General features: G+C 41.2%; 54 protein-coding genes (2 of these 54 running past the window's edge). 30 read left to right on the plus strand and 24 right to left on the minus strand.

Features of this window, described 5'->3' with window-relative positions; genetic code table 11:
* The 6 genes from MSC25_RS14540 to MSC25_RS14565 form a co-directional block, all read right to left on the minus strand.
* Nucleotides 1-646, minus strand: partial view of a M1 family metallopeptidase gene (locus MSC25_RS14540; RefSeq protein ID WP_248443820.1) — the start only. It extends 1,928 nt beyond the left edge of the window; only the first 646 of its 2,574 coding nucleotides appear in the window; its start codon is at nucleotides 644-646; its stop codon lies beyond the left edge, outside the window.
* Nucleotides 647-794: 148 nt separating this feature from the next.
* Nucleotides 795-1,475, minus strand: a complete 681-nt coding sequence (locus tag MSC25_RS14545) for a hypothetical protein (protein WP_004589429.1) — start codon at nucleotides 1,473-1,475, stop codon at nucleotides 795-797.
* A gap of 153 nt (nucleotides 1,476-1,628) precedes the next feature.
* On the minus strand, nucleotides 1,629-1,979 hold the full coding sequence (locus MSC25_RS14550) for a DUF2750 domain-containing protein (RefSeq protein ID WP_004589430.1): 351 nt from the start codon (nucleotides 1,977-1,979) through the stop codon (nucleotides 1,629-1,631).
* 17 nt (nucleotides 1,980-1,996) lie between these two features.
* Nucleotides 1,997-2,575 carry a glutathione S-transferase family protein gene (locus MSC25_RS14555; RefSeq protein WP_064384752.1) on the minus strand — a complete coding sequence of 193 codons (579 nt, stop codon included), beginning with the start codon at nucleotides 2,573-2,575 and terminating at the stop codon, nucleotides 1,997-1,999.
* Between the two features lie 55 nt (nucleotides 2,576-2,630).
* Complete coding sequence (locus MSC25_RS14560; RefSeq protein WP_004589432.1) at nucleotides 2,631-2,912, minus strand: peptidylprolyl isomerase; 282 nt, start codon at nucleotides 2,910-2,912, stop codon at nucleotides 2,631-2,633.
* 79 nt (nucleotides 2,913-2,991) lie between these two features.
* Nucleotides 2,992-3,564, minus strand: coding sequence for a glutathione peroxidase (locus MSC25_RS14565; protein WP_004589433.1), 573 nt, complete (start codon nucleotides 3,562-3,564; stop codon nucleotides 2,992-2,994).
* Between the two features lie 82 nt (nucleotides 3,565-3,646).
* Between MSC25_RS14565 and MSC25_RS14570 the strand changes: the two genes are divergently transcribed.
* From MSC25_RS14570 to MSC25_RS14580, 3 genes are all read left to right on the plus strand, one after another.
* Nucleotides 3,647-4,138, plus strand: coding sequence for a GNAT family N-acetyltransferase (locus tag MSC25_RS14570; RefSeq protein WP_248443821.1), 492 nt, complete (start codon nucleotides 3,647-3,649; stop codon nucleotides 4,136-4,138).
* Between the two features lie 110 nt (nucleotides 4,139-4,248).
* Nucleotides 4,249-6,240, plus strand: a complete 1,992-nt coding sequence (locus MSC25_RS14575; RefSeq protein ID WP_248443822.1) for an ATP-binding protein — start codon at nucleotides 4,249-4,251, stop codon at nucleotides 6,238-6,240.
* 49 nt (nucleotides 6,241-6,289) lie between these two features.
* Complete coding sequence (locus tag MSC25_RS14580) at nucleotides 6,290-7,399, plus strand: response regulator (protein WP_248443823.1); 1,110 nt, start codon at nucleotides 6,290-6,292, stop codon at nucleotides 7,397-7,399.
* 37 nt (nucleotides 7,400-7,436) lie between these two features.
* Here the strand turns inward: MSC25_RS14580 and queG are convergent, their stop codons facing one another.
* The 4 genes from queG to MSC25_RS14600 form a co-directional block, all read right to left on the minus strand.
* Complete coding sequence (gene queG / locus MSC25_RS14585; RefSeq protein WP_248443824.1) at nucleotides 7,437-8,570, minus strand: tRNA epoxyqueuosine(34) reductase QueG; 1,134 nt, start codon at nucleotides 8,568-8,570, stop codon at nucleotides 7,437-7,439.
* A 117-nt stretch (nucleotides 8,571-8,687) separates the two neighbouring features.
* Complete coding sequence (locus tag MSC25_RS14590) at nucleotides 8,688-9,905, minus strand: methyl-accepting chemotaxis protein (RefSeq protein ID WP_096042291.1); 1,218 nt, start codon at nucleotides 9,903-9,905, stop codon at nucleotides 8,688-8,690.
* 360 nt (nucleotides 9,906-10,265) lie between these two features.
* A complete protein-coding gene (locus MSC25_RS14595) occupies nucleotides 10,266-10,967 on the minus strand; it encodes a glycerophosphodiester phosphodiesterase family protein (RefSeq protein ID WP_248443825.1) in 702 nt (233 codons plus the stop codon).
* Nucleotides 10,964-11,830, minus strand: a complete 867-nt coding sequence (locus MSC25_RS14600) for a DMT family transporter (protein ID WP_054982831.1) — start codon at nucleotides 11,828-11,830, stop codon at nucleotides 10,964-10,966. The genes MSC25_RS14595 and MSC25_RS14600 overlap by 4 nt, the downstream gene beginning before the upstream one ends.
* 158 nt (nucleotides 11,831-11,988) lie before the next feature.
* Between MSC25_RS14600 and MSC25_RS14605 the strand changes: the two genes are divergently transcribed.
* From MSC25_RS14605 to rlmB, 5 genes are all read left to right on the plus strand, one after another.
* A complete protein-coding gene (locus MSC25_RS14605) occupies nucleotides 11,989-12,159 on the plus strand; it encodes a hypothetical protein (RefSeq protein WP_024033282.1) in 171 nt (56 codons plus the stop codon).
* Nucleotides 12,156-13,253: a histidine kinase gene (locus MSC25_RS14610; RefSeq protein WP_096740156.1), complete on the plus strand. Its 1,098-nt coding sequence runs from the start codon at nucleotides 12,156-12,158 to the stop codon at nucleotides 13,251-13,253. Before MSC25_RS14605 ends, MSC25_RS14610 begins: the two co-directional genes overlap by 4 nt.
* Nucleotides 13,254-13,255: 2 nt before the next feature.
* Complete coding sequence (locus MSC25_RS14615; protein ID WP_029772010.1) at nucleotides 13,256-13,870, plus strand: response regulator transcription factor; 615 nt, start codon at nucleotides 13,256-13,258, stop codon at nucleotides 13,868-13,870.
* 146 nt (nucleotides 13,871-14,016) lie between these two features.
* On the plus strand, nucleotides 14,017-16,518 hold the full coding sequence (gene rnr / locus MSC25_RS14620; RefSeq protein WP_096740155.1) for a ribonuclease R: 2,502 nt from the start codon (nucleotides 14,017-14,019) through the stop codon (nucleotides 16,516-16,518).
* A complete protein-coding gene (gene rlmB / locus MSC25_RS14625; protein WP_024033280.1) occupies nucleotides 16,515-17,258 on the plus strand; it encodes a 23S rRNA (guanosine(2251)-2'-O)-methyltransferase RlmB in 744 nt (247 codons plus the stop codon). Before rnr ends, rlmB begins: the two co-directional genes overlap by 4 nt.
* A gap of 198 nt (nucleotides 17,259-17,456) precedes the next feature.
* Here rlmB and MSC25_RS14630 read toward each other — a convergent pair whose 3' ends face one another.
* Complete coding sequence (locus MSC25_RS14630; protein ID WP_029772013.1) at nucleotides 17,457-18,305, minus strand: LysR family transcriptional regulator; 849 nt, start codon at nucleotides 18,303-18,305, stop codon at nucleotides 17,457-17,459.
* Nucleotides 18,306-18,431: 126 nt separating this feature from the next.
* On the opposite strand from MSC25_RS14630, the gene MSC25_RS14635 reads away from it, so the two are divergent.
* From MSC25_RS14635 to MSC25_RS14660, 6 genes are all read left to right on the plus strand, one after another.
* Nucleotides 18,432-19,031: a hypothetical protein gene (locus tag MSC25_RS14635; protein WP_096740154.1), complete on the plus strand. Its 600-nt coding sequence runs from the start codon at nucleotides 18,432-18,434 to the stop codon at nucleotides 19,029-19,031.
* 98 nt (nucleotides 19,032-19,129) lie between these two features.
* Nucleotides 19,130-20,212: a glycine cleavage system aminomethyltransferase GcvT gene (gene gcvT, locus MSC25_RS14640; RefSeq protein ID WP_004587593.1), complete on the plus strand. Its 1,083-nt coding sequence runs from the start codon at nucleotides 19,130-19,132 to the stop codon at nucleotides 20,210-20,212.
* A 72-nt stretch (nucleotides 20,213-20,284) separates the two neighbouring features.
* Nucleotides 20,285-20,674: a glycine cleavage system protein GcvH gene (gene gcvH / locus MSC25_RS14645; RefSeq protein WP_004587592.1), complete on the plus strand. Its 390-nt coding sequence runs from the start codon at nucleotides 20,285-20,287 to the stop codon at nucleotides 20,672-20,674.
* A 154-nt stretch (nucleotides 20,675-20,828) separates the two neighbouring features.
* Nucleotides 20,829-23,720, plus strand: a complete 2,892-nt coding sequence (gcvP, locus tag MSC25_RS14650) for an aminomethyl-transferring glycine dehydrogenase (protein WP_096042288.1) — start codon at nucleotides 20,829-20,831, stop codon at nucleotides 23,718-23,720.
* A 469-nt stretch (nucleotides 23,721-24,189) separates the two neighbouring features.
* Complete coding sequence (locus MSC25_RS14655; protein ID WP_131679649.1) at nucleotides 24,190-24,732, plus strand: DUF6795 domain-containing protein; 543 nt, start codon at nucleotides 24,190-24,192, stop codon at nucleotides 24,730-24,732.
* Between the two features lie 18 nt (nucleotides 24,733-24,750).
* Nucleotides 24,751-25,911, plus strand: a complete 1,161-nt coding sequence (locus tag MSC25_RS14660; protein WP_024033271.1) for a lipase family protein — start codon at nucleotides 24,751-24,753, stop codon at nucleotides 25,909-25,911.
* An 87-nt stretch (nucleotides 25,912-25,998) separates the two neighbouring features.
* Here the strand turns inward: MSC25_RS14660 and MSC25_RS14665 are convergent, their stop codons facing one another.
* Nucleotides 25,999-26,307, minus strand: coding sequence for a hypothetical protein (locus tag MSC25_RS14665; RefSeq protein ID WP_096740153.1), 309 nt, complete (start codon nucleotides 26,305-26,307; stop codon nucleotides 25,999-26,001).
* 321 nt (nucleotides 26,308-26,628) lie between these two features.
* On the opposite strand from MSC25_RS14665, the gene MSC25_RS14670 reads away from it, so the two are divergent.
* The gene (locus MSC25_RS14670) at nucleotides 26,629-27,861 is read left to right on the plus strand and encodes a cytochrome C (RefSeq protein ID WP_096740152.1); all 1,233 of its coding nucleotides are present in this window, start codon (nucleotides 26,629-26,631) and stop codon (nucleotides 27,859-27,861) included.
* A 212-nt stretch (nucleotides 27,862-28,073) separates the two neighbouring features.
* Nucleotides 28,074-28,568 (plus strand): hypothetical protein, encoded by a 495-nt coding sequence (locus MSC25_RS14675; RefSeq protein ID WP_054982822.1) that lies wholly within the window; start codon nucleotides 28,074-28,076, stop codon nucleotides 28,566-28,568.
* Nucleotides 28,569-28,657: 89 nt separating this feature from the next.
* Here MSC25_RS14675 and MSC25_RS14680 read toward each other — a convergent pair whose 3' ends face one another.
* Nucleotides 28,658-28,903 (minus strand): DUF4235 domain-containing protein, encoded by a 246-nt coding sequence (locus MSC25_RS14680; RefSeq protein ID WP_004587585.1) that lies wholly within the window; start codon nucleotides 28,901-28,903, stop codon nucleotides 28,658-28,660.
* Between the two features lie 507 nt (nucleotides 28,904-29,410).
* Here MSC25_RS14680 and sodC point away from each other — a divergent pair.
* Complete coding sequence (sodC, locus tag MSC25_RS14685; RefSeq protein WP_096740151.1) at nucleotides 29,411-29,980, plus strand: superoxide dismutase family protein; 570 nt, start codon at nucleotides 29,411-29,413, stop codon at nucleotides 29,978-29,980.
* Between the two features lie 14 nt (nucleotides 29,981-29,994).
* Nucleotides 29,995-30,228 carry a ChaB family protein gene (locus MSC25_RS14690; protein ID WP_096740150.1) on the plus strand — a complete coding sequence of 78 codons (234 nt, stop codon included), beginning with the start codon at nucleotides 29,995-29,997 and terminating at the stop codon, nucleotides 30,226-30,228.
* A 78-nt stretch (nucleotides 30,229-30,306) separates the two neighbouring features.
* Here the strand turns inward: MSC25_RS14690 and MSC25_RS14695 are convergent, their stop codons facing one another.
* Nucleotides 30,307-31,635, minus strand: coding sequence for a sodium:glutamate symporter (locus MSC25_RS14695; protein ID WP_248443826.1), 1,329 nt, complete (start codon nucleotides 31,633-31,635; stop codon nucleotides 30,307-30,309).
* A 311-nt stretch (nucleotides 31,636-31,946) separates the two neighbouring features.
* Here MSC25_RS14695 and MSC25_RS14700 point away from each other — a divergent pair, with 311 nt between their 5' ends.
* The 4 genes from MSC25_RS14700 to MSC25_RS14715 all read left to right on the plus strand — a co-directional run bounded on the left by MSC25_RS14700 (nucleotide 31,947) and on the right by MSC25_RS14715 (nucleotide 34,870).
* On the plus strand, nucleotides 31,947-32,537 hold the full coding sequence (locus MSC25_RS14700; RefSeq protein WP_248443827.1) for an ACP phosphodiesterase: 591 nt from the start codon (nucleotides 31,947-31,949) through the stop codon (nucleotides 32,535-32,537).
* Between the two features lie 118 nt (nucleotides 32,538-32,655).
* On the plus strand, nucleotides 32,656-33,465 hold the full coding sequence (locus MSC25_RS14705) for an NERD domain-containing protein (protein WP_096740147.1): 810 nt from the start codon (nucleotides 32,656-32,658) through the stop codon (nucleotides 33,463-33,465).
* A 15-nt stretch (nucleotides 33,466-33,480) separates the two neighbouring features.
* A complete protein-coding gene (locus MSC25_RS14710; protein WP_232510940.1) occupies nucleotides 33,481-34,122 on the plus strand; it encodes a hypothetical protein in 642 nt (213 codons plus the stop codon).
* Nucleotides 34,123-34,192: 70 nt separating this feature from the next.
* Nucleotides 34,193-34,870 (plus strand): glutathione S-transferase family protein, encoded by a 678-nt coding sequence (locus MSC25_RS14715; protein WP_248443828.1) that lies wholly within the window; start codon nucleotides 34,193-34,195, stop codon nucleotides 34,868-34,870.
* Between the two features lie 67 nt (nucleotides 34,871-34,937).
* Here MSC25_RS14715 and MSC25_RS14720 read toward each other — a convergent pair whose 3' ends face one another.
* Nucleotides 34,938-36,086: a hypothetical protein gene (locus tag MSC25_RS14720; protein WP_096740145.1), complete on the minus strand. Its 1,149-nt coding sequence runs from the start codon at nucleotides 36,084-36,086 to the stop codon at nucleotides 34,938-34,940.
* A gap of 207 nt (nucleotides 36,087-36,293) precedes the next feature.
* Here MSC25_RS14720 and MSC25_RS14725 point away from each other — a divergent pair, with 207 nt between their 5' ends.
* Nucleotides 36,294-37,661, plus strand: a complete 1,368-nt coding sequence (locus tag MSC25_RS14725; protein ID WP_096740144.1) for an alkaline phosphatase PhoX — start codon at nucleotides 36,294-36,296, stop codon at nucleotides 37,659-37,661.
* Between the two features lie 249 nt (nucleotides 37,662-37,910).
* Here the strand turns inward: MSC25_RS14725 and dps are convergent, their stop codons facing one another.
* The gene (gene dps / locus MSC25_RS14730) at nucleotides 37,911-38,426 is read right to left on the minus strand and encodes a DNA starvation/stationary phase protection protein Dps (RefSeq protein WP_004587573.1); all 516 of its coding nucleotides are present in this window, start codon (nucleotides 38,424-38,426) and stop codon (nucleotides 37,911-37,913) included.
* Nucleotides 38,427-39,037: 611 nt separating this feature from the next.
* Between dps and MSC25_RS14735 the strand changes: the two genes are divergently transcribed.
* Nucleotides 39,038-39,817, plus strand: a complete 780-nt coding sequence (locus tag MSC25_RS14735; RefSeq protein WP_055252763.1) for a nucleoside-binding protein — start codon at nucleotides 39,038-39,040, stop codon at nucleotides 39,815-39,817.
* Nucleotides 39,818-39,906: 89 nt separating this feature from the next.
* Here the strand turns inward: MSC25_RS14735 and MSC25_RS14740 are convergent, their stop codons facing one another.
* Nucleotides 39,907-40,686 (minus strand): DUF2189 domain-containing protein, encoded by a 780-nt coding sequence (locus MSC25_RS14740; RefSeq protein ID WP_064386430.1) that lies wholly within the window; start codon nucleotides 40,684-40,686, stop codon nucleotides 39,907-39,909.
* 256 nt (nucleotides 40,687-40,942) lie between these two features.
* Between MSC25_RS14740 and MSC25_RS14745 the strand changes: the two genes are divergently transcribed.
* The 3 genes from MSC25_RS14745 (at nucleotide 40,943) to MSC25_RS14755 (ending at nucleotide 44,657) form a co-directional block, all read left to right on the plus strand.
* Nucleotides 40,943-41,776: a mechanosensitive ion channel domain-containing protein gene (locus tag MSC25_RS14745; protein WP_024033254.1), complete on the plus strand. Its 834-nt coding sequence runs from the start codon at nucleotides 40,943-40,945 to the stop codon at nucleotides 41,774-41,776.
* Between the two features lie 231 nt (nucleotides 41,777-42,007).
* Entirely contained in the window at nucleotides 42,008-44,080 is a 2,073-nt protein-coding gene (locus MSC25_RS14750) for a catalase (RefSeq protein ID WP_248443829.1), read from the plus strand.
* Between the two features lie 106 nt (nucleotides 44,081-44,186).
* Complete coding sequence (locus MSC25_RS14755) at nucleotides 44,187-44,657, plus strand: GFA family protein (protein WP_248443830.1); 471 nt, start codon at nucleotides 44,187-44,189, stop codon at nucleotides 44,655-44,657.
* A 66-nt stretch (nucleotides 44,658-44,723) separates the two neighbouring features.
* Here MSC25_RS14755 and MSC25_RS14760 read toward each other — a convergent pair whose 3' ends face one another.
* Nucleotides 44,724-45,740, minus strand: a complete 1,017-nt coding sequence (locus MSC25_RS14760) for a substrate-binding domain-containing protein (RefSeq protein ID WP_248443831.1) — start codon at nucleotides 45,738-45,740, stop codon at nucleotides 44,724-44,726.
* A 170-nt stretch (nucleotides 45,741-45,910) separates the two neighbouring features.
* Between MSC25_RS14760 and MSC25_RS14765 the strand changes: the two genes are divergently transcribed.
* Entirely contained in the window at nucleotides 45,911-46,384 is a 474-nt protein-coding gene (locus MSC25_RS14765) for a VOC family protein (protein WP_004588872.1), read from the plus strand.
* Nucleotides 46,385-46,415: 31 nt separating this feature from the next.
* On the opposite strand, the gene MSC25_RS14770 is transcribed toward MSC25_RS14765, so the two are convergent.
* From MSC25_RS14770 to MSC25_RS14780, 3 genes are all read right to left on the minus strand, one after another.
* Complete coding sequence (locus MSC25_RS14770; protein ID WP_004588873.1) at nucleotides 46,416-47,183, minus strand: DUF6515 family protein; 768 nt, start codon at nucleotides 47,181-47,183, stop codon at nucleotides 46,416-46,418.
* Nucleotides 47,184-47,617: 434 nt separating this feature from the next.
* A complete protein-coding gene (locus MSC25_RS14775) occupies nucleotides 47,618-48,913 on the minus strand; it encodes a YHYH protein (protein ID WP_248443832.1) in 1,296 nt (431 codons plus the stop codon).
* Nucleotides 48,914-49,212: 299 nt separating this feature from the next.
* On the minus strand, nucleotides 49,213-50,109 hold the full coding sequence (locus MSC25_RS14780) for a LysR family transcriptional regulator (RefSeq protein ID WP_024033248.1): 897 nt from the start codon (nucleotides 50,107-50,109) through the stop codon (nucleotides 49,213-49,215).
* A 172-nt stretch (nucleotides 50,110-50,281) separates the two neighbouring features.
* Here MSC25_RS14780 and MSC25_RS14785 point away from each other — a divergent pair, with 172 nt between their 5' ends.
* Both MSC25_RS14785 and MSC25_RS14790 read left to right on the plus strand, forming a co-directional pair.
* Complete coding sequence (locus tag MSC25_RS14785; RefSeq protein WP_248443833.1) at nucleotides 50,282-51,619, plus strand: MATE family efflux transporter; 1,338 nt, start codon at nucleotides 50,282-50,284, stop codon at nucleotides 51,617-51,619.
* 167 nt (nucleotides 51,620-51,786) lie between these two features.
* Entirely contained in the window at nucleotides 51,787-52,314 is a 528-nt protein-coding gene (locus MSC25_RS14790) for an acyloxyacyl hydrolase (RefSeq protein WP_024033246.1), read from the plus strand.
* Between the two features lie 16 nt (nucleotides 52,315-52,330).
* On the opposite strand, the gene MSC25_RS14795 is transcribed toward MSC25_RS14790, so the two are convergent.
* The 3 genes in view from MSC25_RS14795 to MSC25_RS14805 are tightly spaced (at most 16 nt apart) and all read right to left on the minus strand, a layout consistent with a single transcriptional unit that may run on beyond the window.
* Nucleotides 52,331-53,398, minus strand: coding sequence for a cytochrome c peroxidase (locus tag MSC25_RS14795; protein ID WP_248443834.1), 1,068 nt, complete (start codon nucleotides 53,396-53,398; stop codon nucleotides 52,331-52,333).
* Complete coding sequence (locus MSC25_RS14800; protein ID WP_248443835.1) at nucleotides 53,391-56,069, minus strand: porin; 2,679 nt, start codon at nucleotides 56,067-56,069, stop codon at nucleotides 53,391-53,393. The genes MSC25_RS14795 and MSC25_RS14800 overlap by 8 nt, the downstream gene beginning before the upstream one ends.
* A gap of 16 nt (nucleotides 56,070-56,085) precedes the next feature.
* On the minus strand, nucleotides 56,086-57,671 hold the 3' portion of the coding sequence (locus tag MSC25_RS14805) for an Ig-like domain-containing protein (RefSeq protein ID WP_248443836.1). It continues 1,159 nt past the right edge of the window; 1,586 of the gene's 2,745 nt are visible here — the last part of the coding sequence; its start codon lies off the right edge, out of view — the gene reads right to left on this strand; it ends in the stop codon at nucleotides 56,086-56,088.

The raw sequence follows: 57,671 nt of genomic DNA on the forward strand, positions 1-57,671 counted from the left end.
CAAGCTCTTCAAAAGGGCCCACGGCCATAGCCACTAAATAAGAAGGAATAGGTGGCGTTTTATCAAAGTAATGCGTTGTCATCTCGCCGTTAACTGTGGTTTTAAGCTCTGGCGTATTGGCATAAACCTTTTGAGACGTTGGCGCTGTAATTGTTAACTGAAACGGTATTTTATAACTTGGCTCATCAAATACTGGAAATGCACGGCGTGCATCATTCATTTCAAACTGAGTAAATAAATAAGGTGTGCCCTGATCAATTGTTTTGTATAAGCCCACACTTTGGCGATTATACGGCGCAGAAAAATCTATTTTTAGGGTGTACTTACCCGGCTGAATTTGCTCATCACAGCTAAATTTTACTTTTTCTGTTTTTAGCATTTCGTTATTTAAGTCGCAGTTTTCATCGCCTAGTAACTGCGCCATTTTAACAGCGTAAGCCACGCCGTTAAGTTCAATGTAATGAGTGGGTTTTAACACTTCTAGGGCTATTTCTGTCATCCCTGTAAAGGTGTCTTGGCTTGGGTCGAGTGTTAACGACACCTTTTGTGAACTTGGTTTAGCAAGCTTTTCGATAACGAACTCGTTAGCGTTGGCAGTAGTCATTGCTAAAGCAACACTTACTGTTAATAGGCTTTTTAAAAACATAGTGATCCCTAGATTGTTGTTGTTAGAAATTGACTCAAACAGGCATTTCTATGCCCTTAAAAATTGAGATTTAGATATCCTAGCAGTTTTTTTTATGAGAGTAATTTAATAAAGTGGCTGCTTGGATTTAAAATAGTAACAAATAGTGTCAGTGGCTCTGGCGCTGCTTAAAGCGCTGCCAATGCAGCTGTGGGTTAATGGTGCGAATTTGCTGTATTACGTTGTTTAGTAAGGCGGTATCGTCAAATTTATCATTGGGGTATTCGTTAAACCCCATTAAATAATTAAAGGCGTCTTTTGAATTAGCCTGTAATGCGTAAATACGTACTTGTTGCTCAAAATTAAGCCGTAGGCTGCTTATGGCGGTTTTCATACCGAGTTGATCAACAGTGGGAATGGCACATTTTTGCAAATAACCCGCACGTTCACCTTCACCAGTAAACCAAATGCGTACTTTTTCGCTGTAACGGCCAGACTTAGCCGGTAAATCAAACAACAAACGTGTGTGATTATGTGCTTTAACAAAGGCAATAAAGTCGTTAAGCCCTGCATCAACTAAGGCTTGATGCACCGGAACCAAGCGCGCTTTTATTTTTCCATTAGTATGAAAATTAAAACATAAAATGCCATTTTTAAGCTCAAGATCGTCAAGCGTTAAGCAGCCAATTTCATCGCTATATGCGCCACTGTAATAGGCAATTAAAGGCAACCAAAAATGCCAATGCTTTGCTTGCTCTCTTGCTACTTTAAAATCGCCATAAATATAGCCGTTATAAAGCGTATGCAGTTCCATTGCTGAAAAAGGGCGGCGGCCAAGATGGGTTTTCAACGTAATCCCTTGAAATTAATGACATGTTATATTTTATACTTAAAACAGATAAACATGCGAGTATCGATTTTAGTATTTATGTTTTTAGCTACAAAACAAAAACACCCACTTAAAAAGCAGGTGTTGTATTCACTATTTAATTTATAGTGGCAGTTATTCGCTAAGTGCGCGTGCTAAGCCAACAGGCTCTATTTCTACACACACTTGGTCGTCATTCCAATTTAAACCAACTAATGCGCTGTCTTCGTTTAAATCTTCTACCCACTCATCTAAAAATTCATCTAAATTAATTTCTACAGGCGTAAATTCTTGCCACTCTTCTTTACACTGGGCTTTTGCTGCGTCTTCGCTCTCCCATAAAAGCAGTACATCCGTTTCGGCAAACTGGTTAGATTCGCACACTACAAAGCCGCCGTCGTCGCCACCTAACGCCCACACTTGCTCGCTTAAACGTACTTTTTCTACAAAGCTAACTAGTTGTGATTCAATTTCAATATCGCTCATGTGTTTACCTTATTTGTTTAGAGTCTGGGATCGGTGCTTACTGCAGCTTGACGCGTGCCATAGTCGTTATAAAAACTGACTAAAGCAGCGTGTTGGCTAAAGTCTGTTAATTCACGAAAGCAAATCCAATCAAGTAGGCAGTATAAACTGATGTTAAGGCATTCACAGCCTTTAAATTCATCATCGTTTAAATGACTATTTAAATAGCTTAATGTTTGTGCAATTCGTTCGTTTTGCAGATTAAAAAATAATTTATCGTCGTTAGTATCAAACCCTGAGCGTCTGCTAAGTGCTAATTCTACTAACGAGTCGTTACAGGCGTTGATAATATTAAGTAGGTGCTCTTGCGACCAGCTTAGTGGTGTTTTACCAGCCTTGGCGATAAGGTAACGTAAAATAATGGTTGAATCGCTTAGCGTTAAATCACCATCAATTAAAACCGGTATTTTTCTTCCTGGGTTATTACTGGCTAAGGTAGGGCGGTCTTGCTCAGAAAAAATATCTAGGTTTACTAGCGCTAAGTCAACATTGTTTTGTGCTGCCCACATTCTTACTCTGCGCGCAAATGGAGAAGGGTTAGATCCTATAAGTTTCATAATTGCTCCTAAAAAAAGCCGCATAAGCGGCTTTTTGTGTTGCGATAAGTCAACGTTATTCTGAGCGGCTTGTCACTTCTAGTAAGTGATAGCCAAACTGTGTTTGTACAGGGCCTTGTACTTGATTAATTGGCGCTGAAAATACAACTTTATCAAACTCAGGTACCATCATACCTGGGCCAAACTCGCCAAGTGCTCCGCCGTCTTGACCAGAAGGACAGTTTGAATATGTTTTTGCAAGCTCTGCAAAGTCTTCGCCTTGTTCAATCTTAGCTTTTAAATCTAAGCACTCTGCTTCGCTGTCTACTAAAATGTGCCTTGCACTTGCCACTGCCATAAAATCTCCTGTTTAAAGTTGGTGTATTTAACCATTAAAGCCAGTCTAGTTAGTTTTAACTCGCAGTACCAGTATAAACTTAATTGATGAGTAGCGTATTTTCAATTGCATCAATTAATTCTTTTGAATTAGGAGCTACTTTACTGTTAAAGCGTTTAATTGTTTTACGATCAGCTGAAACTAAATATTTATAAAAGTTCCAGTTAGGTGAGCTGGTTTGTGCGTTTAAGTGTTTAAATATTGGATTTGCATCACTGCCGCGAACTTCGCTGGTAGTAAACATAGTAAACGTAACGCCGTAATTAATAAAACACACTTTTGCTATGTCTTTTTCATCGTTTTCTTCTTGAAAAAAATCATCAGATGGAAAACCTAATACCACTAAACCTTTATCTTTGTATTGTTGGTGTACTTTTTCAAGGCCCTCAAATTGAGATGTAAAACCACAATTGCTAGCCGTATTTACAATGAGCAAAGGGCGGTTTTTAAATTGGCATAAGTTTAAGGATTCTTTTGAGCGCAGCTTACGTATCTCTACATTTGTAAAGTCTTCACATTGTTGCTGCTGTTGTTTGCTGGGTAACGTGTCATTTGCTTGGGCAGCTAAGCTCGTAATAAAAATACTGAGCCCTAGTATCGTTTTTTTTAACATACTCAACGCCTAAATTTATAATTGTTTGACTAGTCTATCTTACGCTAATATGCACAAAAGTGATCAACAATATTAAGCTGTTATGACTACACGTTTAGCCACTATAGAAGATTTACCTGCCATTGTCGCAATATACAACGAAACGATCGCCTCGCGTATGGTGACCGCCGATACCGAAGAAGTATCGGTACAGAGCAAACGTGAGTGGTTTAATAGCCACACCGATAAACGGCCTATTTATGTTTATTGCGAAAATGACCAAGTACTTGCTTGGCTAAGTTATAAATCGTTTTATGGGCGCCCCGCATACGATGGCACCGTCGAAATGAGCATTTATATTACCAAAGCGGCGCAAGGTAAAGGACTTGGCAAAAAGCTGATGGGGTTTGCCCAAATAGAGGCTAAACAGCTAGGAATTGATGTATTGCTTGGTTTTATATTTAGCCACAACTTACCAAGTATTAAGTTATTCAAGCACTTTGGTTTTAGCGTATGGGGTGAGTTGCCTCATATCGCGGTAATGGATAACACACGCTACAGTTTAACAATATTCGGTAAGCATCTACCAAAATAGTTGTGGAGCTTATCGGTAAAAAAATCAAAATTAAGTCTAACAACCTATACCAACTAAGAAATTATAGGCTACGCTATTAACATATAAAGTGTTTACGATAGTGTGGCTTAATGAGTCGAAAAATTTTAATTGTAGATAGCAGCAGTGTTATCGCAATGAGAGTGAAAGTTTTACTAGAATTGATAGGTTGTGAGGCTGAGCTCGTTCATTACTCTATGATTGATTTATACTCTAACACCAGCCAGTATGACTTGGTAATTGGTGCTTACGGAGTGCCGTGTGAAGTAATAAAGTCGTTAGCTCAAAAAATCTCACAAGACCGCTGTGTATTACTTGCCCCTAAAGCCGAAAGCGGTGAGCAACTTAGCGCATTTAGCGAGCTTAATAAGCTAGTCCCAGATGCAACGGTTATTTATCCGTTTTTTTCAAATAAAGAAATTACCTCATTACTCGAAAACCTCTTAGAGCTTGGCTCTAGCCACGTTTTAAAACTCCCCACTATTTTACTTGTTGATCATATGCCTGAGCGCCTTGAAAAAATGAAAAGTAATTTAGTCGGGGCGCATATCAAAACGCTAACCGCAACCAGCGCAACCGAAGCGGTGGCAGTGGCTAATGAAAACAGTATAGATATTTTAATTAGCGATTTTAGCTTTGAAGATGGCACCGGTTTAAATATTTTTTCTGCTATTAAAATGTCTCAGCCAGATTGCCGATGCTTATTGTTTACCGCACGCCCTGAGCAAGTTTCAATGATTGAGGCAATTCGTAAAGGGGTCGAAGATGTTTTAATAAAGCCTCTAACCGATAGCGTACTGCTGCAATCGGTACATAAATTGTGGCAAACAGAGCTTTTAAAACGCCGTAACGCTGAGCTAGTTGAGCGTTTACAAGATACCGTTGATGCATTAATCGAAAAAGACAGCCTACTACAAGTTATTTATAAAAATACCCCTGACGCCATTATGCTATTTGAGCGCAGCGGCAAAGTAATAGAAGCAAACGATGCCTGCTTAAGGCTGTTTAAGCTGCCCTTTGACAAACTCGCGGGTTTTTCGGTATTTGAATTTTTAGATGAGGAATCAAGTGCTGAAATAAAAAATAAAATCAGCACACTCAATCGTAACCGCCAATTTAGTAGCGACCTACGTTTGCAAAAAACAGACGGCGGGTATATTCCGCTAGTTGGTTCGTTTAACGAAATAGACCACCATGGCGAAATTGCGTTAGCGGTTATATTTAAAAATGTAACTCACTTAAAACAAAAAGAAGAATTACTCCTTGAAGCCAAAGACCTACTTGAGGAGCAAGTGCGAGCTCGTACTTCGCAGCTAGAGCATGCTAAAAATGTGGCCGAAGCTGCCAATTTAAGCAAATCGGAATTTTTGGCTAACATGTCGCACGAGTTACGCACCCCTATGCACTCTATATTAAGCTTTTCTCGATTTGGTTTGAGTAAGTTAGAAGCGGGCGATTTTGCTAAAGATAAACTCTTAAAATATTTATCTCGTATTGAAAGCAGCGGCGAGCGTTTACTGTCGTTATTAAACAACTTACTTGATTTATCTAAATTGGATGTAGGGAAATTTCCATTTAACCCACGTCCATACAATATAGAAAGCATTATAAAAACCAGTATCGATGATGTCTCTGGTACGGCTATGGAAAAAGAAATTGAAATTGTTTTTTCAAAACCCGGGCCAGTGGTTGTGCAGTGTGATGAAGAGCAAATTAATCAGCTATTGCGCAATGTGTTAGGTAACGCACTTAAATTTAGCGAACCTAAAAGTCGTATTAAAGTGAACTTAATGGCTGATCAAGATAGCGCCATTATTGATGTAATAGACAATGGAATAGGTATACCTGAGGATGAATTAGAGCACGTGTTTACTAAATTTGTACAAAGCAGCAAAACGAACAGTGGCGCTGGTGGTACTGGCTTAGGGCTTGCGCTTTGTAGAGAGTTTGTAGCACTTCATCAAGGCGAAATTACGGCAAGTAATAATAGCGATGGTGGTGCAACAATTAGGATTCAGGTACCCCTAGAAATAGATTTAGATGAGCATTTAGCCGATGATAAGCTAGCAGTGCAAGATAGCTAATTATATGTGTAAGTAATGTTTAAATGATATTTAATTGGATGATGAAAATATGGCCTTAACTAAAATTCTTGCTGTAGATGATGAACCTTTCAACCTTGAAATTATTGAAGAAATTTTAGAAGATCTTGATTTCGAATTACAAGTTGCCACAAGCGGCCCTGAGTGTTTAGCCATGGTTGAAGGCTACATGCCCCAAGTTATTTTACTTGATGTAAGTATGCCGCAAATGAATGGCTACGAAGTGTGTAAAGCATTAAAGGCGAATCCGAATACCGCGCATATAATTGTTATGTTTGTTTCCGCTAGAGGAACGGTTGAAGAGCGTATGGAAGGTTACTCAGTCGCTGCTGAGGATTACATTGTAAAACCGTTTGGGCATGATGAGCTTAAATCAAAACTTAAAAACTTAAACCAAGTATTAATAGAAAAACAAAGCCTTGAAAAACAAGTAGAAGATGCAACATCTACGGCATTTAACGCTATGGCAAACAGTAGCGAAATGGGGCAAATAGTTAATTACATTGAAAACATTGGTTTTATTAATAATCCGCAAGATTTAGGTAAAGCCTTAATAGACTGCTTACAAACGTTTGACCTACAAAGTAATGTTGAATTTAGACATGGCGATACAATAGAGCACTTTGCCCTTAGCGGAGTGTGTTCGCCTATTGTAATTGAGCTGTTTGATATGCTTAAAAACAAAGGTCGCTTACATGAGTTTTCTCACCGAATATTAGTTAACTACGAGATGATAAGCTTATTAATTCTGAATATGCTAGATCACGACCCAGATAAACACGGGCGTATTCGTGACCACGTTTGCTTTATTGTCAGTGTGACTGAGCAGCAGTTACGTGCAATTATGACCAAGCAAATGCTTGAGTCGCAGCAGCAAAAGCTAAATGATGTAGCCAGCACAGTGCATAGTAAGTTTCATGGCTTAATTGGGTTACTAAACGAAAACCGCGAAAGTAACGAAAAAGTATTCAAGCAATTACAAGAAGACTTAGAAGTGCGCATACCCACAATGGGGTTAGATGAAGACCAAGAGGTGTTTATTTATAAAAAAGTGGACGAAACTATTCAAAATTCAATTGCCAGAGAAGAGTCGGTTAAACAAGTTAAAGCCGCCTTTACTGAAATTGAACAAGATTTATAAAAAATAAACCTTTCACAATAAGGCTCACCTGAGTGATTTACGCATCACGAGGTAAGCCTTTTTCGACAATTCTAATTAGGCGCTGTGTTTTACGGAGTTGCTCTTGTTGTTTATTATTTTGTTGCTCAAGCGCCCACTCTATATGCTCTTTTACTAGCTGCGAGCTAGACTCATGTTTGCTTTCTAAAGCGTTAATAATGCTAGGGCTAAAATCGGCATTGCCTAAACCCACCGCTAAATTACGCAACCAACGTTCGTGACCAATACGGCGAATAGGGCTGCCTTCGGTATTTTTTAAAAAAGTAGGTTCGTCCCAGTCAAATAGCTCAAGTAAATCTTTGTTTTTTAGTTGTGTACGGGGATGAAAGTCTTGCTCATCGGTAATTTGACCATAACGGTTCCATGGGCAAACCAATTGGCAATCGTCGCAGCCATAAACTCGGTTCCCCAATAATGCACGGTATTGCTCAGGTATAGGGCCTTGGTGCTCAATGGTTAAGTACGAAATACATTTACGTGCATCTACCACATACGGCTCTACAATTGCGCCTGTTGGGCAAAGCGTAATGCAAGCTACACATTTTCCGCAGCCTTCAAACGTGTTTTCATTATCTATTGGCAGCGGTAAATCAACAAAAAGCTCACCTAAAAAAAACCACGACCCAGCTTCTTGGTTTATTAATAAAGAGTGTTTACCTCGCCAGCCCAATCCCGCTTTTTCAGCAAGCTGGCGCTCAAGCACAGGCGCAGAGTCTACAAATGGCCTAAAACCGTAATCGCCAATTTCTTGCTCTATTTTTTGGCCCAGCTTTTTTAGTCGGTTGCGCATTAATTTGTGATAGTCACGCCCTAATGCGTAGCGGCTAATGTAGGCTTTTTCGGTGTTTTTTAGTGTTTTGGCAAAACTAGCATCAGGGGGCAGGTAGTTCATTTTTACCGAAATAACCCGCTGGGTGCCAGGGACTAGTTCAGCAGGGCGAGCGCGTTTCATGCCATGGGCTGCCATATAATCCATAGAGCCATGGTAGCCCGCATCTAACCAGCGCTGTAATTGTGCTTCGTGTTTAGATAGGTCAATATCGGTAATACCCACCTCACTAAAGCCGAGTTCTTGGCCCCAGGCTTTAATATTTTTGGCTAGCTGTTGGTAGTTGGGGGTTGAGTTACTCACACACATTACACACTTAAATAATTAGCTGCGTAATTTACCATATTTATAAAGCGCTGTTGAATGTTGCCAGTTAAAATATTAAGGCAATACAGCTCTCGGCTTTTGTTTTGCAATTGCTTATTGCACAAAGCGCTTTAATTGCTGTTGTGTTTGCTGGCTAAGTGCATGTGATTGCTGGCTATTACTTAGCGCATGATCAATAGCGCTTTTAGCTTGCTCGCCTAAGGTAACAATTTGCTCTACCGATTGGTGAGTGTGCTGCTGCGCTTGCTCTAGCGTATGCACCGCATCCGCTATTTGCTGTAGCTGCTGTTGGTTTTGTTCAAACTCGCTTAGCATTGTTTTAAACCCTTCAGAGGTATTACTAATGGCGCTTTGTGCGGTACCTGAGTGGCTAATTAACTGCTCACTTTCTTGGTTGGTTTCGTTAACCAGTTCATTCATTTGGTTAATAAAGTCGCTTATTTGTCGGGTTGCACCACTTACTTTTACCGATAATGTACGTACTTCATCAGCAACAACAGCAAATCCTCTGCCAGCTTCGCCAGCGCGTGCCGCTTCAATGGCAGCGTTTAGTGCCAGTAAATTAGTTTGATCCGAAAACTCCTCAACCATTTTTAAAATGCTGCGAATGTTTTCGCTGTTTTCTTTAAGGCCAGACACCGTTTTAGAAAATCTTTGCAGCAAGGTACCAATAAGCGACACTTTATCGACTAAGCTTGCAAGCTCTTGCGACGAAAGCTTAACAAAGTCTAAGTGCTCGCTGTTTACGCTATGCACGCTGTCGGTATTGCTCACTATGCCCTCTAAGCTTTGCACTATTTGGTTACTCGCATTAATAATATTGTGGCTTAGCTGAGTTTGCTGCTCACTTAACTGCTGCGTATTTTGCATAGCGGTATTTACATCAACATTACTTTGCTCGCTGGCTTTAGCGCTGGCGTGAGTTGTACTTAGTAAATCACTTAAGTGATTAGTAAATAAGTTATATTGCGTACTTAGTTCTTTAAATTCGTCAAAAGAAAATTGCGGTAAGTTGGCGGCTAAATTAGCCTCTTGCTGGTTTATGTTTACTAAAGTGTCGCACATAGCTTTTACAGGGCGCACTATTAAATAGCGCATATAAAAAATAGTAAAGGCAAAGCCCGCTACAATAACCAAGGTTAACAACCAAAATGCGCTAGTACTGTGCTGCTCGCTTAAGCTTTGATATAACCAAAATAAGGTAATGGCCTGAAACAAAAAAACAAAGCTTAAATTACCCACTATTTTACGCGTAAGCGTATAAAAAAATGTTCGCTCAATATAATTATAAAATTGCATTACACCACTCATTTATTGCTTACCCATCTAGGGCGTGTTGACCTTTGATGGTTGAATTTGCAGCAGTATGTTTGGCTTTTAGGCAAGGCAGAGCCTATGAAGTGTGGTTATTCCCCATAAATAGGCGATAACGCTACATAAATGCCAAACATGCGCTGCCCTTTGGGTTCTGCCTAAGGGCGATAAACTCTTTGTTGCCTACATGGATGTAGGTAAGGGGCGTGAGCAGGACGCGGAAGCTTTACTCGGTTTTTACTTAGCCCACTAGGTTACAAGCCTCGCGCCGCGATTTAATCGCCCCTAGATTGAACAAATTTCAATCCGCAAAGATCATCACGCCCTAGCTAGATTATCGACTAAGTTACCGTTAACTCAAGTAATAATGTTTGCTAAATATTTTTTAGAACGAGCGGGGTAATTAGTAAAAATACCATGCACCCCAATTTTTATCATAAAATCCATGTCTTCTGGCCTATCTACGGTGTAGGCATAAACTTGCAGGCCTCGTGCTATGGCATCATCTACAAAAGCTTTATTTACAAAGCTTTTGTCTACATGAACACTATACGCATTTAACTGTTGAGCAAACTGTGCATAATTTAATGGAATTGATGAGGTTAACGCGCCAATGTGTAACCACGGTAACCTATTTTTAAGCCAATGAATTTGATGGTGATCAAACGACGACACTAAAATATTACCTTTAGTAATAACGCCTTTAGCAATATTGTTGTTTAAAATAGTGGCAAACTTTTCAAGCTCAAAGGTATGTTTAAGCTCTATATTGAGTAATGTTTTATTGTTATTCCAATCAAGTAATTGCTGTAGAGTGGGGATTTGCTCGCCGTTACCGGCATCCAACAGACTAAGTTGCTGCGCCGTAAAGTCGCTTACTTTACCGTGCCCGCTGGTGGTTCTATCTAGCCAGGAGTCGTGTATGAGCATATAGTCATCAAGCGCACTTTGAATATCAACTTCAATGCCATCTACCCCTACATTTAACGCTTCTAAAATAGCGCTTTTAGTGTTTTCTGGGTAATTGCCGCTTGCCCCGCGGTGCGCAAATATTTTCATTTTCTAGCCTTTTGAGTAATAGACCACGTTTCAAAACAGGCTGCACTGACTATAAGTGCACCGCCGATAAGTGTTAGTAGCGTTGGGCGCTCATGAATAATAACAATAGCCAACAAAGTGCCGTAAAGCGGCTGCAAGCACGAAATTAACCCCGCAGTAGCTGCCGATAAGTGCTTTAAACTCGCTGCAAATAGCGAGTGCGGTGTAGCGGTAAAAATAATACCCGCCACAGCAATTAAAATAAGGTCGTGGTTACTCACCTCATACACAGGGACCTTAATAAATGCGCAAAGCATAACACTTGCCACTAAGGTTTGATAAAACATGGTTTGTGGGCCGCCATATTGGCTAAAAAAGCGCTTATGGGTAATATTTCTAATCGAAAAAAACAAAGCCGAAACCACACCCATAATAACCCCTAAGGTTACATCGTCGCCTAAATTTGCGCTGGGTACGAGTAAATATATACCAAATACAACCACAGCTGCGCTGATAATATCTTTTGCTTGGGGCCTGCTTTTATTGAATAAGGGCTCTAAAAACACCGTCATTACTGGGTAGCTAAAAAAAGCCAGCATACCCACAGTGACGCCCGCCATTTGCATACCTGCAAAGTAAGTAACCCAATGCATGCCTACCGCTACACCTAAAAATAACGCAATGAGGTAATCTTTTGGTTTGTTTAACTTAATTTGTTTTTTTTGAAAGTACAGCATAGCCAAAATTGCCATGCCAGCAATAGCGGTACGATACACCGTAATATCAATTGCATTTAACCCTATTAACTTTGCAAAAAGGGCGGTGCCCCCAAAAAGTAACACGGCAATATGTAAGTAAATCAGGCTTTGCTGTTGTGGCTGCATTTAAATGAGAACTCCTTTTTTTATTATCTTATCACTGGGTGCGAACTCACAGGATGAAATTTTTAAAACATGACAAATGTCAGCAAAGTTAATGACATTTCACACTCTTATTATTTTTTGGCTTTGGCATAGTTAACTTATCTTAATGGGAGGTGGCTATGAATACGTTAATTTTAATAAGTCTCGCTATTAGCGAGTTTTTAGAATCACTTAGCTTTAGTGTTTCAATAAATGATTACTTTATACTCATTAGTATTTTTGTGTTATTTATATTTATTAATAAAAATAATGTTATAAGCAATAACAATGAACTAGGGGCACTGGCATGAGTACAACAAATACGCTTTCAAAGCCCAGTAATAAAAAGTTTTGGGAATACGCACCTTTAATTTTTACTGGGTTTTATTTGCTTCCGACTCTATTTAATCTATCTAACTTGCCAGTCAATACCATTGTAATGAGCGTGGCGTTTTATATTGTATTTATTTTGCTTTACATAAAAGCCATGCACTGTGAAACAAAGCGTATAACAACGCTGTTTGTTATTATGTTAGTGGTGTGTTTTAGCGCCACATTTTATACCACCGGGACCTCTACATTATTTGGTTTTATCGCGTTTATAGCTGGTGAGTCATACGCTAAAAAAAGCAGATTATATGCCGTTTTTAGCCTTATATTTACGGTTGCGTTAAGCGCCTATTTGGCAGATATAGCAAACATAAAATACTTTTTAGCCGGCACTTTATTAATTTCAGGAGCGCTGCTGGCTTTTGGCATTGCAACACAAAAAGAGCGCCTGCATAAAAAGCGCGAACAAGAAAGCGCTAACCAATTAGAGCAATTAGCTGCTATTGCTGAGCGCGAACGAATAGCGCGCGACCTACACGATATTTTAGGCCACTCACTATCATCTATTGCTTTAAAAGCTGAGCTTGCTAATAAGCTAAATCAAGGAGAGCGCTACGAACAAGCCAATAACGAAATAGCACAAGTAGCAGATTTAGCAAGGCAGTTACTTAGCGATGTAAGAAACGCCGTAAGCGATTTAAAACAACTTAATTTAATAAGCCAAATAGCCCAGCTTAAGCAAAGGCTAATAGAGCAAGACTTTAACGTTAACTTTAATGTTGTATTAAATACCTTGCCTCCTAAAGTAGAAGGGATCGCAGGGCTTATAATTAAAGAAGCGGTAACTAATTTATTACGCCATAGCAGTAATAAAAACGCCGAAATAAATATAGAGCAAACACAGCATCAGCTGCATATAAGTGTGGTTGATAACGCACCTTGCAGCACGTTAAACGCAGGTAACGGTTTAAATGGTATTAAAGAGCGTGCAGAGCAACTTAATGGCCATGCCGCGTTTACCTGTGGCGAGAAGTTTACTTTAAACGTAATGCTGCCAATTTCAGCTAAGGATTAACAATGATCAAAGTATATTTAGTGGAAGATCAAGCGCTAGTGCGTGACGCTGTAGGGGCATTGTTAAGCCTTGATTTTAATATTGAAGTGATAGGCCAGGCGAGTAACGGCCAAGATGCCCTTAATGCAATAAAAGCACTGGCCGATGAGGCATTGCCAGACATAATTTTAACCGATATTGAAATGCCACACATGAGCGGTATAGAGCTAAGTGAGCAAATAGCGGCCACGTTCCCAACCATTAAAATGGTTATTATGACCACGTTTTCGCGAGCTGGTTATATTAGGCGCTCGCTCGCCCTAGGCGTTAAAGGTTTCATTTTAAAAGAAGCGCCAAGTGATGAGCTTATCAATGCACTTAAAAAGGTAATGCAAGGGCAAAAGGTTATAGACCCAGAGCTTGCCATTAACGCGCTTGACGATGCCGACCCGCTCACCGATAAAGAGCGCAAAGCACTTAAGCTTGCAAGCGATGGCTTAAAAACAAGCGAGATAGCCAAACAGCTGTTTATAAGCGAAGGCACAACACGTAATTATTTATCCGATGCTATCGCAAAACTCAATGCCACTAACCGCGTAGATGCAGCGCGTATTGCAAAGCAAAAAGGCTGGTTATAATCGCGCTTATATTAAGTGCTGATTAAGGCCATTAAGCGTATGTTTTACTTATTAAAGCGGTTTATTAAAAGTTTCATACGCTTTTACCTGTCTCATTTTACGTATATGGGTTAAAATACCTACATAACCAACTAACAAGATAGTGAATGTCAAACCAAGATCCAAATCTCAGCCGAGAACAAGAAAAGTACGAAAACCCAGTCCCTAGTCGTGAGTTTATACTTACTCACCTTCAAGAGCGTTCAAAACCTGCTAACTTCACGCAACTTTGTGATGAATTAGCTGTAAACGATACCGAACGCCAAATTGCATTTAAGCGCCGCCTTCGTGCCATGGAGCGCGATGGCCAATTGTATTTTAATAAGTTTAAATGTTACGCCCTAATTGACGAAGCCGGTTTAACCAAAGGCAAAGTAATTGGCCACAGAGACGGTTTTGGCTTTTTAGAAGTTGAAGGCGAGAGCAAAGATTGGTTTATAGCCAAGCATCAAATGAACATGGTGCTGCACGGCGACATCGTACTTGCTAAAGGCACAAAACGTGGCTCAGGCTCAAAATGTGATGCCCGCATAATTAAAGTACTTACCAACGAGCGCGCACCTATTGTAGGGCGTTACTTTGTTGAGCATGGTATTGCAGTTGTGGTAGCCGAAGACCCACGTATTACCCAAGATATTATTATTCTGCCAGGCAGTGAAAACGGCGCGCGTCATAACCAAATGGTGCAAGTGCAAATCACTCAAAACCCTAGCCGTAACATGAACGCGGTAGGTAAAATTATTGACGTACTGGGCGAGCATTTAGCGCCAGGTATGGAAATTGAAGTGGCACTGCGCAATCACGATATTCCTCATGTTTGGCCAGAAGAAGTGGAAGAACAAGTTGCTCATTTAGGTGAATTTGTTGATGAAGCCGACAAACAAGGCCGTGTAGATTTACGCGACCTGCCACTGGTCACCATAGATGGTGAAGACGCCCGCGACTTTGATGATGCCGTATATTGTGAGCGTAAAAAATCTGGCGGCTGGCGCTTATGGGTAGCCATTGCCGATGTATCGCATTATGTAGGTATGAACACGCCGCTAAATAAAGAAGCGATTGCTCGCGGTAACTCAGTGTACTTTCCTGAGCAAGTAATTCCAATGCTGCCAAAAGTGTTGTCGAACGGTTTATGTTCGCTTAACCCTAAAGTAGACCGCCTTTGTATGGTGGCCGAAATGACGGTATCAGACGCTGGTAAGCTTTCGGGTTATAAGTTTTACGAAGCGGTGATGAACTCGCATGCGCGTTTAACCTACACCAAAGTAAATGCCATTTTACAAGGCGATGAAAAACTACGCGAAGAATACGCACCCGTTGTGCCACATTTAACTGACTTACAGCAAATGTATATGGCGCTTAAGTCGGCGCGCCAAACCCGTGGTGCTATTGAGTTTGAAACGCTCGAAACGCGTTTTGTATTTAACGCACACCGTAAAATAGAATCAATTGTGCCGGTTGTTCGTAACGACGCGCACAAACTGATTGAAGAATGTATGATTTTAGCCAACGTATCGGCGGCTAAATTATTAGAAAAACACGAAGCCAGCGCGCTTTACCGTGTGCACGATGAGCCAGATCAAGAAAAACTAGGTAACTTTACTCAGTTTTTAAGTGAGCTTGGCATTCAAAGCACATTAAGCGATGAGCCAACACCGAAAGAAATTACCCAAGTGTTAGCCCGTTTAGGCGACCGCCCAGAGGCCGAGCTTATTCAAACCATGCTACTTCGTTCAATGAAGCAAGCGGTTTATCAGCCAGACAACATAGGCCACTTTGGCTTAGCGCTGCCTGCGTATGCACACTTTACCTCACCGATTCGCCGTTACCCTGATTTAGTGGTACACCGTGCAATTAAAGCGGTAATAAAAGCACAAGGTCAGCAAACATCGGGCGCATACGCTTACACCGATGATGAAGTAGACCAACTAGGCGAGCAGTGTTCAACCACCGAGCGCCGCGCAGACGACGCAACCCGTGAAGTTGCCGACTGGCTTAAATGTGAGTTTATGCAAGACCACGTGGGTGATGAGTTTAACGGGGTTATTTCATCCGTTACTAACTTTGGTTTATTTGTACGCCTAGACGACTTACAAATTGATGGCCTGATCCATGTTACTAACTTAGGTGATGAATACTTCCATCATGATGGTGCAAAACACACCCTAATTGGCGAGCATACACATACCGTTTACCGCCTTGGCGATAAAGTAACGGTACAAGTTGCTTCGGTAAGTTTAGATGAGCGCCGTATAAATTTAACGCTCAGTGGTGATGTAGCTCAAGATAGATACGCGCGTCGCCGTGGCTCAGCTAAAGGAGCAGGGCGCGGTAAATCAAGCCATGCACCAGCAAGTGTAAGATCGCAGCTTAAAGCGGGTAAAATCCCTGGAAAAAACACATCAGGCGATGAAAAACCCAAAGCTGGTAAAAAACCAGCCAGTAAAAGTAAAGGCAAACCAGCGGGTAAGTCTGGCGCAAAGCCAGCCGGTAAAAAAGCCGCTGAAACCACCGCTAAGAAAAAACCGAAAAAAAAGGCAGTTAAAAAGCCTAAAAGACCAGGCAAAAATGCCCGTAAACGTAATAGCCCAGGAGCAAACAATACGTGAGTAATGAATTAATTTTTGGCTTTCACTCTGTTGAAGCAATTTTAGCAAAAGAGCCAGAGCGTTTTTTAGAAATTTATGCCCTTAAAGGTCGTGATGATAAGCGCTTAACCCCGATTATTAATGAAGCACGTAAATTTGGTATTTCTGTACAATTTATGCAGCGAAAAGCGCTAGATAACAAAGCAAACGATGAACAGCACCAAGGCATTATTGCCAATGTAAAAGCTGCGCGTGTTTACAACGAAAAAGATTTAGATGAGATCATTGCTCGCGAAGACACGCCGTTTTTATTAGTACTAGATGGCATAACCGATCCACACAATTTAGGTGCCTGCCTACGTAGCGCAGATGCAGCAGGTGTACACGCTATAATTGTACCTAAAGATAAGTCGGCCAAGCTTAACGGCACAGCACGTAAAGTAGCCTGTGGCGCAGCCGAAACTGTACCGCTTATTCAGGTAACAAACCTGGCGCGTACGCTTCGCGAAATTAAAGACGCAGGCGTATGGGTTGTGGGCACCGCAGGTGAAACAGACACCCACGTGTTTGATGCAAACCTTACTGGGCCAATGGCAATAGTAATGGGAGCAGAGGGCGAGGGCATGCGCCGTTTAACGCGTGAGCATTGCGACGTGTTAGTTAAAATTCCGATGGCAGGAAGTGTTTCTAGCTTAAATGTATCGGTAGCCACCGGTATTTGTTTATTTGAAGTGCTACGCCAACGTAACGTAAATAACTAATATCCAGTTGCTTAATTAATATATTTATTTTTAGGCAGCTAAGCGTGTCGATAGACAAAATTCGTTATTTAATCGTTTAAATAAGGGATTTAGTTAGCGCCAAATTTAGCTTACAAAACGCCGAGGTTATTTTAACCTCGGCGTTTTTTATGTAGCGTAGTTTGTAATTTTACAGGTTAAGCAAATCGCCAACGCGCACTAATAGCCTAAACGTAATGCGATAAACTCAGCGAGTTTGTCTACTGCATGCTCCGACTCCCCACCGCTTTTTATTAAGCTAATACCTATGCTACCAAGAGCTGGTAAATATTTACTTTGCGCCTGAAAATTAAGATCGCTTGGCACCGTACTTTTAGCCAGTACAGTAATACCCAAGCCTTCTTTTAAAGCGGCAATAAGGCCGGTTAAATCGGCATTGCTGTAAACAATACGGTATTTGATATTGGCACTTTTAAGTGCATCTGTAGCGCGGCGCCTATAAATACAGCCCTCGGGTGCGGTGACTAAGGTTACTACCTCATTTTTTGCCTGTGCTAGGTCGCCCACCCATACTAGCTCGTCTTGCATAAAAATAGGGAACTTGTCTGAATTAAGGCGCTCGTTAAGTGCTAAAACAAGATCAAATTGATCTTGCCTTGAGGCTGACAGTAAATGTTTACTTAAGCGCGATTTAACCTCCAGCGATACCTCAGGATAAAGCGAGACAAAATCACCAATAATAGAGGGTAAAATACGTGCTGCAAATTCGCTAGGAATACCCAAGCGCACTTTACCGGTTATGCTTTCTGAGGTGAACTGCTGCAAAATAGCATCGTTATACTGCATCATTTGTTTTGCCATAGGCAAAAGTAGCTCACCGTACTGATTAAGCACTTGGCGCTGGCCCTGCTTTTTAAATAATTTATAACCGAGTAAATCTTCAAGGCGTTTAATTTGCAAGCTTACCGCAGGTTGCGATAACCCCAGAAGGTCGCCGGCTTTTGCAAATCCACCTACCTCAACAACCATTACAAAGGTACGCAAACTGTCGGTTGATATGTTTTTCATATTTAAAATTACAATTTATATAGCTACATATATAAGTATTATTTATCAATTGATAAATAATTACAATTTGTTGTTGTCACAGTGGCGCAATATACTTTTGGTATCAAAAATACACAGGTGTTTGTTATGACTTTTAACCCAATAATGTTTGCCCGCCACAGCAATGCTGCAAGTGCAGTTACCAATGCCGTGCAAGCAAATAACAACCTCGTTGTAATGGATTTTAGTGGCAGTGAAACCAGTATATTTTTAAGCACTATTTTAGGGTTAGATCTCACAAAGCTTACAGCCAGCGGTTTAGGCCTAAAAGGCACGCTTGATGGCGATTTAAATTCTGATTACAGCTTTGCCGTTTATTACTTTAGCGAAACCGCATTTAGATTTGTATTACCGCACAGCGCAAGCTTGCAATTACAAGCACTGATAAACGAGCAGCAACTTCGTTTTGATATTGATTATGTACTACGTAGCGACCTTGCAACCCTTGCGCTGTGTGGAGCAAACGCATTTGATACCTTAATTAGCGCATTTAAATTAACGCCAGGGCTGCGTTTATCAAACCCACAACTATGTTATGGCGCGCAAAGCGGCGAAGTATTTATTACCGCCATAGATAAAAACGACGAACAGCACTTTGTGTTAGTAGCCAAGCAACAAGAACTACAAAAATGGCAACACCACTTACAAGCACAAGGTTTTGCCCTAATGCAAAACGAAGCTGCCTAATACATAAAATAACCGGTAAACATAACCGTGTTTGCCTGTTTAGTTAAATCTATTTAAGCCACGCCCGCACAGGGTTAATTTAAAAGTGAAGGAATGTTATGACTTCTAAAACTGTACTACATGCTAAGCACCTTGAAGCAGGCGCAAAAATGGTTGATTTTCATGGCTGGGAAATGCCAATCAACTACGGCTCACAAATAGAAGAACACAATGCAGTGCGTACCGATGCAGGTATGTTTGACGTATCACACATGACCATTGTTGATATTGAAGGCGAACAAGCAAAAGCATTTTTACGTAAATTAGTAGCAAACGACGTAGCAAAATTAACCGTACCAGGTAAAGCGCTTTACACTGGCATGCTTAACGAGCAAGGCGGCGTAATCGACGATTTAATTATTTACTACTTTAGCGAAACGTTTTATCGCTTAGTGGTAAATTCTGCCACCCGCGAAAAAGATTTAGCTCACTTAGCTAAAGTATCTGCCGACTTTACAGTAACCGTAACTGAGCGCCCAGAGTTTGCAATGATTGCAGTACAAGGCCCTAATGCAAAAGCAAAAACAGCCACTCTTTTAAATGCCGAGCAACAAGCAGCCGTTGAAGGCATGAAGCCATTTTTTGGTGTACAAGTAGGTGATTTATTTATTGCCACAACGGGTTATACTGGCGAAGACGGTTACGAAATAGTAGTACCGAACGAGCAAGCAGCCGATTTATGGCAACAACTGCTAGATGCAGGTGTAGCGCCAGCCGGTTTAGGTGCACGCGACACGCTACGCTTAGAAGCAGGTATGAACCTTTACGGCCTAGATATGGACGAAAGCGTATCGCCACTTGCAGCTAACATGGCATGGACCATTGCATGGGAACCAGAAGATCGTGACTTTATTGGTCGTGACGTACTTGTTAAGCAACGCGCCGAAAAAAGCACCCATAAACTTGTTGGTTTAGTGCTTGAAGAAAAAGGCGTATTGCGTAGCGGCTCAAAAGTAATTGTTGAAGGTGGTGAAGGGGTAATTACCTCAGGTACTTTCTCACCAACACTTGGTTTTAGTGTAGCCCTTGCACGTGTACCGCGTTCAACAGGGGATACAGCCCAAGTAGAAATGCGCAAAAAATTAGTTAACGTTAAAGTAGTAAAGCCTAGCTTTGTACGTAACGGCAAATCAATCATTTAAAAATTTGGTTATACCAATCACAATAATTATTGTGATTGGTATCCTCCCAATCTAAACCAAAGGAACAAAATAATGAGCAATATCCCTAGCGATTTAAAATACGCCTCTTCTCACGAGTGGGTTCGCAACGAAGGTGACGGTACATTTACTGTGGGTATTTCTGAGCATGCGCAAGAGCTGCTTGGCGACATGGTATTTGTAGAACTACCAGAAGTAGGCGATGCAGTAGATGCGGGCGAAGATTGTGCAGTAGCAGAGTCGGTTAAAGCTGCATCAGACATTTACGCACCAGTTGGCGGCGAAATTGTAGCGATTAACGAAGAGCTAGAAGACGCACCAGAAACGGTTAACAACGACCCATACGGTGACGGCTGGTTATTCCGCATTAAAGCAACTGACGAGTCAGAGCTTGAAAACCTACTTAGCGCAGAAGACTACGCTAACACAATCGACGAAGAGTAATACTCTAAGTAGATGACAAAAGCCCCATTCACTGTTTTTGGGGCTTTTATGATTTAACGGCCTACTTCCCATACACAGTACGTTATTAAATCATCACATATTTTAATCAATACTAATTACCCGTTAGTATTTAGGATCATAGGAATCTAGACGCATGTCAAACGCCAAATCTCTTGAACAGTTAGAGCAAAAGCAAGATTTTATTCGCCGCCACATTGGGCCAAGCCCGGCACAAGTAAGCGATATGCTAAGTGCTTTAGAAGTATCAAGTGTGCAAGAGCTGATCGACCAAACTGTACCTGCAAGCATTCGCTTAGCGCAGCCATTAACAGTTGGCGAAAGCCGTACTGAAGTTGAAACACTAAGCTACTTAAAATCGGTAGCAAGCAAAAATAAAGTTTTCAAATCGTACATTGGCCAAGGCTACCACCCAACGCACGTACCGCACGTAATTTTACGTAACGTACTAGAAAACCCAGGTTGGTATACTGCGTACACGCCATACCAGCCAGAAATTGCGCAAGGGCGTTTAGAGTCGTTATTAAATTTTCAAACTATGACCCTAGATTTAACAGGCCTAGATTTAGCAAGTGCCTCGTTGCTTGACGAATCAACCGCTGCTGCTGAGGCTATGGGCCTTGCAAAACGCGTATCTAAAGCTAAAAAAGCCAATGCCTTTTTTATTGCCGACGACGTACACACACAAACAATCGACGTAGTAAGCACCCGTGCTGAGCAGTTTGGTTTTGAAATAATTGTAGGTAAAGCAGAAGATGCCGTTAACCACGACATTTTTGGCGCACTTTTCCAATACCCATCTACAACAGGTGAAGTAGTCGATATAACCGACCTAATTGCTGGCGTACAAAGCAAAAAGGCCATTGCCTGTGTTGCTGCCGACATTATGAGCTTATTACTACTAAAAGCACCGGGTAAATTAGGTGCCGACGTAGTACTTGGTTCGGCTCAGCGTTTTGGTGTACCTATGGGTTACGGCGGACCACACGCTGCATTTTTTGCAACGCGTGATGCTTACAAACGTTCATTACCAGGGCGTATTATTGGTGTATCTAAAGACCGTTTAGGTAACGACGCACTCCGTATGGCCATGCAAACGCGCGAACAACACATTCGCCGCGACAAAGCCAACTCAAATATTTGTACAGCGCAGGTACTACTTGCCAACATGGCCGCGTTTTACGCGGTGTACCACGGCCCACAAGGCTTAAAAACTATCGCGCAGCGTATACATCGCTTTGCTGATATTTTAGCTGCAGGCCTAAAAGCTAAAGGTGTAGCACTTAAACACAGCACCTGGTTTGATACGCTAACAGTAGTGAGCGACAGCAAAGATGACGTAATAGCACGTGCTCTTGCCAAAGGCGTTAACTTTGCCACAAACCACGACGGCGAATACTCAATTTCGGTTTCAGAAACCACCACCCGCGCCGATGTAGCTGAGCTATTTGATATTGTACTAGGTGAAGGCCATGGCCTAAGCGTAGATAGTATTGCAGCCGATATTGAAGCAAACGGTAGCGACTCTATTCCAGCTAGTTTAGTACGTGATGACGAAGTATTAACGCATCCAAACTTTAACAGCTACCACAGCGAAACAGACATGCTTCGCTACATTAAGCGACTAGAAAACAAAGATTTAGCGCTTAACCACTCAATGATCTCGCTAGGTTCATGTACCATGAAACTAAACGCGACCGCTGAGATGATCCCAATTACATGGCCTGAATTTGCAAACTTGCACCCATTCTGCCCGCTCGATCAGGCCGAAGGTTACCAAATAATGATTAACGAGCTGCACGACTGGCTAGTTAACATTACTGGGTACGATGCGGTTTCACTACAGCCAAACTCTGGCGCACAAGGTGAATACGCAGGCTTAATTGCTATTCGTAAATACCACGAGTCACGCGGCGATGCACACCGTAACGTATGTTTAATTCCAAGTTCAGCGCACGGTACTAACCCTGCATCTGCGCAAATGGCCAGCATGAAAATTGTAGTGGTTGATTGCGATAAAAACGGTAACGTAGACATGGCCGACCTAAAAGCGAAAGCTGAAGAAGTGTCTGAAAACTTATCGTGCATTATGATCACATACCCATCTACACACGGCGTTTACGAAGAAACCATTCGCGAAATTTGTGACATTGTGCACGAGCACGGCGGCCAAGTTTACATGGACGGCGCAAACATGAACGCGCAAGTAGGCGTAACAAGCCCAGGCTTTATTGGCTCAGACGTATCGCACTTAAACTTGCATAAAACGTTTTGTATTCCACACGGCGGCGGCGGCCCAGGTGTAGGCCCAATTGGTGTTAAATCGCACCTTGCGCCATTTATGCCAAACCACAGCGTAATTAACGTACCGGGCACAAACATTAACAACGGTGCAGTATCAGCAGCGCCTTACGGCTCAGCCGCTATTTTACCTATTTCATGGGCTTACATTACCATGATGGGCTCAGAGGGCTTAAAACAAGCCACCGAAATGGCGATTGTGAATGCTAACTACTTAACGCACGAGTTAAGCCAGCACTTCCCAATTTTATACCGTGGCCGTAACAACCGCGTTGCGCACGAATGTATTGTTGACCTACGCCCACTTAAAGAGCAATCAGGCATTACTGAAATGGACGTAGCTAAGCGCTTGCAAGATTACGGCTTCCATTCACCTACCATGTCGTTCCCAGTAGCGGGCACGTTAATGATTGAGCCAACTGAATCTGAGTCAAAAGGCGAGATAGACCGCTTTATCGAAGCTATGGTGTCAATCAAAGGCGAAATCGACAAAGTAATCTCTGGCGAATGGTCAATCGAAAACAACCCGCTCGTGTTTGCACCGCACACACAAGCAGACGTACTTGGTAACGAATGGGACCGCGCGTACGACCGTTTTTACGCTGCATTCCCAGTGCCTTCGGTAGCTAAAGACAAGTTCTGGCCAACCGTTACACGAATAGATGACGTATACGGCGACCGTAACTTAGTTTGTTCATGCCCAGCGGTTGAGACTTATCGCGACTAATTTTTGAACTTTAATGGGTAGTAAGTTCCATTATAGTTTGGGAATTTATCAAAATTATAAAAGCCGTTGCAGCCATGTAACGGCTTTTTTGTGTTTAAGCGCTTTAGATACACAGCTTACTGTCGTTTTGGCGAAGCCCAAATAGCAGGGTAGTTATTAAATAAGTTAATAACTGAAGATGGTAAAATCAAACTACAACTTGAAAGATTGCCTAATAATTTCATGTGTGAAGTCTTGATTTGATCCTTTTCTCCTAATATTGCGACGTTGTCTATTATTAAAGTGTTCAGCTCAATTAAGCCAGTTCGAAATTTCAATTTATATTATTTTACCAATGAGCAGCTGAAAAATTAATTGCATATTATTTAATACCCGATAAAATATTTTAATATCGACAAGGACTGTGGGTAATCTTCATAATAAATTACACATTATTCCTCCAAAAACAATCATATTTCAAGAGGTTATTGTGTCAATCATTGACAAAATTCAAAGCTTCAGCGCGAAAATTCAGCCCTTTTTTGATCAATTTGGTGCGCACAAAGTACATCTATCTCCTGAAGTATTCGGGTGTTTAAAGAATAACGGTGAGCCAATTGGCAATCAATTGATTTTACGTAGTCTTAGCTTCTCAGATGGTAAGCCACGTAGAGATTTTGTTTATACAGATCCCGATGGCAGTTTTAGGTTTCCTGAAAAAACGATTCGTTCTGATGAACCCAGCGTACCATTCAAAGAAATATTTACTAACCAATACATTACCACCACCATTAATAGAAAAAAATTTATTATTTGGCGAGCAACATTAATAGGGAAAAATCCTATTAATGAATTTACCAGTAAATTAAGTTCTCTTAACGCTGATATAACTAATGAGGCTATTTTATTTAGCTTTTCTAGTAGTCGAGAAGAAATGAGTTTAGAGGGGACTTCAATTTGTCGTTGGGATAAAGATTTTGAAGTTATTGATGTTGATAAACACCTAAATCTTACTAGTGATAAAGTTAAATAAAAATATAAGGAAATAATTATGATGCAAGTTTTAACTCCTTCATTAGCAGCTAGGTTTGCTGCAATATCATATTCAACTGACACAACTGATGGTGTCGAGGGCTCCGCTTATTATGGAGCTTTGTCTAGACACTTTGATTTTGATAGCGATCCAGTAAAAGGCATAAGCGGTTCTATTCTAGAAAGAGTACTTCGTCATCGTACTCCGTTTGGTTGTATTGCTAAAGGGAAAACGAACGCGTATAAGGGGCAGTATGTACTAGCGCTTAGAGGCACAGCAAAAATGCGCGATTGTATTACTGATTTACATTGTGGTATTTCCACTGGTCCCAATAACCAAAGTGTACACGCAGGATTCAATCAAACATTTAACTCGCTTAAATCACAGTTAGAGCAGTATTTTTCTAATAATCCTACTGCTCCCGTTCATGTTGTTGGCCATAGTTTAGGTGGTGCATTAGCTAATTTAGCTGCTAACTGGTTGAAGCAACGCTTCAAAGTACCTGTTAAACTCTATACTTTCGGGGCTCCGCGAGTCGGACTATTAAATTTTTCAATTCATACACAAAATGCTTTACAAGGGGTTTACCGCTGTGTACATGCTGGTGATCCTGTACCAATGGTGCCTGTATGGCCTTTTGTACACACTACTTATGAATATATTTTAAATTCATCCCCTTCAATATCACCAGGTGCGCATAGTATGTCTGATCCAACACCGGGGTATTTGAATACGGCATCAAAATATAGAACTTTTGAAGATATACAAAAGGGATTTGAACTACGCCACCAAGAAGCCACACGTCTTGAATTTGAAAAACGTCATCAAGCTAGTTTCACTGCCCTTTGGGCTAGGAAAATAGGTGCAGCACTTCTTGATTTTTTAAATAAGATAGGTGCGCTTAGCGCACTACAAGTTAGTGTTACAGGTTTGTTAACTGTTTACGATGCCATTGCGTCTTATTTAGCTAACGAAGTTGAAACCTCGCGAGCTTATGCTGCAGAGGTAAAAGGTATAGTAGGTCATATGTATGTTTTCTGTGGTTTACCAGCAAGTAAACTTATAGATTTTAGTTACCGTGGCATCCGTACTATTTTAAAAAAAATGCTTATTAAACTTTCTCAGCTGGCTAAATTTTCAATTGAATTAGCAAGTCATACAGCTCATTTGATGGTTTAAATAAAAACCGAGAAGGCTGTAAATAGAAAAGAAGACAAGATTTTTTGTTATTTTAATTGCAAATAAGGGCAATTTTATTGCCCTTATTTAATCGTCAGGGCCTTTTAAGGTAAACACTAAATGTTTACGCATATCTTTTAAAATCACGCCTTTTTTAAGCATTGCGGCGCTTAAGCGTTTTTGCCATTTTAATAAATCAGGCTCTGCGGCTGCTAAAGCTTGTTCGTTTTCGAACTGAAAACAAAGCAGTAGTGAACTTGGAAATAAGTGATATTCCACATCAAACCAGCACTGCAACATACCAGGGATTTCTTCGCGACCTTGCGCTTCTATTTTATCGGCAACGTTAAGCACAAGTGCTTGTTGTTTTACTTGCACTGCAGAGAGTTTTTTCATTATTAAAATCCAAATTAGCGGCTAATAGATACAGCCAGAGTGCGGGCATTATACGCAAGCTTGTAGCTATGCAACAACCGTAGGTTGGTTTGAGCGAAGCGAAACCCAGCTCAAAACTAATTGAATTACTATTACCCCTACAAAAAATAACGATTTTCACACCGAAAATAAAAACGACGCTATTCTGCTAAAAGCTAAAAGCTAAAAGCTAAAAGCTAAAAGCTAAAAGCTAAAAGCTAAAAGCTAAAAGCTAAAAGCTAAAAGTGCTCATATAGTAAACACTTTCGCCCTATGCTTTAATATTAAAAAAGGGAGGGCGTTATGCGTAAAAATCTATTTTTATTTAATAAACACTTTGCTGCAATGGTTGCGCTAGGGGCTTTAGCTGCGCCGTTACCTGTATTGAGTAACGAGCCTGGGGTATTAGTTGAGCAGCTTTGTGCCAGTTGCCATAGTTTAAACAACCTTGAGCGCAGTGCGGGTTATAGCCAAGCGGATTGGCAAACACTCATAAGCTATATGGTTGATACCGGCGAGGGTACTGCGCTTAGTAAAGATATTAGCGCGTATTTAGCTAAGCATTACCCTGTTAACACTAAGCGCGAGTCAACGGTGGTTAAAGGCGATTTAAAACTTAGCTTTAAATACTGGCAAGTGCCTACGCTTGGGCAACGCGCTCGCGACCCTGTGCAAGGTAAAAACGGGCTTATTTGGTGGGTTGGCCAGTGGGGCAATATTTTAGGTAGGTTAAACCCTAAAACCGGTGAAATGAAAGAGTACACGTTGCCAAGTGGTACGTATGCGCACAGTGTATCGCTTGATAAAAACCAAACCCCTTGGTTTTTAGGTAATAAAAATGGCACGGTTGGGTATTTAGATTTAAAAACCGAAAAATTTAAAGTGTATAAAATGCCTGATAAAAACGCCCGTGACCCGCATACAGGCGTGTTTGATGATGCGGGTATATTTTGGTTTACCCTGCAGCACAGCAACATGATTGGCAGGCTAAACCCTAAAAGCGGTGATATTAAACTTGCTACTTTACCCACTAAAGGCTCGCGGCCTTATGGTATAAAGCTTGATTCAAACGGGACGCCGTGGGTGTCGTGTAATGGCAGTAACTGTTTGGTTAAAGTTGATAAAAACACCATGGAGCTTAGCGAAATAAAACTCCCAGGTGCTAAAACACATACTAGGCGCCTTGCTATTACGCCTGATGATATGGTGTTTTATGTAAACTCTGGCATGGGTAAACTTGGACGCTATAACCCCAAAAACGGTAAAATAACGCAGTGGGATAACCCCAGCGGCGAAAACAGCCACCCGTATGCCATTGAATATGCCGATAATGCTATTTGGTTTAATGAGTCGGCTAAGCGCCCCGAAACGCTGGTTAGGTTTGATTTAAAAACTCAAACCATGCAAAGCTGGCAAATTCCGAGTAAAGAAGGGGTTTACTCTGGCTTAATTAGGCACATGCGTATGGGCAATAACGGCTTAATTATTCATCAAACGGCTACTAATCAATTAGCCGAAATTACTTGGTCTAAGTAATTGAGTTTATTAACGCGTTATATAGAGCCGCTAAGCGTTAGTGTATTTATTTATGTGGTAGGAGTTTTTTACAACGGTTAGCAATATTTACTGTGTAAATGAAAGCAGTAGTTTGGGTTTGTTCTTTAACTTATTGATTAGTAATAATAATTTAAGTGGTTTAGGTTTTGCTTAGTAATAGCTGTATTTTTTAAATAAATAAAGGAGTTATTATGAGCACGGTTATTACTGGGTTATTTGAAAGCGCATCACAAGCAACACTGGCTATTTATAGATTAGAAGCATTAGGTATTAATGAAGCTGATATAAGCATTGTTGCCAATGACTCATACGCAAAGGAAGACTTTGCCTTAGACGAGGGAACCAAAGCGGCTGAAGGCGGCATTGTTGGTGCAGCGTCTGGAGGTATTATTGCTGCAATTGTTGGCGGTTTTACTGCCGTAGGTACCGTGGCAACCGGTGGTACAGGTTTATTAGTAGCTGGCCCTTTAGTGGCTGCATTTGCCGCCGGCGGTGCAGGTGCTGCCGTTGGCGGAAGTTTAGGCGCTGCTATTGGTGCGTTTATTCCTGAGCACGAAGTTAAATTTTACGAAGACGCCATTGAAAAAGGCTCTATATTAATTGGTGTTAAGTACAACAGCGATAACAAAAGCGCGATTGAAGAAATACTTAAAAATGCAGGCGCGAGTAGTGTGTCTACCGCGTAAAGCTAATTAGTTTAAAGTAATAAAAAAGGTGAAACTTAGTTTCACCTTTTTTTATGCTTTTTTTACGTTGTACTTGAGTAGCTATTGGCTTACTTAGATTTACGTTTGTCGAGCACATAATGTACGGCCATTCTTGCCACGCCTGCACCAATGCCAGATACCACCGCCCATGTAACGGCTTCTTTAAGATCTGTATGCTCGCTCGGCTTGTCTTTTGGGGCGGGCTCGTTGGTTACCTTTTCCCACGATTTTTGTAAACTTTTTCTGGTTAGCATGCCAGCTGATGCGGCGGCTAGGCCTATACCTAGTGTTTTAATTAGTTGCTTGTTACTCATAATTCCCTCGATTGTTTAATAGCGATAGGGTCATCTATAACCCGTTTAATAACACTAGTATGTTCAGCAATTAGTATACCGATAGCGCAGCAGGCGTGGTGAGCATGGTTTATTTTAGCGTGTGCATGTGCCGCGTATTTTGATTAAACGCGCTGTGCTATTGGCTTAGCGCGGTATTCGTAAATGCACTATTGAGTGTTTAAGCTGTTTTTTACCCGTTTTGAGCGGTACTTAGTATTAGGCGGGTGAGCGTGTTAAGCCTGTAAAGTTGTCATTTCTTTTGTAAATTTGTACCAGTTTTTGTATAGCGTTTAAGCAAAAACACGCAGTAAATTTTAAGTATGTGTAGTGGTTAATTATCTAGCTTTGTTTATTTTATTTTTAATCAATGCGTTACGTTTAGCGCAGGTGAAATTTTTTGCCTACAGTGAGCTTGGTATAGAGATTGTACCTAATAACTGAGCAGTCGCGTTATTTACAAAACAGATACTACATAAGGAGAGCACGATGAATTGTTTACACTTTGATTCAACCGCTAAAAAAAGCGTAACACGTATTTTTAAACCAGCTTGCGCCATATTATTTACCGCTGCAATGCTACAAAATAGCGCATTGGCGAATGTAGATGTTGATATGCATGCAGTAAGTAAGTCGGGGCAAGGTGAGTTACTTGGCACCGTTACACTGACAGAAAATGAGCACGGGGTGGTATTTACCCCTGCGCTTAAAGGCTTAACGCCTGGGCAGCATGGCTTTCATGTACATCAATATGCTAGCTGCGAGCCAAAGCAAAAAAACGGTAAAGTTGTACCTGCCGGTGCCGCTGGTGGGCACTTTGACCCTAACAGCGCTAAACACCACGATGAACCGTGGAGTAATGGCCACCTAGGCGATTTACCTGCGTTATTTGTAAATGAGCGCGGCGAAGCTAAATCGCCTGTTTTAGCGCCAAGGCTCAAGCTTGAGCAGCTTAAACAACACGCAGTGATGATCCACAAAGGGGGCGACAATTATGCCGACGAACCCAAGAAATTAGGTGGCGGCGGTAAACGTGTTGCGTGCGGCGTAATTAAGTAATACGGAGATTATTTATGCCTTATCAAAACACAAGCGAGTTACCGGAGTCGGTAAAAAGTAACTTACCTAAACATGCCCAAGAGATATATCAAGAGGCGTTTAATAGCGCGTGGGATACCTACGAGGACCCAAGCGATAGAAAAAACGACGACGACCGCGAAACCACAGCGCATAAAGTAGCTTGGTCTGCGGTTAAAAATAGCTACAGTAAAAATGATAATGGAAATTGGGTTAAGTCGAGTAATTAGTTACTGGTACAAGTAAAAAACCAATGCATAAAAAAGCCGCTACAAAAGTTGTAGCGGCTTTTTTATAGCGCAATTAGGCTACTCGCTTTTGTGTTTGCGGCGTTTATAAAAGGCAAAACCACCCACTACACACGCTAATATAACTGCCATAATAATAGTAAATGCCCACGGCCCAAAATTAGCAATGGCAGGAAGTGCAAGGGCAGTAACAATACCGCCGCCAACCACAGGCTCATAAAGTGGTTGTTTGTAACTAAAGGGGCGAATATGCTCGCTTGGGTTTGAGGTAGCCTGTTTTAGCATTAACAGTCCAACCGCCGTAGTGCCCATAGATTGCCCAAGCTCGCCAATTCCTCTCACTTTCCAATCTTTTGGGAAAAACCACCCACCAAAGAAAAAGTAAATAGCTGCGCTATAGGCAACCCCCACCGCGCCTAAAATTAAAATACTTTGCCAATATTTAGCAAGTACCGATAAGTTAAGTGCACCCAGTGCGGCAATTATTAGTAAATCGAGGGAGAGGTTAGAAAGCAGATTTATTTGATAGTGACTAATTAAGTTACCCATGCCTGATTTATTAAGCACTATTTGCACCACTAAACCCACCATCATCGCAATGGGGAATAAAGGCATGTACTCAAGTATTTTTACCGATGAATCGGCAAAAAGGCTTTTTTCGGCTACTTGTAAGCCACTAAGAATAAGCCAAGCAACAATAACAACCGTGCCTAAAATAGCAAAGTGCAGGCCAAACGGGCGGTCTTTTACCTCTACTTTTTCGTCGTGGCTAATTTCAAGTTCTTGGTCGCCCCCATCGGTGCGATTAGACATAATAGTCCCTAACACGATGGCGCTTATAAGGCCTATTGTTGCTATACCTAACCCCAAGTCCATACCTTTTGCAAAATCGATACTTTCAAAAGTGGATTGCAAGCCAGCTACGGTGCCATGCCCGCCCTGAAATCCCACCGCAATGAGTGCGCCGGCAACTTCGTTGGTATCAAATAAAGGGGCAAGTACTAATAATGCCGTGATCATACCCACCACATATTGGCCTATGGCAATGCTGTAGCCAAAGCTTAAATTGGGTAGGCTTTGGTTTAGCGATTGTTTAATTGTAGGTATTTTTTTACCTAAAAATAAACCTGCAAACACCACTACAATTAAATACCCAGGTAACTCCTTCCATATGCTTGTGACCTTTTCATCTATCCATAAATTAGTGCCTTGGAGCGACAAATTAATATAATCACCAAGTAATTGTGGCCCTAATAAAAGAGCTAATACGCCAGCAATTAACGATGAGGGCACAATTAAGCCCTTTAAAAATGTGTACTTAATTAAATTACCTAGCGTTAAAAAAAAGGCCAGTAGTAGTAACGACTTAAAAAATATAGCTATATCCATAACTGATTTAACCTATGTTTTATGCTCCTTTAAACTACTCACTAATAAAAAGAGCTATACATGTTTGAGTGCTAAATACGCTAAGTAGCAATATATATTCCAGCGATTTTTAAATTTTAAGTTATTGATAATTCTATTTTAAATATTTAATGCTGAATTGAGTGCAACGGCTTTACAGAGTGTTTGTATAATTTTCAAACTAAAGTGTTAGGTAATTACACAGGGAGCGCGCTAAACACTCGTGTGAGTTTCGCTTAAATGTGCGTTACTATTTGGCAAAATTAAGTTTGTTTAAACCCATTGGGATTACGTTGAATTATTTAGCTCACCTTTACTTTGCACAACCAACTGCCGATTCACACTTTGGCAATTTACTAGGTGATTTTGGTGGACGCAGGCACGCAGAATACCTGCCCAATAGCGTTAAAAGTGCACTAGAAAACCATTACTTAGTCGATAAATTTACCGACTCACACCCGTTAGTAAAAACCACTAAACAGTACTTTTCGCCCGAGCGAAAGCGCTTTGCGGGCGTAGCGATTGACGTGCTGTTTGATCACTTTTTAATTAGGCATTGGCAGCAATTTAATAAACATCCTTTAAATGATTTTAAACGCATCAGCTACGCACTTTTAAATGAGCGCATAGCAGTTATGCCACCGCGCATGCAGCACGTTGTAACCAGCATGACTACAAACGATTGGTTTAAAGAATACGAAACTATAGAAGGGGTAGGGCTTGCGCTTGATAACATAGCCAAACGCATTCGTTTTACTAATAATTTTGCAGGTTCCGCTGAGGATATAGCGCAAAACTACCATGAGTTAGAAGCGGTATTTTTAGCATTTTTTCCTGAGTTAATTGAACATGTTAATGAACATGCCTTAGAAAGGGCGTATTAAAAACAATGCTTAAATGTGTTTAATATTGAACGTGCATTATTACGTGTACTGCTAGTTTATTTTTTAAATTTCGCGGCTCTATTATTGCCACTTGTATAGCTTAAAGGATTAACTAAATATGGATTTTTCTACGATTTTGGTCACGCTATTAGGCCAACTTTGGTACTTTATACCGCTGTTTATTTGTATTGGGGTTTTTAAAACACCTTGGTTTAAAGGAGCGATGGGAGAGTGGCAAGTTAATGTGCTAATTAAACTGTTTTTAAATAAGGCAGATTACACGTTAATTAAAAATGTGACGCTGCCTACTTTTGAAAACGGCATTGAAAATGGCACTACGCAAATTGATCATATTATTGTGTCTGAGTTTGGTGTGTTTGTGGTGGAAACTAAAAACATGAAAGGTTGGATTTTTGGTTCAGCAAATCAAAAAATGTGGACACAAAAAATTTTTAAACACTCATCAAAATTTCAAAACCCCCTGCATCAAAACTACAAGCATTTAAAAACACTTGAGTCGTGTTTAGGTATAAACAGTAACGCATTATTTTCGGTTATTATTTTTATTGGCGACAGCACATTTAAAACTAAACTACCTGAAAATGTTAGATTTGCACGCGGCGGTATTGAGTACATTAAAAGTAAAACCGAGCGAGTACTTAGTGCTAATACTAAAAACGATATAGTAAATACAATTGAAAGAGGAAAATTAAAACCAAGTTTTAAAACAAATCGCCAACATGTAAGCCATGTAAAAACGATTATTGAACAAAAGCAGGCGCCAAAAAAAGAACGCTCAGAAACTCAGATATGCTCACGTTGCGGTGAGAAAATGGTACTACGTAAAGCAAAGAAAGGTACTAATATAGGAAATACGTTCTTTGGCTGTAGTGCATTCCCTAAATGTAGAAATAGTGTTGAGATTTAAAAGGAAGTAGATTTTATGCCTGATGTAACGGCATTGTTTTATATAGCTATTATGGCTTTTTATTTATTACACAAAAACGAAGAAGCCAAAATATTAGTCCCCGTAATTGGCTTTGCAGCAATCCCCCTTTTTAGCAACGATTACTGGCAATGGTTTCAGCTTAGTGCGGCACTGAGTGTTGTGGTTATAGTGATAGAAAAAGAGAAAGCAGGGTATACAGGCGGTGGTGCAGTCTCGGCATTTGCTGCATTTTTTATTGGTGCTTTATTAGTTAGTATTTTTATACACGCGACTTCATCCGCTGTTAATAGTGTTAGCACTGCCAATTTTAGTTTTGAAACCCCACTCAATTATGAATGGCCTAGGGAAGTTGTAATTTTATATGCGTCTGCGTTTATAACTGCATTGCTTGGGATATTGTTTAACGTTCGTATGCTTGTAGCTTTTTATGGCGCAGTAATTATTGCGTGTTTACTTGCTGTTTTACCTCACTTTTGTGGCTCTTTTTTATATGGCTTAGCATTAAGTATAATTATTATTGTAGTTACTTTTGCCGTGGCATTTATTAAAAAGGCACAAGAAGAAGCGCGCTTTATATTTGCTTATATTGGTGCAGGGTTAATACAAGTGAGCTGTTTGGTTAAGTACTTTAGCTAACTATTTTTTGTTATTTGAACGATTGCTCAAGTTGTGGTTTAATTGTAGCTACTACTTTTAGGAGCGTTTTATGATCAAATTTTATTTTCACCATACACCTAACCCTATGAAGGTTGCTTTGTTTTTAGAAGAAACAGGGCTGCCGTTTGAACTTGTGCCACTTGATACCTTAAAAGGTGAGCAACACGCACCTGAGTTTAAAGCCATCAATCCTAACGCAAAAGCACCTGCCATTGTTGATGGTGAAACACGTGTGTTTGATTCGAACGCTATATTAATGTACCTAAGTGAAAAACACGGTAAGTTAGCAGGTAAGCCAGAGAATCGCGCCGAAATGCTTTCATGGTTAATGTTTATTGCATCGGGCCTTGGGCCGTATTCGGGGCAAAGTGTGCATTTTAGACACATGGCGCCTGAGGGGCTTGATTACGCAGTTAACCGCTACTTGCGTGAGGCGCAGCGCCATTACGAAGTGCTTGATGCACACCTTGAAGGTCGCGACTTTATAGTGGGCGATGAATACACTATTGCTGATGTATCTGCTTGGGGTTGGATTGATAAAGCGCCAGTAGTACTTGGTGAAGAAGGCCTAACGCCATACCCTAATTTAAAGCGTTGGTTTGAAAGCATTGATAGCCGCCCAGCGGTTGCGCGTGCACGCAAAATTGGCACCGATGTCGCCTTTAAAAAAGAGTTTGATGAAGAAGCCAAACGTGCGTTTTTCCCATCTAACTACCCGAAGAGCTAACGCTTAAAAAGTAAAAAAGGGCAATTAATATTGCCCTTTTTTTATGTATATTAATTGCTTAGCTTTATTATAATGCCACTAAGCTTTGCGTGAGCATTGCTTTAATTTGTTTAACTATGTTGGCTTCTGTTTCTGGTTCAAATTGTTGAATACGCGGGGTATGGATATGCCCAGTAGGAATGCTCGAATTTAGCGCGTCACGCAGGCGAATACTACGATACGATATTTCGTTAGACAAATAACCACCCCCGCCGCCATTTACCGCAACACTGTTTTTAAGCGCGCCGTATGAGCCGGCTTTAAAGGTTTTATTAAGTGTAGTTACTTCGCGGTTGTCGATTACTTTATATGGGCCTTTGGCGTTTTGCATGGCGCTTACTGGTAGGCTAAATTTTACAAACTCATTACCAGGCAGTGGGCGGCCATTTAACTTGGGTATAACAGGGCTTGTTTGCGTACCGCCGTAGACAATATTAGCGTTATCAGGCGCGGTTACGCTGCGGCGTTTACCAGGAAAGTGCTCTAAATCAAACTCGGTTCTGCCCATGCTAACCGTTACAACCATGTCGACGTTATTAAGTGCATAGTAGGGGGCAAGGAGTGATTCTATTATACCTTGGTCAAAGTCTTCGTAGCGTACTGGTACCATAACCGTGTTAATTTCGGCGCTAACGCCATTGTAATTAATAACTTGGCCGTCGAGTAACAATGCGGCGACCCCAGATGGGTTGCTTTGGTTGATATTTTTGTCGAGTAAAAAAGGGTCAAATCCGGTAAGTATAATTTTTTTATCACTGCCTGATGAAAAAGCTAAATCGGTGCGGCCTCGGCTGCCCTCTTCAAGCATGCTTAGCAGCGTATTTATTTGCGCGTCAGATAGCTCAACGTTAGCTGCGGTTGTACGTATTACTTTGCTTGAAAGCAAGCGCGCCCAGTAAAGTGCTCGGTCGTCGTAATTGTTAGTTTTAATGATGCGTTGCTTAGCGCTTTCCCACAGCTCAAAACTATAGGTTTGAATGAGCTGCTTTGCCTCTTTAAAGTTACTGAGTGCTTTAAACTGTTGCTCAAAGGTGGTTACTTCTTTATTAAAGGCGTTTAACACAGTAGGCATTGCTGTTTGTGCTTTGCTGATGCGTTGTTCTTCAACGGTGAGTGGATTACTTAAAGCTGCGAATGAAGAGGCCATTAAGCTGGTTGCTAGTAATACTTTGATCATGATACTCCTAATTAAGCCGTTGTTATTTGAGTAACTTACTATCCTACTATTAAACAGTGAGGGCAATTATTTAAAGTTGAATTAACTGATATCTGGTACGGATGGAATGTTACATTATTACATTTTTATGAATTTAGCAAAGCGCCGCACTTCTAGCGGGTTATTTCCTTTACTATAGATTTAATAAAAAAACACGGGAATAAAATAATGGTTTCTAGAAGAGAGTTTTTATTAAGTGCAGGCTCGCTTGCGTTTATTGGCTTATCGCGCAGCGCAATGGGTAACGTTGCTTTACCTGAAGTAACAACAAAGTTACCTGCTTATGGCCCATTAATAGCCGACCCTCAGGCCTTATTAGATTTACCTAAAGGCTTTAGTTATCGGGTTATATCGGCACTTGGCGATAAAATGGATGATGGTTTAGACGTACCCGACCGTGCCGATGGCATGGGTTGTATTGCATTAGATAACGAACGCGTAGCCCTTATACGTAACCATGAGTTACAACCTAAACACATTAATAAAGCGTCTGATTTAATTAGTAATCACAAAACCCCCTTAGCCTATGATTCATTTAAAAATGGTGTAGCTTTGCCTGGGGGTACTAGCCATATTATTTATAACTTAAAAGAGCAAAAACGAGAGCAAGAGTATTTATCGCTGTGTGGCACAATAAGAAACTGCTCAGGTGGTGTAACGCCATGGGGCAGTTGGCTAACCTGCGAAGAAACCGTTATGGATAAAAGCGATGGCTTGTCTCAATCTCACGGTTACATTTTTGAAGTACCAGCCAGCGCCAAAGGCTTAATTAAGCCAGAGCCATTATATGATATGGGCCGCTTTAATCATGAAGCCGCCGCAATAGACCCACAAACCGGTATTGTTTATTTAACTGAAGATAGAGGCGATAGTTTGTTTTATCGGTTTATTCCTCATCATCGCGATAAGTTAAATAAAGGCGGCACATTGCAAGCTATGGTAATTAAAAACCAGCCTCAGTTTGATAGCCGAAATTGGGATTCACCGGCCATGCCACTACACAGCGACCTTTTAGTTGAATGGATAACGCTCACAGACCCTAAAAGCCCAAATGATGACCTACGTAAGCAAGGTTATAAAAAAGGTGCAGCCTTATTTGCACGAGGAGAGGGAATACATTGGGGTAAAAATGAGCTTTATTTTTGCTGTACTAATGGGGGCAAAAAGCAGTTAGGTCAGGTAATGAAGTACACACCTTCAAAAAACGAAGGCACTGAGTTAGAGCAAAATGAGCCTGGTAAAATACAACTATTTGTAGAAAGTACAAACGAGTCGTTATACAACTTTGGTGATAATTTAACGGTAGCACCTAACGGGCATTTAATTGTATGTGAGGATCAATACACAGACACGGTGAATAACCATTTACGCGGGGTAACACCTAAAGGAGAGGTGTATAACTTTGCTAAATTGCATGCGCAAACAGAGCTTGCTGGGGCGTGTTTTTCACCTGACGGGCAAACCTTGTTTGTAAACGTATACATGCCAACTAAAACGTTGGCTATTACTGGTCCTTGGGATAGTTTTAAGCTTTAAAGTGGTAAAAATACAAACGCTTAGCATGCCTATACTAGGCGTTTGTATTTTAACAATCCTTGTAGGTTTACCAAATCCCTTAGCAAGCTTTAATCATCCTTGGTGCATTTACTACATCCTTTATGTAATAAGCAACGGGTCCTTGTAGTTTGCACTTCATCCTGTACCTACTTATGTAACGTATCCTTGTATCTTTATTAGTCCTTTAACTCTTATTAACATTCCTTGTATGGCAAAGTGGGTAATAAATTAATGATTTAGTTTACCTGCAGACGATTCAATGTGTGCACGTACAAACCATTGAAACTGCTCTAAGTCACCTAGCTGGCTGGTGATCATATCCTCTGATACTGGGTCTAATTCAGACAGCGTGCCAATGGCTTTGCGGTGGTCGGCGTTTACGCCACTGTATACTTTGTCTAATGCACCTAAATGCTCTACTACAAAGGCTTTACCTAATGAGTATTCTTCCCATGTGCGGCGATCTACAATTGACTTAGGTGTACCTTGTGGCGTACCGCCTAATGTAGCAATACGCTCTGCGATGGTGTCGGTCATTTCGCGAATAGCATCGACTTGTGGGTCTAACATTTCATGCACACCAATAAAGCTTGGGCCTACTACATTCCAGTGAATATGCTTTAAAGTAAGTTGTAAGTCTAAAAGCGCTACGAGTCGGTTATCGAGTGTTTCAATTGTTTTTTTTGCTGATTCGTTATCCATACCTGGGGCTGTAAATTCAATTGGGTGTTGTGAGTTACTCATAATGTCTCCCGTTGTGTAATTTGTTGTATGTAGCCATTGCTACCATTTAACTTGCAATACATGAAGCAAAGCCTATGCCTACCAAGTTTATTTTTTTAAGTTATTGATATTTAATGTTTTGTTTTTACTTGGGTACGTAAGGTTAAAAAGGGAGAGGCGTAGAATATGAATTTTATGCACTTATTTTTGTAAATTGTGCACAGTAATAAAAAAGCTGTGGCTGTTTATCGAAAGAGTTGAAATTTGTTTATGCTCAATAAGACATAGTCTGTGTAATACAGCTACCTAATGTGCTTAGTCTTACAATTCACGCCGTTATTAAATTGCCTTTAAAGCTCACCTTAATATTGCACGCGCTAAAACCTCTAAATAAAACCCAGTAAATAAGCTAAGCAAGGGTATACAAAATATAAAGGCGCTTATTTATTACCTGCGTAATGATTAATTCAGGTGTTTTATACAGGGCTAACGCTGCTCTTTTAAAGCCGCGCTACTGGGCTTTACTGCTTAGATTTTAAAAATCAGCCTTTGTGCTTATTTAATCTCTTTAGTTGGTGAATGCTCACTGATATACTCCCGCCGCATTTTAATTGGGGTTATGTAAATAAATCATGAATTTTTTAAAAACACTGTTTACAACATCTATACTGCTTTTGTCTCACTCAGCACTAGCAGAAAATTGGAGCGTCACACAGCTTCACACAAATTTTGGCGATGCCTTAAATCCCTTTACCGGGGAGTCGTCATTTACACGCACCTACACCATAGAGCATGCCTCAGAGCATGACTTAGGTGATAACTACTTTTTTATCGACTTTTTAAACGACAGCCTTAGTGATGGTTTTCAAGATACGGGTATATATGGCGAGTGGTACACAACACTTAGCTTATCAAAAGCCTTTGATACCTCTGTGCGTTATGGTGCAATAAAAGACACAGGTTTAGTGTTTGGTATAAACGCCGGTGAAGAGGGGTTAATGAAATATACCCCAGGCATCAAGCTCAGCTGGGATGCCCCAGGCTTTGATTTTTTAACAACTACTTTTGCAGGTTATATTGATGCCAACGGCGGCGTGCAAAAAGATCAGCTAGCCAAGCAAGACAACAGCATTTTTATAGACCTTGCATGGGGTGCACCTTTTACACTAGCTAGCCAAGCATTTTATTTTACCGGCCACGTAGAATATATTTCTGGGCGTGATGACGAACTAGGCAATAAAGTTAATGAGTGGTTGCTTGCTCAACCCGCTGTGCATTGGGATGTAGGGCAAAACTTTAATTTAAACCCGCAGCAGTTGATGGTAGGGGTAGAGTGGCGCTATTGGTACAACAAGTTAGGGACTAATAAAATAGAAAACCAGCCCTTTTTACATGCTATTTGGGTATTTTAAGCAAAGCTTGCTTTGCTAGTCTGATAAAAAAATAGCGCCTTTTGGCGCTATTTTTAGTCAGTGTGGTTGGAACTTTAAGTGGTTGGTTGTTACTCGTAACCACGAGGTTTTTTGGTTTTAATAACTGCAATATAAGCATGCCAACTGGCGTAACTAAGTAAAGGCATAATTACAATAAAGCCCGTGGCACCGGTAGCAAAACCAACAGCTACCAATAAAAATATACAAATTGACCATACCACCATAGCGGCAAAGTTAGTTTTTACAGCGTTCATAGAGCTTATTACAGCGGTCATAATATCTACTCGGCGCTCCATCATTATTTGTGGAGCAAAAGCAGAAAGCGAAAATACAGTCACCAGTAATACCCCTCCTATTATGCTGCCTAACGTTAAAAACGCCGATAACTCTTCCAAGGTGGGATTGGCGTGGCTAGGATATAAAGCATGCACAAGCGCAGCTAAACGCATCCAAGCAATCATGATAACCATTAGCATTATTGCAAAGCCCCATTCGCCTACTGGGTTTCTAAACATCGACTTTATAGAGTGGCTAAGTGTGGGTTTATGACCTTTTTCAAGCTCCCATGCTACATCGTAAAGGCCTGCCGCGAAGGCTGGGCCTATTAATGCAAACGCCACGGTTGCAGGCAGTATTACTAAATATGTACCTGTAAACATTGCCCAGTAAACAATAGCAACAGGAATAAGGGTAAATATTACCCCGTAAATAAGGCTCAATATGGGCGCACGGGTCATGTCTTTAAATGCCAGTGCTAGCCAGTGAAAAGCCGCAAATGTGTTTACCTTATTGCATTCAATGCAGCGGGCAAATTCAGAGTGTTTATTAATCGTATTTGTTGTTGGCATAACAACGCTCCTTAACAAGGTGTCTCTTAAAGGTTTAGAACACATTGGCTTTATTTACAAATTGAACAATATATACGCAATAAAAAATATTTTCGGTCAATTTATGTACTGATTTGTTTTTGTAACTGTTATTGGTGATAAAAATGAAAGGCAAATACAGCGAATAAGTAAAAATTCGTAATTTGGTTAATGAAAAGTTAACATCAAGTGTTTAATGTGATTTTATATTTACAACCAGTCTAACAGGAACAATAAAATGGACGAGATAATAAATAATATTGATGTAAATCAGTATTTGCCGGCAGCAGTAATGTGGGCAACAAATATTCTAATGGCAATTGTTATATTACTAATAGGCTTATGGCTTGCGGGTAAAGTGCGTAATATGATTATTAGTTTATGCCATAAATATACTCACTTTGATGACACGCTGTTTCGCTTTTTAGGCAGTATGGCGCGCTATGTTATTTTAGCGTTTGTATTTATTGCCGTGTTAAACCGCTTTGGTGTGCAAACAGCTTCAATAATTGCGCTATTAGGTGCGGCAGGTTTAGCTATTGGGTTAGCGCTGCAAGGTGCTATGTCTAACTTAGCTGCAGGTGTAATGTTACTTATATTTAGACCTTACAAAGTAAACGACTTTATTGAAGCCGCAGGGCGCTTTGGTAAAGTGACCGAGGTTGATATGTTTACAACTATTTTGCAAACGTTCGATAATCAGCAAGTTATTATCCCAAATAGCCAAATTTGGGGAGCGCAAATTATTAATCATTCGCATCATCCTATTCGTGGCGTAGATATGCACTTTGGTGTGGCATACGATGAAAACACCGACGCTGTTCGCAAAGTTATTGATAGCGTGCTTGAGGCTCATCCATACATACTAAAAGACCCAGCTCCTTTTGTTGAAGTAGAAACACTAAACAACAGCTCGGTAGACTTTTTAGTAAGACCTTTTTGTAAAGGCGAGCACTACTTCGAAATTTTATACACGGTGCCAGAGCTGATTAAAAAAGCCCTTGATGAAAACAATATTGAAATTCCATTCCCACATCGAAAAGTTATTTTAGTTAACGAGAATAAAGATTAAGGCTTAAGCCTAAGAGCACTTTATAAGTGCTCTTTTTTTTGCCTGAAAAAGTTACACACCTGTGTAATTTTTTCTTTTATAAATTACCTCAAATACTACTTTTTTGTCTGTACAGCCCTTTTTTACTAGGTTGGATGGCTGGTCTTTATTTTGCATTTGCATAGTCGCTTTTAGTTTTAAAGCTCATAAAAACTATCGACCCATTAAATCAAATTGTATGAAGGACTAAACATGGCTGAATCATTTAAATACTCAGGCAATAAAGGGCATGGTGGCGAATTACATCAAAAGGCTTCTGATGAATACCCAACGATGACCACCGCGCAAGGGTGCCCTGTTAGCGACGATCAAAACTCACTACGTGCAGGCAAGCGCGGCCCAGGTTTATTAGAAGATCATGTAATGCGCGAAAAGCTGTTTCACTTTGATCACGAACGCATTCCAGAGCGTGTGGTACATGCCAGAGGCTACGGTGCTCATGGTTATTTTGAAACCTACGATACGCTTGAAGATTTAACTTGTGCTGATATTTTTCAGCGCAAAGGTGAAAAAACACCGGTATTTGCACGGTTCTCAACTGTGGCAGGGAATAAAGGGTCTCCCGATTTAGCACGTGATGTTCGCGGGTTTGCTGTTAAATTTTACACCCAAGAAGGAAACTGGGATTTAGTGGGTAACAACATACCTGTATTTTTTATTCAGGATGCAATGAAGTTTCCTGATTTAATTCACTCAGCTAAGGCTGAACCAGACCGTGGTTTTCCACAAGCGCAAACCGCGCACGATAACTTTTGGGACTTTGTAAGTTTATCGCCTGAGTCAATTCATATGATTATGTGGGCCATGTCAGATAGAGCCATACCGCGCTCTTTACGCTTTATGGAAGGCTTTGGTGTTCATACTTTTAAATTTATTAATGCAAATGGCGATGAAAAATTTGTTAAGTTTCATTGGAAACCAAAAGCCGGTATGCAGTCAGTAGTGTGGAACGAAGCGCTTAAACTTAATGGTGCTGATCCTGATTTTCATCGTCGAGACATGTGGGAATCTATTGGTAAAGGCGACTTCCCAGAGTGGGAGCTTGGTGTACAAGTGTTTGATCAGCAATTTGCTGATGAATTTGAGTTTGATGTTTTTGATGCCACCAAGCTTATACCTGAAGAGCAAGTACCCGTAAAAATTGTGGGCCGCATGGTGCTTGACCGTGTAGTTGATAACTTTTTTGCCGAAACAGAGCAAGTTGCTTTTTGTACTCAAAACATTGTACCTGGGCTTGATTTTACACCCGACCCATTACTGCAAGGGCGTAACTTTTCGTATTTAGATACTCAAACCAAACGCTTAGGCGGCCCTAACTTTACGCATATTCCGGTTAATGCGCCTAAATGCCCAATGCGTCATTTTCAACAAGATGGCCACATGGTAATGCATAACCCTAAAGGGCGTGCTAACTACGAGCCAAACTCGTGGAGCGGCGATGAGCATAACCCCCGCGAATGCCCAGTGCATGGCTTTAAAAGCTCAAGCGAGCCAGAAGTAAGCGGTGGAGATAAGCTGCGTTATCGCTCAGAAACATTTAGCGATCACTACAGCCAAGCGCGCCAATTTTACTTAAGCCAAACAGAAGTAGAGCAAGCGCACATCCAATATGCATTTGTATTTGAGCTTTCAAAAGTAGAGCATGTGCCGATTCGCGAGCGTGTGGTTTCGCACTTATTAAATGTAGATAACACATTAGCGCAAGAAGTTGCAAAAGGCCTGCGCTTGAAAGATATGCCAGAGCCGGCTGAAGCTGCTATGCCAACGCGTAACGATTTACCTGTATCGGATGCGCTAAGTATTTTAAAAAATGCGCCAGATACCTTTAAAGGTCGTAAGTTAGGTATTTTAGTGAGCGATGGCTTTGATGCTGATATATTTAATTCGGTTACAAATGCCTTAGACGCTGAAGGTGCTAACTACGAAATTGTGGCCGCACAAGTAGGTGGTGCATGTTGTAGTAAAGGTAAGCATGTAGCAGCGGATCAAGTAATTAATGGCGGCCCTTCGGTGCTTTACGATGCGGTGATGGTACTTGCAACGCAAGAGGGCGCTAAGAAGCTTGCTGGTATTCCTGAGGCAAAAGACTTTGTGAGCGATGCGTTCGCGCACATGAAATACATAGGCTACACAAAAGATGCCATGGCATTATTTGAAGCCGCAGGGCTTGATGGTAAAGCCGACGATGGTTGGATAGATTTAAACATGCACTCTGCAGATAAATTTATTGAAACATTGCGCAATTTAAGGTTTTGGCAGCGTTAGAACAAAACGCTTTAGCAAATAATAACCACACCCTTTAAAGGGTGTGGTTTTTTTATGGCTAACTGGTTATGGTATTAACTCTAAACAGTAACTAATTGGATTTATTATGAAGCTTAAAGGCGCTTGCCACTGTGGCAAAGTAACGTTTAGTGTGAGCTCTAAACACCCTTATCCTTATAACTTATGTTACTGCTCTATTTGTCGTAAAACGGCCGGCAGTGGCGGGTTTGTTATAAACTTGAACGCACAATACAGCACGCTTGAGGTTACAGGGCGTGAACATATTACTATTTATCATGCCAAAGTGGGTGATAAAACCAGCCCCGCTGAGCGCCATTTTTGTAAACACTGCAGCAGTAACTTGTGGTTATATGATTCGCGATGGCCTGAGCAAGTTCATCCCTTTGCTGGCGCAATAGACAGCGAATTACCCGTACCGCCAGAGCGCACCCATTTAATGCTTGCTAGTAAGGCCAATTGGGTCACACCGCATATTCAAAAGAACGATAAACAGTTTAATGAATACCCCGATGAAAGCATTGCAGCGTGGCACCAACGCTTAAACTTAGAGCAATAATACGCTGGCTAAAGTGCACTGCATCGTACTTAAAAGGGCATAACCCACAGTTAACTGGGTAAAATTTTAATGATTAACAGTGCACTGTGAGGCGTTACTTTGGGTACAGTAATGAAAGTCGGTGTAGTAGTGAGATTGCGCAGGCTTTTTATTATATAAAATGTAGTCGTGCATTAGCTTGGTGCTCAAGCGGCCCATTTCAAAAGGGTTTTGCCCTATGTTAGCCGAAGAGAGACCCCTGCTTAACACATTGAGCTGTATTTCTTCTGTATCGGCAGAAACAATAATAATGTCTTTATCGGCAATACGTTGCTTAAAAGGCGCTAAGGCATTTACGTAATGAGGGTTAAATTGTGCAAACCCCGCCACAGCTAAAAAAATGGGTGGGTTGTCCATTTTTAATAAATGCATTAACTGCTTTAGTGACTCTTCGCGCTTACCTAAACTAAATAAGGGGCAGCGACTATGTTCGCGCCAGCCGTTTTTACCTGATAGGTGCGCTGTCGCTTGATCAGACAGCGCATACCTAACCCCTGCAATACGCTTGTTTAAATTAGGGGTTGTATGGTGCCCCGACTGCATGCAAAGCGTATTATTTGCTTTGTTGGTCAGTTTTTTTACTTGCTCGCCTAAGGCAACGCCAAAGTCGAAGTTGTTACTGCCTACGTAGGCTAGGCGGAACTGTTGGTGTTTTTCTAGCAGGTCAGAATCAAACGTTATAACAGGAATGTTTTTACTTTTAAGCGCCATTAATGAACGAGTGACCAAATGCTGAGAGTCGGTTGTTGCTACGATTAACCCATCTATTTCTTGGTCAACTAACCTATTAATGACCATAGATTGGCTACGAATGTCTTGAAAGTCTTTTGGTCCATCGTACTTGCATTCTATTTCAGGGTGCTCATTGCTAAATTGCAAACAGCCTTTAAAGGCTTGCTGATAAAAAGAGTCGTTTTTTGTTTTACCTACAATGGCAATCACAACTTTAGCCACGCTTTGGTGGGCAAATAAAGCACACCAGCTTAAAACTAAATACTTCAGAACTTTATACTTTTTAGCGGCTAGGCTAATTTTAGCTAACATTATAAAAGTCCTAAGCAAATAAAAGTAAGATATATATTACAGCTAGTATAGTTATTGACCACAAATTGGCTAATTTAATTATAGTGACTTAAATGAGTTAACACGTTGAAAGAAGTGTCTTTAACCTATAGGCTAAACACATACACCCATAAAAAATAATGGAGAGCGTTATGACTGTTTCAGCAATTCCCAAAGGGTTTAGTTCGGTAACACCGTACTTAATTATAGAAGGTGCTCAGCAAGCTATTTGTTTTTATCGTGATGCATTTAATGCGCAGTTAGTAATGCAAATGCCGCTGCCAGAGGGCGGTATAGCCCATGCTGAAATTATAATTGGCGACTCCCATATTATGATTTCGGACTCATGCCCAGATGAGTCATTTAAAAGCCCCAACGCACTTGGTGGCACACCGGTTAGTTTAATGCTTTACGTAGAGGATGTAGACAGCGTATTTAAAAAGGCAATTGAACTTGGCGCTACAGAAGTACGCCCAGTGCACGACCAGTTTTATGGTGATAGAGCCGGCACCCTACAAGACCCATTCGGGCATATTTGGACCATAGGCACCCATAAAGAAGATTTAAGTGAGCAAGAAATTAACCAACGAATGGCCGACTTAATGTCAAAAGAGCAAGATGCATAAAGCAGCTTGCCCTGCGTTTGAGCTAAATTGTTTACCCTAAATTTATCGCTAAATATTTTATTTCGTCACCGTTTATTTGCGGTAAAAAATAAATATCTTGGTACTTAAAATATTGTTGATCGTTAATCGTGACTGCCTCTGCCGAAATAGGGAGGGTGTCGTAGGTTTGCCCTAAATCATAATTTTTAGCACTGCCTACCTTAATAGCCTGATTAACCACTATTTTAGGCTCATCAACTACTCTATAGCCATTATTATCTGCCACGTAATATACATTTTGGTAGGTATAGTAAGTGGTATTATGGCGTTTAAAGTGTGAATAATGCCTTGGTAGAGAGCGTATTCTTAAGCCTCTTGGTGGCTTAACTACGTGGTAGCCTCTTTTTGCTTTTCTGTAGTAAATACCATCACTAAATGTAAACGTAATGCCATTAAATCTGATTGAAGCACTATTGCGCGGTAAATGATTAAAATAATGCCCAGGCCGGTAGGTCACTACGTTGTGGCGATTATGTTTAAAATAATTACGGGTGCGTTGCTGCTGTTTGTAATGGGCAACTTTGCGCTTTTGCTCTTTGCGGTGCTCGCGTTTGGCTTGTTTGCGCTCTTTACGGTCGTTTTTTTTATATTCTATACGCTGTTTTTTGTCATCGCGGCGCTCATCTCGTTTGTATTCGATGCGTTTTGCGCGCTCATTATTAAAACTTTTTGCGTGTTCTCGCTCATTGGGTGCTGCATATGCAGCGCCAGATACTGCACTTATGGCAAGTAGAGCAGGGAGTAATTGAGTCAGTTTCATACTAGTGCCTCGTGTATGTTGTTACATAACTGGGTTCAATACTAGCGCTTTAAACTGAATGGTAACTGACATGTAACCGATAACAGGGGCGTGTTTACAGCTTTTTACTAACGTTTACTGTTCTTGACACAAGCCAACGTTTTCTCACATTTTTGACGATTTTAGGAACTTTTAAAACGCTTTAAGTTGCGTAACTAATTGTTACGGAAAGTGCTTTTAACACTTGCCGTAATTTATAATTAGCCTGAATTTGGATAATAAATCTATCTCGGGCAGCTATTTTCAGTGCTAACCGCGCTTAATTTACTTGCAATAGGCCAGCTATTGACGCGTAAATTTGCCTTATTTTCACTGAAAATCTCTGGCTAGAAAATAAACTTAAATATCACCATGGTTCAATATGTTAGTAAATCTCTAACCAGAGTTCAGGTTAATTAGCGTTTAGGTTTTTCGGGTAGGGCTGCTTTTAGTTGCGCCGGTGTTACGTTAAGTGCCTTTGCTACAACCGTTAAATCGGCATTAGGGCCGCCGGCTTTTTGCATTGCTTGCATAAGCACTTCTTCGCTAACGCCTAGTTTGTTAGCTGCCTCAGCAAACCCCGGTGGCGACATGCCGCCGTTAGGGCCACCCGCCTTTGGACCGCCGCCACCAGGTGGTTCATGGCGAGATATTTTAGTGCCTTCAGGTGGCTTGGCCCCTACACCCGCTTGTGCTGTGGTCGTAAAATTATTTTGTGCAACCACGCCTTTTAAGCACTTAGGTAAGTTAGGGAATGTATTACTTGCATGGTAGTGGTAAGTAACTATGCCGCTTTCACCCACGGGGCCTGAGTGGCCATTACAGCTATCAAGCTCGGTTGGGGATGTACCATCAATTTCTTGGCTTCCGTAAATTGGGTAGCCATCAAAGCCATAACCAAATAGGGCGCTTGGCTTTTGCGCTAAATTATTACAGTTAGCGTTTACATGTTCGTGTTTATATACGCTGTCTATATCACTAGCGGTGCCGTGGTAGTGGTACCAACCGCCCGGATCAATATGACCTGCGCACGTATCAAGCGCGGGTAAATGCCCAGTATGTTGCACACTTGGCGCATCCGAAAAAATAGGCACACCCGCAAGCGCTATACCCACTTTAGATACAGTGCCCAGCGCTGTTGTTTGCTCAGACATAACAGGGTGCAGTGGTAAAAGGGCGGTAATTTCCACGCTTTTATCTACCGATACATTAATACATGCATGATCAACTGTTGGGCGAATGGTCGCGTTATCAACAATATGCACGTTGCCGTCTTCATCGTAAAAGGTAAAACCTTGCTCGTTAAGCATGGTTAAAAATGCTTTATCTAACCTATATAGCCCCGCATCGGTGCCATCCCAATCCCAAATTCCACCTACGTCGTCGAGTGTTTCTGGGCAAAAAGGGCCGACTTCAATATTGTCGGGCTGATATTTTAAAACCACTTGAGCACACTGGGTTTGTAAGCCGTTTTCAAGCGTACACTCAACAGTTTGTGGCAGCTTTACCATGGCTTTAATATTAAATTCATCGGTATTTATAAGCGTGTTTTTAGCGCTTTTAGCTTCTGGGGAGGTAGGTGTACTTTCGCTTTTTATCTGCTCGCCACATGCAGTTAAAAGTACCGTGGCACTAAGCAGGCAAAATGCGAGCTTAGTCTTTGTAGTGTTAACGCTAGGCGCTTTTAAACGACTTCGTTTAATTGTTCTCATACTTACCCCAAAACGATTTATATACGTAGCTTTTAGTATGGCAATAAATTGTGCAAATAAAATGAAAGTTTTAAAAGAGTTATTGATATGTTTGAGATGCATGGCTAGCTTTTAATTAACATTATTGGGAGTTGTTATTAAGTTATTTAATAAACTTACACGATTAAATACGAAGTATAAAAGTACAAGTTAGCAACTGCTGTTTTTACTTGCCCAAGGTTTACCAATAAAGCTCCATATATTTAAAGCGCAAAAAGCACAAACCTAGGTTTGTGCTTTTATATTTTACGGTTAAATAATTATATTTTTTCCCAGTAGGGTTCGTCACCAAAGTAGCCGCTAAAGTAGTCTATAAAAGCCCTTACTTTTGGCGCTAATAAACGCGAACTTGGGTAAACACTCCAAATAGCGGTGTCGGATGCAAGTGGGTAGTCTTGTAAAATTTGTACCAGCTCACCACTTTGTAGTTTTTTATAGGCACACCAGCTCGACATTAACGTAATACCTAAGCCTTGCACGCACGCATCGCGCACCGCTTCACCGTTATCAGCTTGTAATACGTTATTGGTTTTAATGTTTTGTGTGCCCTCGGGTGTAATAAACGACCACGTAGTTAAACCATGTAAATTAACACAGGTATGATTTTTTAAATCTTGCGGTGTTGTTGGGGCGCCGTGTTTTGCAAGGTAATTAGGTGATGCGCAAATTAAGCGTTTATCGCGGGCAACTTTTCGAGCAATTAGGGTTGAGTCGTTTAGGGCGGCGTCGCGTATTGCAATATCAAAACCACCGCCAACCATATCAATAATGCTATCGCTTAAGCGTAAATCAATTGTCAGGTCGGGGTATTGCTCAATAAATCCAGCCAATGCAGGAATAATATGCATACGCCCGAACGAAGCAGGGGCGGTAATGCGCAATTTTCCTTGTGGAGTTACACTGCCAATACCTACCGAGGCGCGTGCCATTTCAACATTGGCAAGCACTTCCTCGGCGTGGGGTAAAAAAGCTTGGCCCTCTTCGGTTAGCGATACTTTTCGGGTTGTACGATGAATGAGTTTAACGCCGAGCGTTTCTTCAAGCTTATTCATTTGGGCACTAGAAACCGCAGCCGACAAACCTAACTCCTTGCCAGCTAAGCTAATATTGTGTGTTGTTGCGATTCTGACAAACAGATTTAAATGGGCAATGTTCATTATCAAATTTTTCAATAAACTGATTATTTAAACAACTATATTATCAATACTTAGTTGTGTAAATATACTAGCAGCTTATTCATTGTGACTTTTCCTGTGGCGCTTACTATAAGCGCCTTTTTTTTCGGTATTTTTCTCGTTTAAATTTTTAAGTTTAGAGTGAGCCTGCCTTATGAGCCGTAATACATCATTACTTTTAAAGTATTTATTTAAGCAAACCTGGCCTATGTTGGTTGGCTTGTTTTCTATTATGGGAAGCCAGCTGGTTGATAGTATTTTTATTGCTAAGCTAGGCGCTGAGCCGCTCGCTGTAGTTGCATTTAGTATTGCTATTTTTCAGGTGATTGTGGGAGTACAAGTAGGCTTAGGTATTGCGGCAACTGCGACCATTTCTACTGCACTTGGGGAAAATAAAGTTAACTATGCACGCTACTTAGGTAGTTTAATCGTACTTATTGGCACCGTAATAGTAACGCTATTGTGCTTGGCGTTGTGGCTTTTTCAGCAGCCTATAATTTTAGCGCTGGGTGCAACGCCTTCGTTATTTAATTTAACTGAGCTTTACTGGTTGCCTTGGCTAATAAGCTGCTGGCTTGGAGCGCTGCTTTATTTTGGTTACAGCATTTGCCGTGCTCATAACGAAACCTTATTGCCTGGGCGAATTATGGTGCTAACCAGCGTGTTAAATATAGCGCTCGATCCATTGTTTATGTTTACCTTTGATATGGAGTTAGCGGGTGCTGCATGGGCAAGCTGTGTTGCTTTTTCAATAGGCTTAGTAGTGGTGTTTTACACGCTTATTAAACGAGAACTTGTAATCTTTGATGTTTTAAAAAACCGCACCAAGCAGGCAATAAAAGCCATTGTAAAAATGATGGCGCCGGCTTTACTTTCACAGTTTATTCCGCCTATTTCAGCCATGATAGTAACGGCACTGATTGCCGCGTATGGTGGGTTTGCTGTAGCAGCTTGGGGGCTTGCAAACCGTATTGAATATATTGCGATTATTTTAATTTTAGCGCTTACCATGGCGCTGCCCCCCATTGTTGGAAATTTAAAAGGGCGGGGCGAGCTTAGGCAAATATTAAGCGTAGTAAAACTTGCGTGCGGTTTTGTAATTGGCATACAAATTTTATTAGCGGTTATTATGCTAGGTGTGGCTAACCCGCTTGCAAATGCGCTTAGCAATAATAGTGAAATAGTTGCTAACCTAACAGATTACTTTGCATTTGTGCCCCTGAGCTACGCGGCTTTGGGTGTATGTATGATCACGGTATCGGTATGTAACGCGCTGGGGTTTGCGACCACGGCCTTATTTATCTCCATATTGCGGCTATTTATGTGTTACTTACCACTACTTTGGTTAGGCTCGCATTTTTACGGTTTAACAGGGTTATTTATCGGTATGGCATGCGGTAATACCTTGTCGGGTATTGTGGGTTGGCAGCTTTTTAAGCAGCAATATAAGCGGTTAACAACACACGTTAGCGTGCGCTCAAGCACTGTTTAATTATCAATATATTGAAGAAAGTTATTCCACTTAAATTGCAATTATCAAAATAGTTAAATGCAATTAGTATGCACCTCATTGAATCATTGCTTAATCTATAGCAGCTAAATTTGCTGTGTTTAGGTCAAGCAATTGCAATAAAAATAGAGCTGCTTGAGGTGAATAACATGAAACTTTATAAATTGTTTTTAATAGCTATAACGCTATACGCAGGCGCTGCAACGGCTGCACAAGATTACTTTTCGATGAGCTATATTCAAGGTGAAGGAGACGTGCGAGGGATTAAGGTGGCTTATCAATATGCCTTAGATTATCAAATAGAAGGCTTTGAAGAGCTAGAGATTTACCTAGAAGCCAATGCTAACTTTTTTGAATACGATGACCCAAAACGCTACGACGCTAATTTAGGCTTATCGCTTTCGCCTGTTATTTTTTATCCTATTGGCAGTATTGCTGGGAACCGCGTTTTTGCCGAGTTTGGTATTGGTTTAAGCTTATTAGATGACACCAAATTTGCGGGAAAAAACATAAGCACACATTACCAGTTTGAAGACCGCCTAGGCATTGCCATGAAATTTGGTGAGGCTGAGCAACATAGCGTGTCACTTAAGTATTTTCATTATTCAAACGCTGGTATTAAAAAGCCCAACCCAGGCCTCGATTTTATATCGCTAAGCTACTCACGCGCACTTTAGGTGAGTAGCTTACTATTTATAATATGCGTAAAAATGCCACTAGGTCGGCTTGTTCTTGCTTGGTTAAATTAAGCTTTATAAGCAGGTCGGTGGTTTTAGGGAAGTGTGGGTCGTTTAGTTGGTTTTTCCGTGGTCTGGGCCTTACTCCGCCATGGTTATATAAGGCGACAATGCCGGCTAAATCGTCAAATAAGCCGTTATGCATCCACGGAAATGTTTGCATTAACCCTAATAGCGATGGGGTTCTAAATTGGCCAATATGCTCAGGGTTGTGGGTGGCATCGTAGCGGCCTTTATCTTCAAAACGGCGGCCGTAATAATGCAGCCCTGTGCCATGGAATTGGTTGTCACTGAGTAGTGCGCCGTTATGGCAAGTCATGCATTTAGCTTTAGTTCTAAATAGGTGCAGGCCATTTAACTCACTATCACTTAGGCTACTAACTGCTTGTTGTGGATTTTTATTAAGCTGCGTTAAAAAAGTTTTATAGCGGCTATTTGGCGCTGCTAATGTGCGCTCAAACGCAACTAAGGCTTTTGCCATTTGCTCGGTGGTTAACGTGTTGCTATTAAAAGCGCTTTGATTAAATGCACGGTAACTCTTATCTTTATTTACTCGGGCTAAAGCTATTTTTGGATCTAAGTCCATTTCAATTGGGTTTTCTATTGGCATAAGTGCTTGCTGCTCAGCGGTGCTTGCGCGTCCATCCCAAAAAAAATGTTGCCATTGATCAATACCAAAAATAGCGGGGGTGTTACGCGTGCCTATTTGCTCGTCAATGCCTATGGCAGTTTTACGGCCATCATGAAAGCCTTTGTCGCGTTCATGGCAGGTAGCGCAGCTAACGGTATTATTACGTGAAAGCTGCACATCATGAAAAAGCATATCGCCTAGTGCAACATGCTCCGGTTTAGGCGATGCTACAGGCAAAAGCGACATGGGCTCAACGCTTCTTCCGTCACTGGTTTGAATAGCAGGCCAATGGGCTTGGCCTTTGCTATAAAGTGAGCGTAAATCGTTAATACTTGTTGATTTGGCGTTTAAGCTAAATGAGCACAGTAAAAAAATGCTTAATAACTTAATCATAGTTATAGCTAACTCCTACCCAAAACATACGCCCGGGCTCAATACCTGATGCCCCTTCGTTTACTGTGTAAGTGCGGGCATTTAATAAATTAGAAATATCCGCTCTTATGTCAATAGATTGGGTTTTTGTGAGGTTATGGCTATAGCGTAAACTGAGCCCTAGCATGGTTCTGGCGCGTATTTCTTGCTCTTCGTATACATCAACTAAGCTTGATTCTACAGGGCAACTTGTACAGCTTTGCTCAAGCCCAATACTTTCGCTAGCCCCGGTAGTTACCGCGCTGGTGTAGCTGTCAGTGTAGGTAACATTTAAGCCTGTACTAAATGAGCTGTTCCAATCAACATTCCAGCCAAGCGCACCTGACACTGGGGTGCCAAAGTTGGTACGTATTTGCTCTAGCTGCCCAAGCGTTACAAGCTCGCCTTCGCCTTGTGCATTGAGATAATAAACGAGTTCATCAAGGGGGGTATTTTCTGCACTAGCGCTGTATTCGTCGTTTGAAACTTTGTTTTCAGCGTAGGAGGCATTGGCCCATAAAGAGTGTTTACCAAACTGTGCACTCCACGAGATAGAGTAGCGCTCTGAGCTGCCATCACCCTCGTTAGTCATATAAATGTATTTATAGCCATCACTAGCTGCTTCTTCATCGGTAACCTGAGAAAATTGCTGATGCTTTTTACGTTTTACATATTTGAGCGATATATTGCCTGCTTTTTCAAATGAATGCGCAATGCCTAATGCGAGTTCGTCATCGTAGGGGGTATTTACATCATCAAAGCGGTATTTAAACGCGCCGGTGTAGTTAGACGGCAGCCACCCTTGAAGGTAGCCGTTTTCAATTGGGCGGTACTCTCTGTATGAAAAACGCTGCTGCTCTTTTATTTTATAACCAATAATGGCTGAGTCGTAATAGCGGTTAACCCCTGCGCTAATAATAGTGCGGTTGTTGTTAAATACATCGTAACCAAGGGATAGACGTGGCGCAATATTATGATTAGCTAAAAAGTCATCGTATTCGTAGCGCATACCTAAATTTAAGCTTAATTGCCCTAAGGTGATGCTATCTGTTGCATAAAACGAGGCGCGATTTAACGCTACATTTATATACTCTGCTGGGGTTACTAAGCGGCCATTAAAATACTGCGCGGTGGTTGTTACATTGTTGCTGTACGCTGTTATGTGATCTTGGTTGTTAAAATCAATTTCGCCCCCTAACTGCGCTGCAAGTTCGTCAATAGATATAGTGGTTTCAAGGGCTTGGCAGTCAAGCGTGTAACCACTGCAATTAAGTGGTGTACTAGCGCTAGACCATATAATAGGGGAGTCGTAGTTGTAGCTATTTTGTATGCGTTCGCGCTCTACTTCTTGGCGAATAAGCTCTATACCGGCCTTAATATTATGCTCAGTACCTGCTAATTCAAATGAATTGAAATTTAGCGTGTTTTTCCAGCTGGTGGTGTATTGGGTGTTATCTAAAGCGCCATAGCCTCCTTGGCGAGAGTAGCGTGTTTGCGCATCGCCTTGGTCGGCATATTGTCCCCAATCTTTGCCTTTAGCTTGCAGCCAGTTATAAAAGTGCGCTGGGCCTTCTCGGCTGCTATCACTCATACTAAAATTAAGGTTACTGCGCCAGGTTGCAAAATCAAAGTGCTGGGTAAGTGATGCGACCGCGCCTACGGCGCCGCCTTCTAAATGGAAGTCGCTGTCTTTGGCGTCGGTTATAAAGTCATCTACTTCGTAAGGTGAATACATTAGGGTTAAATCTAATGCGTCTACCCAGCCATTGCGATAACCATATTTAACAATGGCATTTATGTTTTTACGGCTTTGCGTTTTGACTTCCCCTAACGACAAATCGCTGATGTCGCTGGTTAAGTAACTAACACTCATCATTACGCCATGGCGCTTATTAATTTGTTTATTAGCACGCAGGTTGTAGCTGACTTTTTCATACTTAGGCGTTTCAAGTGTGCTTTGATCAACATTTTGCTGAGAGCTGTCTTGATCGGCTTCTATATAATGATAACTCCCCCAGCTACTTTGATTACCCCGCACACCAAAGCTAAAACTGTCATTGGTAAATACGCTTTTGGTTTTACTATCAACAATACCACCCGAAAAACCACCAAACTCAGCCGGAATGTTATGGTCGTATACTGTGATCGATTCAACGACATCGGAGTTTACATTCATGCTTTGCACGCCGCCCGATACATCGTTTGATGAAGAGCTTAAGCGGCTACTACTACCAGGGTCTATGCGGTTATTGTAGTTTAGTCCATCTAATGAAAAGCCAGTTTGCCATGGCTGCGCGCCTGAGATTGATATTTCTGGTGCGCTGATTTCTGCCAAACTACCAATAGAGTAAGCCTCGTTGCTTAGCTGTACACCAGGGAGCAATGCAATAAGCTCGTTTATATCGCCGTTGCCTTTAGGTGTGGCATTTATAAAGTCACGATTTAAGTAAGAACGCCCAATAACTTCGGGTACTTCTATGCCTATGTACTGGCCTTTTACTTCAATGTGCTCAAGTGCTTCACAACGCTCTTTTTGCTCATTTTTAAGGTCGTTACATGGCTGTGTTTTTGGTTCGGTCTGCTGTTGCTGCTCTGCGGCGTATACACCCTGAGAAAGCAAAAGCAGACACGCGAGGGTAGTCGGTGTCTGCATTTATTACGGCTCTTAGTTAAATACCTAGTGGGGTAGTGTCTTCGCTATCAATTACGCCATCGTTATCGGCGTCTTGGTCGGCAATTAATCCAGCTAAGGCTATATCTTCATCGCTGGAGTTAGGTAAAAAGAAGTTAGGTAAGCCGTCGTGGTCTGTATCTACGCTGGCAATAGCTATGCCTTTAAAGTCATCACGAGAGGCGACTAAGTTGGTCATGCCTATGTAAAGCTCAAGCTGATCGGCTTCGCCATTAACGCCATTATTTATTAAGCTTTGTGCTTTAGTGGTATCGTTAATTAGCGTAAAACTGTTTACTAAATCTTCCATGTTGTCGGCAATAATTGTATCGGCAAAGTTTAAAATAAGAGGCTCAAGCGTATTTAAAAGCGTGCTAGCTTGTGTTTTTGCATTGCTATAGTTTGCTGAAAAATCGCTAATATTCGCCGCGTTAGTACCCATACTTGAAAGCATAGAATAACGTTCAAATTCACCTGTTTGAGCTTCTTCTAAGCCAATTACTTCGGCTTTAACAGCGGCTAAAATAGTTTCTAGCTGATCGCTTGTTAATGCATTTAGCTCAGGGGTTATTTCAGTAATAGCATCATTTAAAGTGGTACTTGCCAGTGATGTTTGGTTTGCATTAACTAAGTAACCTAAGGTTTCTAAGCGGGCTTCAAACCTGTCTTCGGTATCTTCATCTAGGGCAATGTAGCTAAGGAGTTGATTGTGTACACCAGCTACTTGCTCCGATAAGCCGCCTTTAATAAGCGATACTATTACTTGATTATGAGCTGTAATTGATGAGGTATTACTTAGCGTACGTATACCGCCTGCATTGAGCGTATTAAGCATGGTTAAGCATTTATTAGCGGCATTTGCTGTATCACCACCGACTTGGGCAGTTAAATCAACTAACAATTTACAGCCCTTGGAACCGGTTAAAAGCGTGGTTGATGATTCTTTGCTTATGTAGTCATCCGAGGCTATAAAGTCGCCAGCATAGGTAAATACTTGCTGTGCTAGATCGTTTCTGCCGGCTTCACTTAAAATTAGGCCTGTGCCAGGGACGTTATCAAGCGATGTTAGCGCTCTAAAAAATTCGTTGTAATCACCATTTTCTGTAAAAAAGCTGCGAGCTTGTGCTGCGGCACTCGTTATATCTTCCCCACCAAGCAGGCGATTAGCTATATTAAAACCATACACTTGCTCTTGCGCGTTGTTTATATCGGTTTCGCTGTCTGATAGCGTTATTGCTGGGTTTTCGCCGCTTTGGTATAGGCCTTCAATTAAGCCTGCTAAAAATTGAATAGGGTAAGTGTAGTTATCCAAAGTAGCGGCGCTATAAGGCGATGCAGAGTATGCGTAGTTACTATCAAAACCCGTTGAACCATACATGGCAAGTACTTGGTTGGTATAGTCTTTTGCCGCTTCAAATTCGCCAGCTCTATAAAGGTATTGCGCAGCCCATGCACCATGTAGCGTTTTGTATTGCTCGTATGGTTGGCCTTCGTATTCGCCGCTACGTACTAGCCTGTAACCTGTTTTTACTGCAAGTTGCGCGTAGTTATTAGCAAGCAATTTGGCTTGCGTTAAATCGCTTT

The sequence above is a fragment of the Pseudoalteromonas sp. 1CM17D genome (assembly GCF_023161805.1).
Lineage (GTDB): Bacteria > Pseudomonadota > Gammaproteobacteria > Enterobacterales > Alteromonadaceae > Pseudoalteromonas > Pseudoalteromonas atlantica.

What these genes read in the sequence shown, in the direction of transcription:
- MSC25_RS14550 (WP_004589430.1), bottom strand. Translation starts at nt 1,979, where the DNA reads ATGAGCGATATTGAAATTGAATCACAACTAGTTAGCTTTGTAGAAAAA.
- MSC25_RS14555 (WP_064384752.1), bottom strand. Translation starts at nt 2,575, where the DNA reads ATGAAACTTATAGGATCTAACCCTTCTCCATTTGCGCGCAGAGTAAGA.
- MSC25_RS14560 (WP_004589432.1), bottom strand. Translation starts at nt 2,912, where the DNA reads ATGGCAGTGGCAAGTGCAAGGCACATTTTAGTAGACAGCGAAGCAGAG.
- MSC25_RS14565 (WP_004589433.1), bottom strand. Translation starts at nt 3,564, where the DNA reads ATGTTAAAAAAAACGATACTAGGGCTCAGTATTTTTATTACGAGCTTA.
- MSC25_RS14570 (WP_248443821.1), top strand. Translation starts at nt 3,647, where the DNA reads ATGACTACACGTTTAGCCACTATAGAAGATTTACCTGCCATTGTCGCA.
- MSC25_RS14575 (WP_248443822.1), top strand. Translation starts at nt 4,249, where the DNA reads ATGAGTCGAAAAATTTTAATTGTAGATAGCAGCAGTGTTATCGCAATG.
- MSC25_RS14580 (WP_248443823.1), top strand. Translation starts at nt 6,290, where the DNA reads ATGGCCTTAACTAAAATTCTTGCTGTAGATGATGAACCTTTCAACCTT.
- MSC25_RS14590 (WP_096042291.1), bottom strand. Translation starts at nt 9,905, where the DNA reads ATGAGTGGTGTAATGCAATTTTATAATTATATTGAGCGAACATTTTTT.
- MSC25_RS14595 (WP_248443825.1), bottom strand. Translation starts at nt 10,967, where the DNA reads ATGAAAATATTTGCGCACCGCGGGGCAAGCGGCAATTACCCAGAAAAC.
- MSC25_RS14600 (WP_054982831.1), bottom strand. Translation starts at nt 11,830, where the DNA reads ATGCAGCCACAACAGCAAAGCCTGATTTACTTACATATTGCCGTGTTA.
- MSC25_RS14605 (WP_024033282.1), top strand. Translation starts at nt 11,989, where the DNA reads ATGAATACGTTAATTTTAATAAGTCTCGCTATTAGCGAGTTTTTAGAA.
- MSC25_RS14610 (WP_096740156.1), top strand. Translation starts at nt 12,156, where the DNA reads ATGAGTACAACAAATACGCTTTCAAAGCCCAGTAATAAAAAGTTTTGG.
- MSC25_RS14615 (WP_029772010.1), top strand. Translation starts at nt 13,256, where the DNA reads ATGATCAAAGTATATTTAGTGGAAGATCAAGCGCTAGTGCGTGACGCT.
- rnr (WP_096740155.1), top strand. Translation starts at nt 14,017, where the DNA reads ATGTCAAACCAAGATCCAAATCTCAGCCGAGAACAAGAAAAGTACGAA.
- MSC25_RS14630 (WP_029772013.1), bottom strand. Translation starts at nt 18,305, where the DNA reads ATGAAAAACATATCAACCGACAGTTTGCGTACCTTTGTAATGGTTGTT.
- MSC25_RS14635 (WP_096740154.1), top strand. Translation starts at nt 18,432, where the DNA reads ATGACTTTTAACCCAATAATGTTTGCCCGCCACAGCAATGCTGCAAGT.
- gcvT (WP_004587593.1), top strand. Translation starts at nt 19,130, where the DNA reads ATGACTTCTAAAACTGTACTACATGCTAAGCACCTTGAAGCAGGCGCA.
- gcvH (WP_004587592.1), top strand. Translation starts at nt 20,285, where the DNA reads ATGAGCAATATCCCTAGCGATTTAAAATACGCCTCTTCTCACGAGTGG.
- gcvP (WP_096042288.1), top strand. Translation starts at nt 20,829, where the DNA reads ATGTCAAACGCCAAATCTCTTGAACAGTTAGAGCAAAAGCAAGATTTT.
- MSC25_RS14660 (WP_024033271.1), top strand. Translation starts at nt 24,751, where the DNA reads ATGATGCAAGTTTTAACTCCTTCATTAGCAGCTAGGTTTGCTGCAATA.
- MSC25_RS14665 (WP_096740153.1), bottom strand. Translation starts at nt 26,307, where the DNA reads ATGAAAAAACTCTCTGCAGTGCAAGTAAAACAACAAGCACTTGTGCTT.
- MSC25_RS14670 (WP_096740152.1), top strand. Translation starts at nt 26,629, where the DNA reads ATGCGTAAAAATCTATTTTTATTTAATAAACACTTTGCTGCAATGGTT.
- MSC25_RS14675 (WP_054982822.1), top strand. Translation starts at nt 28,074, where the DNA reads ATGAGCACGGTTATTACTGGGTTATTTGAAAGCGCATCACAAGCAACA.
- MSC25_RS14680 (WP_004587585.1), bottom strand. Translation starts at nt 28,903, where the DNA reads ATGAGTAACAAGCAACTAATTAAAACACTAGGTATAGGCCTAGCCGCC.
- sodC (WP_096740151.1), top strand. Translation starts at nt 29,411, where the DNA reads ATGAATTGTTTACACTTTGATTCAACCGCTAAAAAAAGCGTAACACGT.
- MSC25_RS14690 (WP_096740150.1), top strand. Translation starts at nt 29,995, where the DNA reads ATGCCTTATCAAAACACAAGCGAGTTACCGGAGTCGGTAAAAAGTAAC.
- MSC25_RS14695 (WP_248443826.1), bottom strand. Translation starts at nt 31,635, where the DNA reads ATGGATATAGCTATATTTTTTAAGTCGTTACTACTACTGGCCTTTTTT.
- MSC25_RS14705 (WP_096740147.1), top strand. Translation starts at nt 32,656, where the DNA reads ATGGATTTTTCTACGATTTTGGTCACGCTATTAGGCCAACTTTGGTAC.
- MSC25_RS14710 (WP_232510940.1), top strand. Translation starts at nt 33,481, where the DNA reads ATGCCTGATGTAACGGCATTGTTTTATATAGCTATTATGGCTTTTTAT.
- MSC25_RS14715 (WP_248443828.1), top strand. Translation starts at nt 34,193, where the DNA reads ATGATCAAATTTTATTTTCACCATACACCTAACCCTATGAAGGTTGCT.
- MSC25_RS14720 (WP_096740145.1), bottom strand. Translation starts at nt 36,086, where the DNA reads ATGATCAAAGTATTACTAGCAACCAGCTTAATGGCCTCTTCATTCGCA.
- MSC25_RS14725 (WP_096740144.1), top strand. Translation starts at nt 36,294, where the DNA reads ATGGTTTCTAGAAGAGAGTTTTTATTAAGTGCAGGCTCGCTTGCGTTT.
- dps (WP_004587573.1), bottom strand. Translation starts at nt 38,426, where the DNA reads ATGAGTAACTCACAACACCCAATTGAATTTACAGCCCCAGGTATGGAT.
- MSC25_RS14735 (WP_055252763.1), top strand. Translation starts at nt 39,038, where the DNA reads ATGAATTTTTTAAAAACACTGTTTACAACATCTATACTGCTTTTGTCT.
- MSC25_RS14740 (WP_064386430.1), bottom strand. Translation starts at nt 40,686, where the DNA reads ATGCCAACAACAAATACGATTAATAAACACTCTGAATTTGCCCGCTGC.
- MSC25_RS14745 (WP_024033254.1), top strand. Translation starts at nt 40,943, where the DNA reads ATGGACGAGATAATAAATAATATTGATGTAAATCAGTATTTGCCGGCA.
- MSC25_RS14750 (WP_248443829.1), top strand. Translation starts at nt 42,008, where the DNA reads ATGGCTGAATCATTTAAATACTCAGGCAATAAAGGGCATGGTGGCGAA.
- MSC25_RS14755 (WP_248443830.1), top strand. Translation starts at nt 44,187, where the DNA reads ATGAAGCTTAAAGGCGCTTGCCACTGTGGCAAAGTAACGTTTAGTGTG.
- MSC25_RS14760 (WP_248443831.1), bottom strand. Translation starts at nt 45,740, where the DNA reads ATGTTAGCTAAAATTAGCCTAGCCGCTAAAAAGTATAAAGTTCTGAAG.
- MSC25_RS14765 (WP_004588872.1), top strand. Translation starts at nt 45,911, where the DNA reads ATGACTGTTTCAGCAATTCCCAAAGGGTTTAGTTCGGTAACACCGTAC.
- MSC25_RS14770 (WP_004588873.1), bottom strand. Translation starts at nt 47,183, where the DNA reads ATGAAACTGACTCAATTACTCCCTGCTCTACTTGCCATAAGTGCAGTA.
- MSC25_RS14775 (WP_248443832.1), bottom strand. Translation starts at nt 48,913, where the DNA reads ATGAGAACAATTAAACGAAGTCGTTTAAAAGCGCCTAGCGTTAACACT.
- MSC25_RS14780 (WP_024033248.1), bottom strand. Translation starts at nt 50,109, where the DNA reads ATGAACATTGCCCATTTAAATCTGTTTGTCAGAATCGCAACAACACAC.
- MSC25_RS14785 (WP_248443833.1), top strand. Translation starts at nt 50,282, where the DNA reads ATGAGCCGTAATACATCATTACTTTTAAAGTATTTATTTAAGCAAACC.
- MSC25_RS14790 (WP_024033246.1), top strand. Translation starts at nt 51,787, where the DNA reads ATGAAACTTTATAAATTGTTTTTAATAGCTATAACGCTATACGCAGGC.
- MSC25_RS14795 (WP_248443834.1), bottom strand. Translation starts at nt 53,398, where the DNA reads ATGATTAAGTTATTAAGCATTTTTTTACTGTGCTCATTTAGCTTAAAC.
- MSC25_RS14800 (WP_248443835.1), bottom strand. Translation starts at nt 56,069, where the DNA reads ATGCAGACACCGACTACCCTCGCGTGTCTGCTTTTGCTTTCTCAGGGT.